Source organism: Arthrobacter sp. NPDC057388 (genome assembly GCF_042668165.1).
Classification (GTDB): Bacteria; Actinomycetota; Actinomycetes; order Actinomycetales; family Micrococcaceae; genus Arthrobacter.
In genome coordinates this window covers 1-55,683 of record NZ_JBHVBL010000021.1, presented here as the reverse complement: position 1 = coordinate 55,683, position 55,683 = coordinate 1, and the positions used below count along the sequence as shown (strand labels likewise).

53 protein-coding genes and 1 pseudogene (1 of these 54 only partly in view) are annotated in these 55,683 nt (G+C 67.8%); 38 read left to right on the top strand and 16 right to left on the bottom strand.

Annotated features, from left to right (window positions below):
* Positions 1-938, top strand: the 3' portion of a protein-coding gene (locus ACFUTU_RS11940; RefSeq protein ID WP_377964445.1) for a glycerate kinase. The gene continues 187 nt to the left of window position 1, outside the view; only the last 938 of its 1,125 coding nucleotides appear in the window; its start codon lies beyond the left edge, outside the window; the stop codon is at positions 936-938.
* 39 nt (positions 939-977) lie between these two features.
* On the opposite strand, the gene ACFUTU_RS11935 is transcribed toward ACFUTU_RS11940, so the two are convergent.
* A complete protein-coding gene (locus ACFUTU_RS11935) occupies positions 978-1,475 on the bottom strand; it encodes a DUF6328 family protein (protein ID WP_377964443.1) in 498 nt (165 codons plus the stop codon).
* Between the two features lie 177 nt (positions 1,476-1,652).
* Here ACFUTU_RS11935 and ACFUTU_RS11930 point away from each other — a divergent pair, with 177 nt between their 5' ends.
* Both ACFUTU_RS11930 and ACFUTU_RS11925 read left to right on the top strand, forming a co-directional pair.
* A complete protein-coding gene (locus ACFUTU_RS11930; protein WP_377964441.1) occupies positions 1,653-2,552 on the top strand; it encodes an SDR family oxidoreductase in 900 nt (299 codons plus the stop codon).
* Positions 2,553-2,612: 60 nt separating this feature from the next.
* The gene (locus tag ACFUTU_RS11925) at positions 2,613-3,161 is read left to right on the top strand and encodes a hypothetical protein (protein ID WP_377964439.1); all 549 of its coding nucleotides are present in this window, start codon (positions 2,613-2,615) and stop codon (positions 3,159-3,161) included.
* 37 nt (positions 3,162-3,198) lie between these two features.
* Here the strand turns inward: ACFUTU_RS11925 and ACFUTU_RS11920 are convergent, their stop codons facing one another.
* On the bottom strand, positions 3,199-4,551 hold the full coding sequence (locus tag ACFUTU_RS11920; RefSeq protein WP_377964437.1) for a uracil-xanthine permease family protein: 1,353 nt from the start codon (positions 4,549-4,551) through the stop codon (positions 3,199-3,201).
* Between the two features lie 282 nt (positions 4,552-4,833).
* On the opposite strand from ACFUTU_RS11920, the gene ACFUTU_RS11915 reads away from it, so the two are divergent.
* Positions 4,834-5,439, top strand: a complete 606-nt coding sequence (locus ACFUTU_RS11915) for a malonic semialdehyde reductase (protein ID WP_377964435.1) — start codon at positions 4,834-4,836, stop codon at positions 5,437-5,439.
* A gap of 163 nt (positions 5,440-5,602) precedes the next feature.
* Here the strand turns inward: ACFUTU_RS11915 and pgm are convergent, their stop codons facing one another.
* Positions 5,603-7,264: a phosphoglucomutase (alpha-D-glucose-1,6-bisphosphate-dependent) gene (pgm, locus tag ACFUTU_RS11910; RefSeq protein ID WP_377964433.1), complete on the bottom strand. Its 1,662-nt coding sequence runs from the start codon at positions 7,262-7,264 to the stop codon at positions 5,603-5,605.
* Positions 7,265-7,670: 406 nt separating this feature from the next.
* Between pgm and ACFUTU_RS11905 the strand changes: the two genes are divergently transcribed.
* The gene (locus tag ACFUTU_RS11905; RefSeq protein WP_377964431.1) at positions 7,671-8,594 is read left to right on the top strand and encodes an NERD domain-containing protein; all 924 of its coding nucleotides are present in this window, start codon (positions 7,671-7,673) and stop codon (positions 8,592-8,594) included.
* A 63-nt stretch (positions 8,595-8,657) separates the two neighbouring features.
* Positions 8,658-9,209 carry a DUF4190 domain-containing protein gene (locus ACFUTU_RS11900; RefSeq protein WP_377964429.1) on the top strand — a complete coding sequence of 184 codons (552 nt, stop codon included), beginning with the start codon at positions 8,658-8,660 and terminating at the stop codon, positions 9,207-9,209.
* A 4-nt stretch (positions 9,210-9,213) separates the two neighbouring features.
* Here the strand turns inward: ACFUTU_RS11900 and ACFUTU_RS11895 are convergent, their stop codons facing one another.
* Positions 9,214-10,644, bottom strand: coding sequence for an amidase (locus ACFUTU_RS11895; protein ID WP_377964479.1), 1,431 nt, complete (start codon positions 10,642-10,644; stop codon positions 9,214-9,216).
* A gap of 215 nt (positions 10,645-10,859) precedes the next feature.
* Between ACFUTU_RS11895 and ACFUTU_RS11890 the strand changes: the two genes are divergently transcribed.
* The 3 genes from ACFUTU_RS11890 to ACFUTU_RS11880 all read left to right on the top strand — a co-directional run bounded on the left by ACFUTU_RS11890 (position 10,860) and on the right by ACFUTU_RS11880 (position 12,522).
* Positions 10,860-11,186 (top strand): rhodanese-like domain-containing protein, encoded by a 327-nt coding sequence (locus ACFUTU_RS11890; protein ID WP_377964427.1) that lies wholly within the window; start codon positions 10,860-10,862, stop codon positions 11,184-11,186.
* 47 nt (positions 11,187-11,233) lie between these two features.
* Positions 11,234-12,214: a prephenate dehydratase gene (pheA, locus tag ACFUTU_RS11885; protein ID WP_377964425.1), complete on the top strand. Its 981-nt coding sequence runs from the start codon at positions 11,234-11,236 to the stop codon at positions 12,212-12,214.
* A gap of 92 nt (positions 12,215-12,306) precedes the next feature.
* Positions 12,307-12,522 (top strand): hypothetical protein, encoded by a 216-nt coding sequence (locus tag ACFUTU_RS11880; RefSeq protein WP_377964423.1) that lies wholly within the window; start codon positions 12,307-12,309, stop codon positions 12,520-12,522.
* On the opposite strand, the gene ACFUTU_RS11875 is transcribed toward ACFUTU_RS11880, so the two are convergent.
* Positions 12,519-13,583 (bottom strand): diacylglycerol/lipid kinase family protein, encoded by a 1,065-nt coding sequence (locus ACFUTU_RS11875; RefSeq protein WP_377964421.1) that lies wholly within the window; start codon positions 13,581-13,583, stop codon positions 12,519-12,521. The two genes, ACFUTU_RS11880 and ACFUTU_RS11875, sit on opposite strands and share 4 nt — an antisense overlap.
* Before the next feature lie 55 nt (positions 13,584-13,638).
* Here ACFUTU_RS11875 and serS point away from each other — a divergent pair, with 55 nt between their 5' ends.
* The gene (gene serS, locus ACFUTU_RS11870) at positions 13,639-14,919 is read left to right on the top strand and encodes a serine--tRNA ligase (RefSeq protein WP_377964419.1); all 1,281 of its coding nucleotides are present in this window, start codon (positions 13,639-13,641) and stop codon (positions 14,917-14,919) included.
* A gap of 143 nt (positions 14,920-15,062) precedes the next feature.
* Positions 15,063-15,908, top strand: coding sequence for an HAD family hydrolase (locus ACFUTU_RS11865; RefSeq protein WP_377964417.1), 846 nt, complete (start codon positions 15,063-15,065; stop codon positions 15,906-15,908).
* Positions 15,909-15,927: 19 nt separating this feature from the next.
* Here ACFUTU_RS11865 and ACFUTU_RS11860 read toward each other — a convergent pair whose 3' ends face one another.
* Positions 15,928-16,527 (bottom strand): hypothetical protein, encoded by a 600-nt coding sequence (locus tag ACFUTU_RS11860; protein WP_377964415.1) that lies wholly within the window; start codon positions 16,525-16,527, stop codon positions 15,928-15,930.
* A 155-nt stretch (positions 16,528-16,682) separates the two neighbouring features.
* Positions 16,683-17,171 (bottom strand): inorganic diphosphatase, encoded by a 489-nt coding sequence (locus ACFUTU_RS11855; protein ID WP_076799190.1) that lies wholly within the window; start codon positions 17,169-17,171, stop codon positions 16,683-16,685.
* 154 nt (positions 17,172-17,325) lie between these two features.
* Between ACFUTU_RS11855 and dacB the strand changes: the two genes are divergently transcribed.
* The 15 genes from dacB to ACFUTU_RS11780 all read left to right on the top strand — a co-directional run bounded on the left by dacB (position 17,326) and on the right by ACFUTU_RS11780 (position 32,857).
* On the top strand, positions 17,326-18,927 hold the full coding sequence (gene dacB, locus ACFUTU_RS11850; protein WP_377964413.1) for a D-alanyl-D-alanine carboxypeptidase/D-alanyl-D-alanine-endopeptidase: 1,602 nt from the start codon (positions 17,326-17,328) through the stop codon (positions 18,925-18,927).
* 57 nt (positions 18,928-18,984) lie between these two features.
* On the top strand, positions 18,985-20,118 hold the full coding sequence (locus tag ACFUTU_RS11845) for a zinc-dependent metalloprotease (protein WP_377964411.1): 1,134 nt from the start codon (positions 18,985-18,987) through the stop codon (positions 20,116-20,118).
* A 150-nt stretch (positions 20,119-20,268) separates the two neighbouring features.
* Positions 20,269-21,318 carry a tRNA lysidine(34) synthetase TilS gene (tilS, locus tag ACFUTU_RS11840; protein WP_377964477.1) on the top strand — a complete coding sequence of 350 codons (1,050 nt, stop codon included), beginning with the start codon at positions 20,269-20,271 and terminating at the stop codon, positions 21,316-21,318.
* Between the two features lie 29 nt (positions 21,319-21,347).
* Entirely contained in the window at positions 21,348-21,899 is a 552-nt protein-coding gene (hpt, locus tag ACFUTU_RS11835) for a hypoxanthine phosphoribosyltransferase (RefSeq protein ID WP_377964409.1), read from the top strand.
* A 297-nt stretch (positions 21,900-22,196) separates the two neighbouring features.
* Positions 22,197-24,263, top strand: a complete 2,067-nt coding sequence (ftsH, locus tag ACFUTU_RS11830) for an ATP-dependent zinc metalloprotease FtsH (protein ID WP_377964407.1) — start codon at positions 22,197-22,199, stop codon at positions 24,261-24,263.
* A gap of 10 nt (positions 24,264-24,273) precedes the next feature.
* Positions 24,274-24,912, top strand: a complete 639-nt coding sequence (folE, locus tag ACFUTU_RS11825) for a GTP cyclohydrolase I FolE (protein WP_377964405.1) — start codon at positions 24,274-24,276, stop codon at positions 24,910-24,912.
* A gap of 10 nt (positions 24,913-24,922) precedes the next feature.
* Positions 24,923-25,843 (top strand): dihydropteroate synthase, encoded by a 921-nt coding sequence (gene folP / locus ACFUTU_RS11820; protein ID WP_377964403.1) that lies wholly within the window; start codon positions 24,923-24,925, stop codon positions 25,841-25,843.
* Between the two features lie 25 nt (positions 25,844-25,868).
* The gene (gene folB, locus ACFUTU_RS11815) at positions 25,869-26,228 is read left to right on the top strand and encodes a dihydroneopterin aldolase (RefSeq protein ID WP_377964399.1); all 360 of its coding nucleotides are present in this window, start codon (positions 25,869-25,871) and stop codon (positions 26,226-26,228) included.
* The gene (folK, locus tag ACFUTU_RS11810; protein WP_377964397.1) at positions 26,225-26,818 is read left to right on the top strand and encodes a 2-amino-4-hydroxy-6-hydroxymethyldihydropteridine diphosphokinase; all 594 of its coding nucleotides are present in this window, start codon (positions 26,225-26,227) and stop codon (positions 26,816-26,818) included. Before folB ends, folK begins: the two co-directional genes overlap by 4 nt.
* The gene (locus tag ACFUTU_RS11805) at positions 26,815-27,342 is read left to right on the top strand and encodes a DUF3180 domain-containing protein (RefSeq protein WP_377964395.1); all 528 of its coding nucleotides are present in this window, start codon (positions 26,815-26,817) and stop codon (positions 27,340-27,342) included. The genes folK and ACFUTU_RS11805 overlap by 4 nt, the downstream gene beginning before the upstream one ends.
* Entirely contained in the window at positions 27,323-27,835 is a 513-nt protein-coding gene (locus tag ACFUTU_RS11800; protein ID WP_377964393.1) for a PH domain-containing protein, read from the top strand. The genes ACFUTU_RS11805 and ACFUTU_RS11800 overlap by 20 nt, the downstream gene beginning before the upstream one ends.
* On the top strand, positions 27,832-29,331 hold the full coding sequence (locus tag ACFUTU_RS11795; RefSeq protein ID WP_377964391.1) for a PH domain-containing protein: 1,500 nt from the start codon (positions 27,832-27,834) through the stop codon (positions 29,329-29,331). Before ACFUTU_RS11800 ends, ACFUTU_RS11795 begins: the two co-directional genes overlap by 4 nt.
* Positions 29,324-30,238, top strand: coding sequence for a Rossmann-like and DUF2520 domain-containing protein (locus ACFUTU_RS11790; RefSeq protein ID WP_377964389.1), 915 nt, complete (start codon positions 29,324-29,326; stop codon positions 30,236-30,238). The genes ACFUTU_RS11795 and ACFUTU_RS11790 overlap by 8 nt, the downstream gene beginning before the upstream one ends.
* A 32-nt stretch (positions 30,239-30,270) precedes the next feature.
* On the top strand, positions 30,271-31,200 hold the full coding sequence (locus tag ACFUTU_RS11785) for a 4-phosphopantoate--beta-alanine ligase (RefSeq protein WP_377964387.1): 930 nt from the start codon (positions 30,271-30,273) through the stop codon (positions 31,198-31,200).
* A gap of 127 nt (positions 31,201-31,327) precedes the next feature.
* The gene (locus tag ACFUTU_RS11780; RefSeq protein ID WP_377964385.1) at positions 31,328-32,857 is read left to right on the top strand and encodes an MDR family MFS transporter; all 1,530 of its coding nucleotides are present in this window, start codon (positions 31,328-31,330) and stop codon (positions 32,855-32,857) included.
* Between the two features lie 94 nt (positions 32,858-32,951).
* Here the strand turns inward: ACFUTU_RS11780 and ACFUTU_RS11775 are convergent, their stop codons facing one another.
* Together ACFUTU_RS11775 and ACFUTU_RS11770 are read right to left on the bottom strand one after the other, a co-directional pair.
* Complete coding sequence (locus ACFUTU_RS11775) at positions 32,952-33,788, bottom strand: alpha/beta fold hydrolase (RefSeq protein ID WP_377964383.1); 837 nt, start codon at positions 33,786-33,788, stop codon at positions 32,952-32,954.
* A gap of 48 nt (positions 33,789-33,836) precedes the next feature.
* A complete protein-coding gene (locus ACFUTU_RS11770) occupies positions 33,837-34,763 on the bottom strand; it encodes an alpha/beta fold hydrolase (protein ID WP_377964381.1) in 927 nt (308 codons plus the stop codon).
* Positions 34,764-34,880: 117 nt separating this feature from the next.
* Between ACFUTU_RS11770 and lysS the strand changes: the two genes are divergently transcribed.
* The 9 genes from lysS (at position 34,881) to dhaM (ending at position 45,527) form a co-directional block, all read left to right on the top strand.
* Positions 34,881-36,419, top strand: coding sequence for a lysine--tRNA ligase (gene lysS / locus ACFUTU_RS11765; protein WP_377964379.1), 1,539 nt, complete (start codon positions 34,881-34,883; stop codon positions 36,417-36,419).
* Positions 36,420-36,421: 2 nt separating this feature from the next.
* Positions 36,422-36,625 (top strand): hypothetical protein, encoded by a 204-nt coding sequence (locus ACFUTU_RS11760; RefSeq protein WP_377964377.1) that lies wholly within the window; start codon positions 36,422-36,424, stop codon positions 36,623-36,625.
* A 137-nt stretch (positions 36,626-36,762) separates the two neighbouring features.
* On the top strand, positions 36,763-37,089 hold the full coding sequence (locus tag ACFUTU_RS11755; protein ID WP_377964375.1) for an Lsr2 family protein: 327 nt from the start codon (positions 36,763-36,765) through the stop codon (positions 37,087-37,089).
* Positions 37,090-37,546: 457 nt separating this feature from the next.
* The gene (locus tag ACFUTU_RS11750; protein WP_377964373.1) at positions 37,547-40,039 is read left to right on the top strand and encodes an ATP-dependent Clp protease ATP-binding subunit; all 2,493 of its coding nucleotides are present in this window, start codon (positions 37,547-37,549) and stop codon (positions 40,037-40,039) included.
* Positions 40,040-40,267: 228 nt separating this feature from the next.
* On the top strand, positions 40,268-42,388 hold the full coding sequence (locus ACFUTU_RS11745) for a prolyl oligopeptidase family serine peptidase (protein ID WP_377964371.1): 2,121 nt from the start codon (positions 40,268-40,270) through the stop codon (positions 42,386-42,388).
* 39 nt (positions 42,389-42,427) lie between these two features.
* Positions 42,428-42,937, top strand: a complete 510-nt coding sequence (locus ACFUTU_RS11740; RefSeq protein ID WP_377964369.1) for an amino-acid N-acetyltransferase — start codon at positions 42,428-42,430, stop codon at positions 42,935-42,937.
* A 216-nt stretch (positions 42,938-43,153) separates the two neighbouring features.
* On the top strand, positions 43,154-44,155 hold the full coding sequence (gene dhaK, locus ACFUTU_RS11735; protein WP_377964367.1) for a dihydroxyacetone kinase subunit DhaK: 1,002 nt from the start codon (positions 43,154-43,156) through the stop codon (positions 44,153-44,155).
* Positions 44,156-44,157: 2 nt separating this feature from the next.
* On the top strand, positions 44,158-44,784 hold the full coding sequence (gene dhaL, locus ACFUTU_RS11730) for a dihydroxyacetone kinase subunit DhaL (protein WP_377964365.1): 627 nt from the start codon (positions 44,158-44,160) through the stop codon (positions 44,782-44,784).
* Positions 44,781-45,527, top strand: coding sequence for a dihydroxyacetone kinase phosphoryl donor subunit DhaM (dhaM, locus tag ACFUTU_RS11725; RefSeq protein WP_377964363.1), 747 nt, complete (start codon positions 44,781-44,783; stop codon positions 45,525-45,527). The genes dhaL and dhaM overlap by 4 nt, the downstream gene beginning before the upstream one ends.
* A gap of 9 nt (positions 45,528-45,536) precedes the next feature.
* On the opposite strand, the gene ACFUTU_RS11720 is transcribed toward dhaM, so the two are convergent.
* From ACFUTU_RS11720 to ACFUTU_RS11710, 3 genes are all read right to left on the bottom strand, one after another.
* Complete coding sequence (locus ACFUTU_RS11720) at positions 45,537-46,013, bottom strand: hypothetical protein (protein WP_377964361.1); 477 nt, start codon at positions 46,011-46,013, stop codon at positions 45,537-45,539.
* Positions 46,014-46,165: 152 nt separating this feature from the next.
* Positions 46,166-46,984: an A/G-specific adenine glycosylase gene (locus tag ACFUTU_RS11715; protein ID WP_377964359.1), complete on the bottom strand. Its 819-nt coding sequence runs from the start codon at positions 46,982-46,984 to the stop codon at positions 46,166-46,168.
* Between the two features lie 181 nt (positions 46,985-47,165).
* Positions 47,166-47,612: a hypothetical protein gene (locus tag ACFUTU_RS11710; RefSeq protein ID WP_377964357.1), complete on the bottom strand. Its 447-nt coding sequence runs from the start codon at positions 47,610-47,612 to the stop codon at positions 47,166-47,168.
* 161 nt (positions 47,613-47,773) lie between these two features.
* Between ACFUTU_RS11710 and ACFUTU_RS11705 the strand changes: the two genes are divergently transcribed.
* Entirely contained in the window at positions 47,774-48,511 is a 738-nt protein-coding gene (locus ACFUTU_RS11705; RefSeq protein WP_377964355.1) for a hypothetical protein, read from the top strand.
* Position 48,512: 1 nt separating this feature from the next.
* Here the strand turns inward: ACFUTU_RS11705 and disA are convergent, their stop codons facing one another.
* The gene (disA, locus tag ACFUTU_RS11700; protein WP_377964353.1) at positions 48,513-49,589 is read right to left on the bottom strand and encodes a DNA integrity scanning diadenylate cyclase DisA; all 1,077 of its coding nucleotides are present in this window, start codon (positions 49,587-49,589) and stop codon (positions 48,513-48,515) included.
* A 331-nt stretch (positions 49,590-49,920) separates the two neighbouring features.
* Between disA and ACFUTU_RS11695 the strand changes: the two genes are divergently transcribed.
* Both ACFUTU_RS11695 and ACFUTU_RS11690 read left to right on the top strand, forming a co-directional pair.
* Entirely contained in the window at positions 49,921-51,534 is a 1,614-nt protein-coding gene (locus tag ACFUTU_RS11695; protein WP_377964351.1) for a peptide chain release factor 3, read from the top strand.
* Between the two features lie 138 nt (positions 51,535-51,672).
* Positions 51,673-52,866, top strand: coding sequence for a beta-ketoacyl-[acyl-carrier-protein] synthase family protein (locus ACFUTU_RS11690; RefSeq protein ID WP_377964475.1), 1,194 nt, complete (start codon positions 51,673-51,675; stop codon positions 52,864-52,866).
* 15 nt (positions 52,867-52,881) lie between these two features.
* Here the strand turns inward: ACFUTU_RS11690 and radA are convergent, their stop codons facing one another.
* The 3 genes and pseudogenes from radA to ACFUTU_RS11675 form a co-directional block, all read right to left on the bottom strand.
* Positions 52,882-54,267: a DNA repair protein RadA gene (radA, locus tag ACFUTU_RS11685; protein WP_377964349.1), complete on the bottom strand. Its 1,386-nt coding sequence runs from the start codon at positions 54,265-54,267 to the stop codon at positions 52,882-52,884.
* Positions 54,268-54,339: 72 nt separating this feature from the next.
* Entirely contained in the window at positions 54,340-55,464 is a 1,125-nt protein-coding gene (locus tag ACFUTU_RS11680; RefSeq protein ID WP_377964347.1) for an aromatic acid exporter family protein, read from the bottom strand.
* Between the two features lie 118 nt (positions 55,465-55,582).
* Positions 55,583-55,683, bottom strand: a pseudogene (locus ACFUTU_RS11675) (aldehyde dehydrogenase domain-containing protein); the annotation flags it as partial.

Genomic DNA, 55,683 nt, shown 5'->3' with positions numbered 1-55,683 from the left:
CCGTAGTTGGTCCCATCCTGGCCCCGATCGGCGCCGCCTGGGCGCTCCACAAGGACGCCTCCGGCGCCACAACCGCCGTCATCGAAACTGCACAGGCCTCCGGCCTGGCCCACATGGAGCCCACGCCGGAGAACTCCCTGCGCGCGCACAGCTACGGCTGCGGCCAGCTCATCGCCGCCGCGCTGGACGCCGGAGCCACCGAAATCGTGCTGGGTGTCGGCGGGTCAGCCATGACCGACGCCGGCAGCGGCGCCCTGCGCGCGCTGGGCCTGAAGCCGCTCGACGCTGCCGGGAACGTGGTGCCGCTGGGCGGCGGCTCGCTGGCCGACGTCGTAACCCTGGACGTCTCCGGGCTGGACCCGCGGCTGTCCGCCGTGCGGTTCCGGATCGCCTGCGATGTGCAGAGCCCCCTCTACGGCACCACCGGTGCCGCGCACGTCTTTGGCCGCCAGAAGGGCGCCGACGACGACGCCATCGAAAAGCTCGACGCCGGCCTGCGCAACTGGGCGTCCCTCCTCCGCGAGGCAACGGGCCGGGATGTCAACGTTCCGGGCGCCGGCGCGGCCGGCGGCTTCCCGGCGTCGTTCCTGGCCTTTACCGAAGCCACGCTGGAAGGCGGCTTCGCGCTGGTTGCAGGGCTGACCGGACTGCCCGAGCGCCTTGCCGACGCCGATCTGGTGATCACGGGCGAGGGGTCCATGGACTCCCAGTCACTCACCGGAAAGGCGCCAATCGCGCTCGCGGAGGCGGCACGGGAGCGCGGCATTCCCGTGGTTGCGGTGGCCGGGCGGATCCTCGTCACGGCTGAGGAACTGGCGGAACACGGCGTGGTGGCCGCGGCGCAGCTTCTGGACGTGGCGCCGAGCCCGCAGGACGCCATCTCCGACGCCGGCAAGTACCTCACGTGGGCCACCCGCCAGGTGCTGGAAGGGGCCTAGGGGCCGGAAGTGGACTGGAGAAGGAGGGAGGCTGACGCGTCAGTCTCCCTCCTTTTTGGCCCTCCGGTGCAGGTGCACGGGCACGTAGGCCAAAAGGATGGCCAGCACGGCGAGCAGTACGCCCCCGGCGATCAGGCCCACCTGCCGCCCGGCGGTCACGTCGAACACCAGGGCGGCGGTTCCCACACTGAGGGCGGCCACCCCGCCGAGGGCGATCTTGGTGATGTTGTCCGCGCTCGCCACGAGGGTTGCCTTGAGCCGTTTCCGGAACAGCCGGCGGTGGACGCTGACCGGCAGGAGAATGAAGGCGGTGGTGAGCGCGGCGAGGGCCACGTTCACGAGATAGAGGATGACCTGGAAGTCGTCAAGGGTCTCAAAACGCTGCTGGAACGGGAGTGTCAAAAGGAAACCGGCAAGGATCTGGACGCCGGTCTGCAGGACCCGCAACTCCTGGATCAGCTCCATCCAGTTCCGGTCGAGCTGCTCCTCCCGGGTCTCGTTCCTGCCGCTGCCAGCCGGTGCGTCCGGATCGCTCATGAACCCTCCTCTGTCTGGCCCACGGCGGGCGGGCTTGCCTCAAACCTAGGCTCAAGTCGAACCTAATACAACAAATGCTAAGTTTGCTGACTAACTTTGTATCAGGTGGTGGACTTGCTCCTCAAACCTGCGTTAGGTTCGAACAACCGGCAGCCCGACAACGTGAGCAGGTGAAGAATGACCGACCCAGCCAAGCAGTCTGACCAGCCCGGTGATCCCCGGGGAACGTACCATTCAGGGCCCTTTCCAAAGCAGGAGCAGAAACAGCCCGGCCTGACCGCACCCATGGATCCGCAGCCGGACCACGGCGAGCTGAGCTATGAGGGCAGCGGTGCGCTGGAGGGCAAGGCCGCGCTCATCACGGGCGGTGACTCCGGCATCGGCAAGGCGGTGGCCATCGCCTTCGCACGTGAAGGGGCCGACGTCGCCATCTCCTACCTCCCCGAGGAGGAGGACGACGCCCAGGACACTGCCGAATGGATCCGCAAGACCGGCCGGCGGGCACTGCTCCTCGCCGGCGACGGCAGGAACGAGGACTTCAGCACGTCGATTGTGCAGGACGCCGTCGCCGAGTTCGGCCGGCTCGACGTGGTGGTGCTGAACGCGGCCTACCAGAAGAACCGTGACAGCCTGGAATCGCTGCCCACCGAGGAATTCGACCGCGTCTTCAAGACCAACCTGTACTCGCTGCTGTGGACGGCCCGGGCGGCGGTGCCGCACCTGGGCGCGGGTGCCTCGATCATCACCACGGCATCCATCCAGGCCTTCAACCCGTCCCCCGGGCTCATCGACTACGCCATGACCAAGGCGGCCCAGGTGGCCTTCACCAAGGCCCTGGCCCAGGAGCTCGGCCCCAAGGGGATCCGCGTCAACGCCGTGGCGCCCGGGCCCATCTGGACGCCGCTCATCCCCGCCACCGAGTGGCCGGACAAGCTGCCCAAGTTCGGCCAGGACACCCCGCTGCAGCGGGCCGGCCAGCCCGCAGAGCTGGCTCCGGCGTACGTCCTGCTGGCGTCCGATGCCGGCTCATACATGTCCGGGGCGGTGGTTCCCGTCACCGGCGGCAAGGGTCTCTAAATTTTTCGCGGCCACAATCAATTCCCAGCCAAGCAATTCCCCACCAAGCAGGAGGAACAGATGAGCCAGGACAACCAGCACGCAGCCCCCGAAGAGGAAGTTGGAGGCTACGGCACCCCCACCGCGGAACAGGAAGCCGGCGGCCAGCAGTTTGCCCAGCCCCGCGAAGAGGAGGACTTCGATGCCGCGGGCCTGAACCAGAACAGCCCCGAGGGGGAGACCTTCCAGACCGGCACGCCCAACCTCAGCCACTTCGCTGAGGAGGACCAGGACAGCTCGGGCGAACCCGGTGCCGGACGCTTTGGCGGCACGGACGACCAGCTGCACGCGGAGAGCGAGAGCAGCGTGGCCGGCTTCGATCCGGTCCCCGGTGAGTCGCCGCTGCCGCGTGACCCTGACGCGTCACCCGGAGCGGGCGCCGAGGACGGGGGCACCGCCGTGCCGTCGGCGGACGCTGAAATCGACGAGGGCAATGCTGATGACTCCGGTTCCGGGCAGTTCTCCTCGGAGCCGGAGCAGGAGGCTGCCGGCATTCCGGATGGCAGCGGGAACGACCTGCCGCAGGAAAAGTCGCCCAACGACGAGGACGAAACGTTCGACGCCGGCTAAAGGCAGCGGGACCCTTCGGAGGCAGCCCGGGAAGCAGCTAGCGCTTCTTGGGCTGCCTCTTCGCTGCGGCGTTGATGGCTGCCTTCGCGGCGGGCGGGAGGCCCTGTTGCTCGGTCTCGGGTTCGGCGGCGGTGCCGCGTGCCTTCGCGATGGCCTTCATGCCGTGGTAGATCACCAGGGCCGCGGCTGAACCGAGCGCGATGCCCGTGAACTTCAGGTCCCCTACGACCCAGGTGTAATCAGCGATGCCGATGATGAGGGACACCGCGGCCGTGGTCAGGTTCACCGGGTTGGAGAAGTTGACCTTGTTCTGGACCCAGATCTTGACGCCGAGGATGCCGATCATGCCGTACAGCATGGTGGCGGCGCCGCCCAGCACGCCGGGCGGAACGGTGGCGATCAGTTCACCGAACTTCGGCGAGAAGCTCAGCAGGATGGCGAAGGTGCCGGCCACCCAGTAGGCAGCCGTGGAGTAGACCTTGGTGGCGGCCATGACGCCGATGTTCTCCGCATAGGTGGTGGTGCCGGAGCCGCCGCCGAAGCCGGCGAGCACCGTGGCGGCACCATCGGCCATCAGCGCACGGCCGGAAACCCCGTCAAGGTTCATCCCGGTCATGGCGGACACCGACTTCACATGGCCGATGTTCTCCGCCACGAGGACCAGGACGACCGGAACGAACAGGCCCACCACACCGAGGTGGAACTCCGGGGTCTGGAAGTGCGGGAGGCCCACCCAGGCGGCGGCGTCCATCTTGGCGTAGTTCACTTCGCCGCGCATCATGGCGACCAAGTAGCCCACCACCACGCCCACCAGGATGCTGAGGCGGCCGAGGATCCCGCGGAACAGGACGCCCACCACGATGATGGTGGCCAGTGTGACAAGTGCCGTTACGGGGGCGGCATCGAAGTTGTTCTTGGCCGCCGGAGCGAGGTTGAGGCCGATCAGGGCGACGATGGCGCCGGTGACAATCGGGGGCATCAGCCGGTTAATCCAGCCGGCCCCGAACTTCTGCACGATCGCGCCGATCACCGCGAGCCCGGCCCCGGCGAGCACTACCCCGCCCAGCGCGCCGGGGATGCCGAACTGCTGCTGGGATGCCGTGATGGGCGCGATAAACGCGAAGCTCGAGCCAAGGTAGCTGGGAACGCGGCCCTGGGTGATCACAAGGAACAGCAGCGTGCCGATGCCGGAGAAGAAGAGGGTGGTGGCCGGCGGCATGCCAGTGATGATCGGCACCAGGAAGGTGGCGCCAAACATGGCCACAACGTGCTGCATCCCGACGCCGATGGTCAGCGGCCACGCGAGCCGTTCGCCGGGAGCCACCACCTCGCCCGGACGGACGGCCTTGCCGTTGCCGTGCAGCTTCCATTTGATTCCGAGCATGCTCATTGGCGGGGCCTTTCGGAGGGAAGTGTGCCCGCTCGCCGGGCTGGATCTTCAGGAGCAAGAATACCCCGCCGGACGCGGGCGCGAGAGAGCTTTCGAGCAGCACTCCGCGCGGTAAAACAGCAGCGTGCGCCATCGGGGAAGGGGCCCGCGGTGTGTTAAACGTCACGCCGGCTAATTGGCCGTTCCGGGAAGAGCGCGCCAGTGGATGCCGTTGGACCTAACGAATGCAACCAGTACTGCCCGACGCCGCACAGCGGGGCCGGCCGAGCGAAAGGGGCGCGAATGACCATCGCCCATGAAGAAGCAGTGATCGATTCCGCCGCCGTGGACGCCATCTTTGCCGAGGCCCGTACCGCCAACGCCTTCACCGGTGAGGTCAGCGAGCAGCAGGCGCGCGCCATCTACGAACTGACCAAGTTCGGTCCGACGGCCTTCAACTCCCAGCCGCTGCGCGTCACCTATGTGCGCTCCGAGGAGGCCCGCGCCAAGCTCGTGGCTGCGCTGTCCTCGGGCAACCGGGCCAAGACCGCGTCCGCACCTCTGGTGGCGATCCTCAGCTACGACACCGCGTGGCACGAGCAATGGGACAACTTCCTGCCCGGCTACAACGCCCCCAAGGCGATGTACGACGCCTCCCCGGACCTGGCAACGTCCACCGGCAACAACAACGCGCACCTGCAGGCCGGCTACTTCATCCTGGCCGTGCGCTCGCTCGGCTTCGCGGCAGGCCCGATGACCGGCGCGGACTTCTCCGTCATCGACGCGGAATTCTTCCCGGCCGGGGACCAGAAGAGCTTCCTGGTGGTGAACATCGGCCAGCCCGGCCCGGAGGCCTGGGGCGATGCGAAGCCCAAGTTCGCCTACGAAGACGTGGTCCGCACCGTCTAGTTGCAAGTCCCCGGACACGGAATGCCTCCGGCAATATGGGGGACATTCCGGAGGCATTCTGGACAGTATTTCTGCAGTTCAGAACTGCAAGGCATGCATCCGGGCCACTTCCAATATTAGTCCTGTTTGGACAGGTTTAGCCGGTCATTCTCCCCGGCAGCGCCTAGGAAATGACCCCGTCCACCAGGGCCTTCGCTTCGGCCTGGACCTGTTGGAGGTGGTCGGCACCCTTGAAGGATTCGGCGTAGATCTTGTAGACGTCCTCGGTGCCCGACGGGCGGGCCGCGAACCACGCGTTCTCGGTGACCACCTTCAGCCCGCCGATCGAGGCGCCGTTGCCCGGAGCCTTGGTCAGCTTCGCGGTGATGGTCTCGCCGGCCAGCTCAGTGGCGGTGACATCCTCCGGGGACAGCTTGCCGAGGGCAGCCTTCTGGTCCCGGGTGGCGGCGGCGTCGATGCGCGCATAGACCGGGGCCCCGAACTGGTCTGTCAGCCCCTTGTAAAGCTGGGACGGCGACTTGCCGGTGACGGCGGTAATCTCCGAGGCCAGCAGCGCCAGCAGGATGCCGTCCTTGTCCGTGGTCCAGACGCTGCCGTCCCGTTTGTTGAACGAGGCGCCGGCCGATTCCTCGCCGCCGAAGGCACCTTCGCCCGAGAGCAGGCCCGGGACGAACCACTTGAAGCCCACGGGCACCTCCACGAGCTTGCGGCCCAGGCCGCCCGCCACGCGGTCAATGATGGAAGATGACACGAGGGTCTTGCCCACGACGGAGTTCGGGTTCCAGCCGCTGCGGTTGCGGTAGAGGTAGTCGATGGCCACCGCGAGGTAGTGGTTGGGGTTCATCAGGCCGCCGTCGGGGGTGACGATGCCGTGCCGGTCGGCGTCGGCGTCATTCCCGGTGGCGACGTCGTAGGCGGCGGACCCGTCGGCACCAACAGCCATACGGTTGATGAGGGATGCCATGGCCGAGGGGGAGGAGCAGTCCATCCGGATCTTCTCGTCCCAGTCGAGGGTCATGAAGGCCCACTGCGGGTCCACCGTGGGGTTCACCACCGTGAGGTTCAGCTGGTGGCGTTCGCCGATCTCGCCCCAGTAGTCCACGGATGCCCCGCCCATGGGGTCCGCGCCGATCCGGACCCCGGCGTCGCGGATGGCGTCCAGGTTCAGGACGGAGGGCAGGTCGTCCACGTAGCTGCTTAGGAAATCGAACTTCCCGGTGGTTTCGGTCTCGAGGGCCTGTGCCAGCGGAATCCGCTTCACGCCGCGGAGCCCGTTCTCCAGAAGCTCGTTGGCGCGGTTGGCGATCCAGCCTGTCGCGTCGGTGTCGGCGGGTCCGCCGTGCGGGGGGTTGTACTTGAATCCGCCGTCGGCAGGCGGGTTGTGGCTGGGCGTAACAACAATGCCGTCAGCCTGCGGGGCCCCGGCCGGGGCGTTGCGGTTGTAGGTAAGGATGGCGTGGCTGAGGGCCGGGGTGGGGGTGTAGCCATGCCGCGCGTCGATCAGGACCTTCACGCCGTTGGCGGCCAGCACCTCAAGGGCAGAGTTCTGCGCCGGCTCGCTCAGTCCGTGGGTGTCCTTGGCCAGGAACAGCGGGCCGGTGATGCCCTGTCCTGCGCGGTATTCCACAATCGCCTGCGTGATCGCCAGGATGTGCGCCTCATTGAAGGACGCCTTCAGGCTTGACCCGCGGTGCCCGGAGGTTCCGAATGCCACGCGCTGGCCGGGATCCCCCAGGTCAGGCTTGACGTCGTAGTACGCGTCGAGCAGTGCGGTCAGGTCGACAAGGTCTTGGGGTTGGGCAACTGTGCCCGCTCGGCTAGCCATGGCACCAGCATGCCAGACGACGGCAAAGGGCAACATCGAGTGTCCGGAATCCGGCCCCTGTGACGCAGAATGTCACGAATTTTGCCGGACTACTTGCTTTTAGCGGGCACAAAAACTGAGTAGTGCCGCAAAAGTACTTATATACCCGCCACCGGGGCGGCTGTTACGTTCAAACCGCAGGAACTCCCGGTGCCAGTTACGACGCCGGGCGTCCGGACCAGCGGAAACGTCCCGGAAGCCTGTGGCTGAATTTTGGCCGCGCAGTCCTGCGGCAGGAAATTCGGTCCGATTGGACCCGGTAATTCTGCCGGTCGTTTCGGCGCCGGTTCATTTACCGCCCGGTGATTTGGGCCGGTTGAATCAGGCCGGATTTTTGGAAGACGAGCAAGCAATGCAGAGGTGAACCATGGGGGCTGGAGATGCAGCATTTGAACGGACGAGGCTCGCCTCCGAGCGGATCGCGCGGCTGAAGCGCGACCTCGCCCCCACTGAGGCCGGAGCCCCAGACCGTGAAGGCCGCGGCGGTGCGCGCCACCGTGTCAGCGGCTCAGCTGGTACCGGGCCGTTTGTTGAAGGGAACGGCTCCCATCTCGTGGCCGAAAAGCTCGCCCAGTTGGGAGCCTACGGCTGGTTCCTCCTGCACGACGTTCACTGGCCGGGCCGCCCGCTGGCCCGGCTGGAACATGTCCTGGTAGGACCCGGCGGTGTGGTGGTGGTCAATGCCAAGAACTGGTCCGGCCACGTCGAGGTTGTGGATGGCACGCTCCTGCAGAACGGTCATGACCGGTTTCCTGCTGAGGAAACAGCGCTGGCGCAGGCAGGCGCGGTGGCTGCGGTCCTGCCGCCGCAACGGCGGAGGCTGGTCCGTTCCCTGATCTGCCTGACTGCACAGCCCGAACTGCAGGGCACCACCGGTTCGGGCATCGAGGTCCGGGGGATTGACTGCCTCGCGGCCGCTGTGGCCGGCCTGCCGGACGTGCTGGATGCGCCGGCGGTTCTGTTGCTGTACGCGCAGCTTGGGCAACTCCTCACCCGGCCGCAGGTCCCGGATACCGGCGCGGTCCGGAACCCGGGCTACCGGCCGGACGCCGGCGGTCCGTCCGCAGGTCGTCGTGTTCCGGCAGGTAACGGCGCGCGCCGCCCGGGCACGGCGGACCAGGCCCGGCGGCCGGTCCACAGCCGCCAGGTTCCGCCCCCTGACCGGTACCGCCGTGAGCAGCGGCCGGGCACCGTGCTGCGCGTTGTGGGCAGGTCCCTCGTTGCGGGCCTGGTTTCTGCGGCGTTGCTGGCCCCGCCCCTGTGGCTGGTGTGGGAGCTGCTCCCCAAGTGAGCCCGGGCCTTTGCCGCGGTGGCGGCGGTAATGTTCTGTTCAGGACCACATGAGGGGATTTCCATGACAGAGCAGCGTCCCGGATCCGGCGACGAGCCGGCGCCCGACACCCGCCAACAGCCGTCGTACGGCACCCAGGGCCCGGACATCCCGGCCCCGCCCGGGCAGCCGTACGGTGCCCAGCCGTACGGTGGCCAGCAGTATGGCGGGCAGCAGTATGGCGGCCAGCCGTATGGCGGGCAGTACGGCGACGCCGGCCAGCAGACCAGCCCTTATGGCCAGCAGTACGGCTACCAGTACGGTCAGCAATACGGGCAGCAGTACTCCAGCCCGTACGGCCAGCCGTCGTACTACGGCGGTATGCCCCAGCCGAAGGGCCTGAGCATTGCCAGCCTGTGCTGCGGCATCGCGGTCTACCTTGGCTTCGGAGTCTTCATCCTCCCGCAACTGGCCGCTGTGATCCTGGGGCACATGGCTATGCGGCGTGAACCGTCGGGCCGCGGCCTCGCCATTGCCGGCCTGGTGATGGGCTACCTCGGCCTTGTTCTCACTGTCCTCGCGATCGTGGGGCTCACTGTCCTGGCAAGCGTCGCCGGCACATCCGGCACCATCTGACCGGCTAGAACCCAATCTGGGCTGCGACCTGCAGGAGCAGGGCTTCCGAGCCGGGCCGGCCAATCAGCTGGATGCCCATCGGCAGCCCCGTTCCGGGGCTGCCGCCCGTCCAATGGACGGGAATGCTGATGGCCGGCAGGCCGCAGACGTTGACCATGGACGACCACGGTGCGAACTGGCACTGCCTGCGGTAGTCGCCGTCGGCGTCGCCTGCCCATTCGGACGCCGGCCACCGGCCGTCCCCGTGCCCCGACCCCGTGAACCAGCCCACGGGGCGCGGCGTCTGCGCCAGCGCCGGCGTCAGGACCACGTCCCAGGCCGAGTACTGGGCCAGCGTGTCGCGCTCAAACTGCCGCAGGAACGCCAGGCATTCGTTGAGCTTGGCAGCGCTGCGCTGCTGAGCCCGGCGCCGGAAGGTGCGCGTGAGCGGCGTCAGCAGGGCCTCGCGGTGCGGCGCGATCCGGGCCGACCCCACCCCGGCCGTCCATGCGGTGGTGAAGGCGTCCGGGTAGCGGTTGTCGTACCTGATCCCAGCCTCGACGACGTCGTGCCCGGCTCCGGTGAGCAGCCGGATGCCGGCGTCCAGTGCGTCCAGCGCCTCCCGGTCAGGCGTGAAGGGGAAGATTCCAGCCCACGGGCTGTCCATGCTGACGCCGATCCGCAGCGCGGCGGGTGTCCGGCTGACGGCATCCAAGTACATCCCGGAATCCGGAGCTCCCAAGCCGTTGGGGGCGAGGGCATCCAGCAGCAGGGCAGCGTCGGCGGCCGAGCGCGCCAGCGGTCCGGCCACCACCAGACCGGCAGGATCGCCGTTGCTTTCGCCCGCCGGGACAACACCCCGGCCGGGCTTCAGGCCCAGCAGGCCGCATGCCGCCGCAGGGATCCGGATCGAGCCGCCTCCGTCGGTCCCGGGCGCGAAGGGCACCAGCCCCGCCGCCACGGCGGCGGCACTGCCGCCGGAGGAACCGCCCGAGCTCCTGCTCAGGGCGTGAGGATTGCGCGACGGCGGAGCGATGCGGTTTTCGCTGTAGGCCGTCAGCCCGAATTCGGGCACCTGCGTCTTGCCCAGCGAGATCGCTCCGGCACCCCGGAGAACGGCCGCCAGGGCACCATCTGCCGGCGCCGGCCGCCGGTCCAGCGCGGCGCTGCCGTGGGTGGTGACCACGCCGGCAACATCGGTGAGGTCTTTGAAGGCGACGGGCATCCCGTGCAGCGGCGGGAGTTGCTGGTTCGGGCGATGCCGGGCGAACAGGGCATCGGCCGCGGCGGCCTCGGCCATGGCCCTGGGGCCGGTGACGGTGATGAAAGCCCCCAGCCTGGGGTTCGTTTCCTCGATGCGCGCCAGGAAGTGGGCCGTGACCTCGCGGGCGGAAAGTTCGCCGGAATGCAGCGCTGCCCGCAGCTGGATGGCCGGCAGGCGGTGGATGTCAGCCAGGCTCTGTGGGGCGGACACTGTGCTCCTTTGCTGTGCTCCTTTTTGAGCGGCTCGGGTTTGGGGCGGCTCGGGGCTTCGGATCAGCGTAACCTGTGCCGGCCGAAGGGTGCGGGCTGCTGTGCTGGCGATACGCTGGAGCTGAGAGCTTGAGACCTGGGGGCCTAAGACCCCCGGATCTTGAGACCTGACAGCTTGCAGCCGAGGAGAGGACTCCCATGAGCGACTTCGATACCGTCACCGTGAAGGACGTCCCGGCGGACGCCACCCTCCTGGACGTCCGGGAGGACTACGAATGGGCGGCCGGCCACGCCGAGGGCGCCCTGCACATCCCACTGGACCAGCTGCCCGGACGCCTGGATGACCTCGACCCGGACGAGGACCTGTACGTCATCTGCCGGACCGGCGGCCGCTCCTTCCGCGCGGCGCAGTGGCTGGTGGGGCAGGGCTACTCCGCAGTGAATGTGGCCGGCGGCATGGACCAGTGGCTGGAGTCCGGCAAGCCGCTGGTGTCCGATAACGGCCTCAAGCCCGTGGTGCTGTAGAGCCCTCCGTTTGACCTGGCCCTTCCCATACCCGTAAAGGAATATCCATGCCCGCCGCCCGCCGCACCTACACCTTCCTCGGCCCCGAAGGCACCTTTACGGAAGCGGCGCTCATGCAGGTACCGGATGCAGCCGAAGCGGTGCGCATCCCGTCCTCCAACGTCAACGCGGCGCTGGACAAGGTCAGGGACGGCTCCGTGGATGCTGCCATGGTGCCCATCGAGAACTCCGTGGAGGGCGGCGTCACGGCCACCCTGGACGCCATCGCCACCGGACAGGAACTGCGGATCATCCGGGAAGCCCTTGTGCCCATCAGCTTCGTGCTGGTGGCGAGGCCCGGCGTCGAGCTGTCACGGATCCGCCGGATCTCAACCCACGGGCACGCCTGGGCGCAGTGCCGGCTGTGGGTGGACCAGAACATCCCTGGTGCGGAATACATCCCCGGTTCCTCGACGGCGGCTGCGGCGATGGGGCTGCTGGAGGATGACCCGCACTATGATGCAGCCATCTGCGCACCGATAGTCGCCGCGGAGCAGCCCGGGCTGCACGTGCTGGCAGAAAACATCGGCGACAACCCCGGAGCCGTGACCCGCTTCATCCTGGTCAGCCGGCCGGGCGTTCTGCCGGAGCGGACCGGCGCGGACAAGACAACTGTGGTGGTGCCGCTTCCCGAGGACCGGCCCGGCGCCCTGATGGAGATCCTGGACCAGTTCGCCACCCGCGGCGTCAACCTGAGCCGGATCGAATCCCGGCCCACCGGGCAGTACCTGGGGCACTACTTCTTCAGCATTGACGCCGACGGGCATGTGGGCGATGCGCGGGTGGCCGACGCCCTGGCCGGCCTCCACCGCATCAGCCCTGCCACACGGTTCCTGGGGTCCTACGGCCGGGCAGATGCGCAAGCGCCCGTAGTGCCGGCGCATACGTCCGACGAGGCATTCCAGGCCGCGCATTCATGGGTGGCACGGATTCTCGCCGGCGAATCCACGGGCTCGCAGGCGCCCGTGGGCGCTTCGCCGTCAGCGTAGATAAATGCAATTCGGGGCACTTCCCTGCCCCTGCCGGTGTGCGTATGCTTGCTTGATCAACAAAGGGATGGCCCCAACGAGAGGAGCGGGTCATGTCGGACAAGAATGACAATGACGGACAGGGAATGATCGTCAATCCCAAGCCCACAGCTGAAAACCAGGACTGGGAAGGGGACGAGGCCGACCGTGCGGACCGCCTTCGCTTCGAAGAGGAGCAGGCGATGATCCGCGAACAGTCCGAAGCCCGGGCAGCTGCCAAGGCTGCAGCCGAGTCAGCCAAGCACGCCGACTCCGCAAAATCAGCCTAAGCCCGCGCTGTTTCTTCCCTGACCCGTACCAGCAGTGATCTGGGCTCCACCTGAACCGTCACCTTGGTGGCGTCACCGGACGTGTCGCCGTCGAGCTGCGTGGGCATGGGCTCGGGACACTTGATGACCACCTTGCCGGAGCGGTAGACGCTCATGACGGGAAGGTGCCGCTTGTGCTTGAACAGGATCTTGGCGTACATGGCCAGCCAGCCCACGGCACTGCGGGGGCTCATGACCACCACATCCAGCATGCCGTCGTCGATCATGGCCTGCGGAATGAAGTCGATGCCGCCCGGAACCAGGCCGCAGTTGGCAAACAGGACACTGCGGATTTTCCTGGACTGGTCCGGCTGGTCGTCCAGCGAGATGGCCACCTTTTTCCTGCGCCCGGGAAGGTGGCGGACGCCGGCCTCCGTATAGGCAAGCCAGCCGACGGCGCGCTTAAGGTCATCGTTTGTGTCGCCCACCACCTCGGCGTCCATGCCGATGCCGGCGATGACGAGGAACGAGTGGCTCGAGGAATGGCCGGTGAGCGAGTTCTCAATCTCCATCCGGGCCGTGTCGATGAACCGCTGGTGGCCAAACAGCGCGGTCTGGATGTTGCCGTACAGGTCGTAGACGTCCAGGTCCACGTTGCGGGCCAGCAGGTTGCCGGTGCCGAGGGGAATCAGTCCCATTGCCACCCCGGTGTGCGCCAGGGCCTCGGCCGCCACCCGTACCGTACCGTCGCCGCCGCCCACCAGAACGACGTCGGCCCCGTATTCCAGCGCCGCCCGCACCTGCGAGTGGCCAGGGTCTTCCGGTGTCGTTTCGAAGAACCGCGGTTCCTCCCAGCCGGCGGCGAGGCAGGCGCGCTGGATGATGGCGCGGGCTTCGTCGGCCTTGGCCTTGATGGGGTTGAGGATGACGGCGACGCGCTGCTGTTCCAGCCCGTGTTCATGGGCCTCTTCGCGCACGGCGCTGCGGATGTGCAGGGCCTTCAGCTTGCGCACGCCCCACCAGCTGGAGACGGCGAAGGCCAGGGCTGCAGCGATCAGGACGTAAAGAAGCAGGTCGCTCATGGTGCTCCAACACTATCCCGCCCGGAGTGTCCCGCAGATTCGATACCCTTGTCTGGTGATCGACGTAAAAGACCTCAGCGAAAACCCGGACAAGTTCCGCGCCAGCCAGCGCGCCCGCGGTGCGGACGAAACCCTGGTGGACGCGATCATCGACGCCGACGCCGCGCGCCGCACGGCACTGATCAGCTTCGAAAACCTCCGCGCGGAACAGAACGTGTTCGGCAAGAAGGTGGCCCAGGCCAAGGGCGAGGAAAAGCAGGCGCTGCTGGCAGAGGTCCGCGAACTGGCGGGTGCCGTGAAGGCCGCCTCCGCGGAGGCCGACGCCGCCCAGGCCAAGCAGGAAGAACTGCTCCGCACCATTCCCAACCTCATTGAAGAGGGCGTGCCGGCAGGCGGCGAGGACGACTACGTCGTGGTCAAGACCGTGGGCACGCCCCGCGAGTTCCCGGACTTCGAACCCCGCGACCACCTGGAGATCGGCGAGCTGATCGGCGCGATCGACATGGAGCGTGGAGCCAAGGTCTCCGGCGCGCGCTTCTACTTCCTCCGCGGAGTGGGTGCCCGGCTGGAGATGGCCCTGCTGCAGATGGCCATGGACCAGGCCATCGAGGCCGGCTTCATCCCCATGATCACCCCCACTCTCGTGCGCCCCGAGACCATGCAGGGCACCGGATTCGATGTAAAGCACGACGCCGAGATCTACCGCCTCGCCGAGGACGACCTCTACCTTGTGGGCACCTCGGAGGTGCCGCTGGCCGGGTACCACGCGGACGAGATCCTGGACCTCTCCGCCGGACCCATCCGGTTCGCCGGGCAAAGCTCCTGCTACCGCCGCGAGGCCGGCTCGCACGGCAAGGACACCCGCGGGATCATCCGCGTCCACCAGTTCAACAAGGTGGAGATGTTCATCTACACCACGGTTGAGGAAGCCGCGGCCGAGCATGAGCGCCTGCTGGCGTGGGAAGAGCAGATGCTGGCCAAGTGCGAGCTCCCTTACCGCGTGATCGACACCGCTGCCGGCGACCTCGGCATGTCCGCCGCCCGCAAGTTCGACTGCGAAGCCTGGGTCCCCACCCAGGGCGCGTACCGCGAACTGACCTCCACGTCCAACTGCACCACCTTCCAGGCCCGCCGCCTCAACATCCGGGAGCGCGTGTTCACGGAGGACGGCACCCCCAAGGGCACCCGCGCCGTGGCCACGCTCAACGGGACGCTGGCAACCACACGCTGGATCGTGGCCCTCCTGGAGCACCACCAGAACGCCGACGGCTCGGTCAACGTGCCCGCGGCCCTGCAGAAATACCTCGGCGGGCTCCAGGTCCTCCCGGTTCTCTAGACCCATTTCCGCACAGCGCCCCTTTTTCGTGCAGCGGGTAAATACTCACACCGGGGACAACCTGTGAATATTTACCCGCTGTTCACGCGCTGCTGTGGTCTGCGTCCTAGCTGGTGTCAGGGGCATCTGCTCTACTAGGAACCATGACAACACTGACTGAATCCTCAGCCGCTGGCATCGAAGACCAGCAAGAAGCACAACAGAAACTCATGATCGCCCTCGATGTTGACGGCACACTCGTTGACCACGACGGCCACATGTCCGCTCCCGTCCGCGAGGCCGCCCAGGCAGTGGTCGCGGCCGGGCACGAGGTCATGATCGCCACCGGACGTTCGCTTAACGCAACGCTTCCCATCATCGAGCAGATCGGCCTGGACCGCGGCTATGCCGTCTGCTGCAACGGCGGCGTGACGCTGCGCCTGGATCCAGGATTACCCAACGGCTACGACATCATCCACAAGGCCACGTTCGATCCCGGTCCCGCGCTCCGCGCCCTGCGCAAGCGCCTGCCGGCAGCGAAGTATGCCCTGGAGGACGAGGACGGGAACTTCCTGTCCACGGAGCGTTTCCAGGACGCGAGCTTCGGGGTCGAGGCCATCGGCGTGGATTTCCAGACCATGCTTGAGGCGACGGCCGTCCGCGTCGTGGTCTTCAGCGCGGAGAACACCCCGGAGGAGTTCAACGAGGCGATCGAGCACATTGGCCTTGCCGGGGTGACCTATTCCGTCGGCTGGACCGCGTGGCTGGATATCGCAGCGGCCGGCGTCACCAAGGCCAGCGCGCTGGAAAGCCTGCGCAGCCGCCTCGGCGTTGATTCTGCCGCCACGCTTGCCATCGGTGATGGCCGCAACGACATCGAGATGCTCGCCTGGGCAGGCCGCGGCGTGGCCATGGGACAGGCTCCGGAGGAAGTGGTCGCCGCCGCGGACGAGGTCACCAAGTCGGTTTACGACGACGGCGCCGCCCACGTGCTGCGCGGCCTCCTGTAGGGCGCCACGTAAGGCGGGCCTAGCGCACGTCGAGAATCAGCGACAGCAGCCGGGCCGCTGCCGGCCGGGCTGCGTGCTCCTCGTTCCACTGCGACCTCGCCACGGCCTTGCTGACGGCCTGGGAGGTGATGCCGAGTTCAGCGGCCACGGTCTTCTGCTGGCCGCGCACCCCGGGGGTCATCAGGTCGAGCACGCGCCATTCGGCTTCGCTCCGGTCCCGGACTATGTGGCCCAGCAGGCGGAGCACGGATTCGGATTCGGCCGCCACATCCGCCAGGGGACCCTCGACGGCCACGGGGATGCGTTCTTTGCTGCTGCGGAGGCGGTCCACGGCACGGCGGGCGTAGACCAGGCCGTGCCCGCTGGCGTCCTTGATCTGGTTCGGCAGCGGCTCGTTGACGGGACCCACGCCGATCCCCACGTACCAGCTGCCGCAACGGAGCGCGATCAGGGCGGCATCCACCGCCTGGTGGGGGCACTCGACGATGCCCTGCACCTCGTCCTCGACGGAGCGGTCAAAATCCAGGCGCGCCGGGATGTGCCGCAGGTCCTTGAGGAGATGCGGGACCCGGTCGCCGTCGCGCCGGCTGTCTGTTTGATTGATAGTCAGCGTGAACATTGGTCATCAGACTACCCGGTGGTAGCTGCGAGGCAAGCAGCGGGCTGACGGCACGTTACGCATCTGACTGCCGGTTCGCGGGTTAAAGAACGACGGCGGCGGGCAAGGTTCCTGACGAACCCCGCCTACCGCCGTCGAAGGTTAACCGCTGCGCGTTAGTGCGCTGCGGGCACGTAACGCTTGATGGACGCCTCAAGTTCGGCTTCGGCGGCTGCGCGGTCGGCCCAGCCTTCGGCCTTGACCCACTTGCCGGGCTCCAGGTCCTTGTAGCGGGTGAAGAAGTGCTCGATTTCCTTGATCAGGAATTCGTTGACGTCGCTGACTTCCTGGATGTGGTCAAACCGCGGGTCGGCCGGGACGCAGAGGACCTTGGCGTCTCCGCCGCCGTCGTCGGTCATGTTGAAGACGCCGATAGGACGGGCTTCGACGATGACGCCCGGCAGGAGGTCGAAGTCCTGCAGGAGCACCAGTGCGTCCAGCGGGTCGCCGTCTTCGCCGAGGGTGTTCTCGAAGAAGCCGTAGTGGGTGGGGTACTGCATGGAGGTGAAGAGGACACGGTCCAGGCGGACGCGGCCGGTCTCGTGGTCGACTTCGTACTTGACGCGCGATCCCTTGGGGATCTCGATGGTCACGTCATGCTTCATGGAATGCTCCTCGACGATTGCTTGGTGTTCGCGGCACACGCGATGACCAGCCAAAAATGGGCTGCCGGTGCCGCCGACTACTATTGAGGATATAGCGAGAGGCCCAGGTTTCAGGAACTAATGGGGTAATTTCAGGACTTTGAGGACCAGCAGTATGAGCGGCACCAGGGGCACGGCGAGGGGCCGCGGCGGGCATTCCCGGGGTAAGAATTCCACCGGCCGAAATTCCAAAGGCCGAAGTTCCACGGGGCACCTATTCGCATCCACACTTGCCAAACTGGTCCGGACCTGGCCCACCCTCCTGCTCACAGTGCTTCTCCTGGTGCTGGCACTTCCCGCCGGGATGCTCATTGCGCCCGCGTTCACCGGCTCCGCCCAGTCCACGGCCCAGCCGGCCCGGACCCCCGCCTGGCAACTGGTCCCGGACCGCCTGTCCGTGCCGCAGGGCATTGATCCGCTCAGCACCGCTGCGCCGGTCCCCGTTCCCGCCGAGGTGGCGGCCCGGCTGGACCCCGTGCTCAAGACCGACGGCGGCGGCACCTTCACGGCCGTGGTCCAGGACGCCGCCACGGGCAAGGTCCTGTACGACAGGGACGGCACGGCCAACCGGATCCCGGCCTCCAACATGAAGCTCCTCACCGCAGTGGCCGCGCTGCGCGGGATCGGCCCGGAGGAGCGGTTCAGCACCAAGGCCCTCGCCGTGCCGGCTGCTGCAACGCCCGGTGCCGCAACACCCGGTGCCGCAACGCCGGCTGGCGCAACGCGGTCGGTGGTGCTGGTCGGCGGCGGCGACGTGCTCCTCGGCGCCGGCGAATCCGCCGAGGACAGGATCCTGGGCCATGCCGGGCTTGCCACGCTGGCCAAGCAGACTGTGGACTCACTGCGGAAGGGCGGCTTCAAAGGACAGATCCAGGTGCTGGTGAATGACTCCTTATTCACCGGCTCCGCGCTGAACCCGGCCTGGAGCCCGGATGACGTTGCGGCCGGAGAGACGGCCCCGCTGTTTCCGCTGGCCCTGAATTCAGCACGTTTTGATCCGGCCGACACCACGGCAGCCCGGCCGCAGGACTCCGCCCTGGCCGCGGGGGAGGCGTTTGCCGCCGGACTCAAAGCGGCCGGTGCCGCCGCGGGCGTCACTGTTGCCCCCGCCGTCGTACGCCTTGACGGAAAACCCGCGGCGGACGCGAAAGTCCTCGCCGAAGTGCAGTCCGCGACCGTCAGCCAGCAGGTGGACCTCATGCTCCAGACGTCGGACAACTACCTTGCCGAAACCCTGGGGCGCATGACCGCCGTGGCGGCCGGCCAGCCGGGAACCAACAGCTCTGCCCGGGCGGCCGTGCTCAACGAGCTCGCGGGCCTGGGGATCCCCACGGATGGAATGGTCGCGGCGGACGTTTCGGGCCTTGCCCTGGACAACCAGGTATCCGCCCGGCAGTTCGCGGAGGTGGTGCGCGCCATTACCAACGGCAAGGACACCCGGCTTCGGGCGGCGCTGGCGGGATTCCCGGTGGCAGGGCTGACGGGCACGCTCGGTGACAGATACATTGACGAATCCACAGCCGAGGGCGCCGGCCTGGTGCGGGCCAAAACGGGAACCCTCAACACCGTCATTGCCCTCAGCGGGTATGTGGTGGACGCCGACGGCAGGCTGCTGGTGTTCTCCTTCATCGGCAACGGCCTGACGCCGGGAACAGGGGGCAACAAGCCGGCCCTCGACACGGCGGCCACGGCGCTGGCCGGCTGCGGCTGCAGCTAGTTCGCCGGTCAGCGAACTTAAGGCGCGCTGGACTGCACTTATGTTCTGATGGAGCGTATGGAGTCCACTGCAAGCCAGTCATCCGCCGCCGCAAGCCAGTCCTCAGCCCAGGCCCTCATCAACTGGGACCTTGCCGCCTCCGCCGCCGCACGGCTGGCTCCGCCGGGTCCGCAGCTGACAGCTGCCGAGATCGGGGACGCCGTCTCCCAGCTGCGTGCGCTGGCGGATGCTTCCGTTCCGCACGTGCACCAGATCACCGGGCTGGAAGCCGCCCGCGATCTCCGGGACTCGTCCGTCCTGGTAGTGGACCGTGCCTCCTGGGCGAAAGCCAATACGCAGAGCTTTGCCGTGATGCTCAAGCCCGCCATCGAGAAGATGCTGGAGAACCGCCGCGGCACGGTCAGCCCCGGCGCCGCCGCCGTGAGCGGTGCGGTCACTGGCAGCCAGCTTGGGGCTGTGCTGGCTTTCCTCTCGAGCAAGGTCCTGGGCCAATACGATCCGTTTGCCGCCCTGGCCGAAGGTTCGCAGGCGCCATCGGGCGGGCGTCTGCTGCTCGTCGCGCCCAACATCATCTCCGTTGAGCGCGAACTCAACGTGGACCCCACGGATTTCCGGCTCTGGGTGTGCCTGCACGAGCAGACGCACCGCGTGCAGTTCGCCGCCGCACCCTGGCTCCGGCACCACATGCTGAACGAGATCGACAACCTCAGCGGGCACCTGCTGGGCAACGTCGACTCCCTGATGGAACGCGCCTCGGCGGCGGCCCGCTCGCTGAAGGACCGGGCCGTGTCCGGTTCGGCTCCCGGGCGCGGCGCCATCCTCGACCTCCTGCAGGACCCGGAGGAAAAGGCGTCCCTGTCCCACCTCACCGCTGTCATGAGCCTGCTCGAAGGCCACGCCAATGTGGTGATGGACGCTGTGGACGCCAGCATCGTCCCGTCCGTGAAGACCATCCGCCAGCGCTTCAATGCCCGCGGCAAGGACCGCGGAGTCATCGAGAAATTCATCCGGAGCCTGCTGGGCCTCGACGCCAAGATGAAGCAATACAGCGACGGCGCCAAGTTTGTCCGCGCCGTGGTGGACGTGGCCGGCATGGAAGGCTTCAACCGCGTTTGGGAAGCACCGGCGAACCTGCCCACCGAAGAGGAAATCCACAACGCCAGGATCTGGCTCGACAGGATGGGTTTCTAGGTTTCCGTGCAGCACCTTCCAAACACTGCGGGCAGCGGCACTGTCTCCGGCGGTTCTGCGCCCCGTTCTGCGCCCGACGGTTCCGTGCCTGTCCGCAGCGGGCGCCGGCGTCCGGGCCGGCTGGCGCCGGTGCTCGGCACGGCACGCAAAATGCTGCAGGACGCCCTGTCTGCGGCCGGCTACCCCGAACGGGTCCTGGTGGCCTGCAGCGGTGGCCCGGATTCCCTGGCGCTGGCGGCCGTAGCCGCCTACTTCGCCCGGCGCGGACACGTGGACGGCCGCCCGGTGACGGTGGGTGCCGTGGTGGTGGACCACCAGCTGCAGGCCGGTTCCGCCGACGTCGCAGCGAGGACAGCTGAAACCCTCCGGGAGCTGGGCCTGGATCCGGTGCAGATCCGCACGGTCGACGTCGCCGCCACCGGCTTCGGACCGGAAGCTGCCGCCCGTGACGCCCGCCATGCCGCGCTCGAGGCGGCGGCGGGGGAGTGGGGCGCCGGTGCGATCCTCCTCGGGCACACGCTCGACGACCAGGCGGAGCAGGTGATGCTGGGCCTGGCCCGCGGCTCCGGGACGCGCTCTCTTGCGGGCATGCGCCCGGCCCGGGGGCAGCTGCTCCGGCCGTTCCTCGGACTGCGCAGGTCAGAAACCCTGGAGATTTGCCGCGCGGAGGAGCTTGATCCGTGGCACGACCCCAGCAATGCCGACCCTGCCTTCGCCCGTTCCCGGACCAGGGCGGAGGTCATGCCGGTCCTGGAGGAGAAGCTCGGTCCGGGCGTGGCCGAATCCCTCGCGCGCACGGCGGCCATCCTGCAGCTGGATGCCGACTATCTGGAGGACGTGGCCAACAGCACTTACGCGTCGCTCGTTGAGCACGACGGACCGGACACCAGCCTCCCGGAGGCGGCCCTGGCGGCCCTGGCCCCGGCCATCCGGTTCCGGGTGATCGCCAAGGCCGCTGCCGGCGTCGGCGGCCAACAGCCCAGTTACCAGCGCCTTTTGGCGGCGGAAGCACTGCTGCGGCGGAAGGGCTCGGCCGGCCCGGTGGAACTGCCCGGCGGCGTCAGCGTGTACCGGCTCTCGCTTGCCGAGCTGCAGGAGCAGGACCGCGCCCACGGGCGGAACGGGCCGGAAGGCGTTCCCCGCGAGGCTTCCCGCTGTGGGAAGCTTGTATTCCGGCTTAATAAACCGTCCCGCAAATAGTCGCACCCGCATCTACACAGGAGCAATTGGTGGATTCATCCGACGTCCAGGCAGACCTCAAGCACGTTCTCTACACCAAGGAACAGATCCAGCAGCGCATCACCGAGCTCGCGGCCGAGATTGACAAGGACTACGAGGGCCGGGAGATCCTGATCGTGGGCGTGCTCAAGGGCGCCGTCATGGTCATGGCCGACCTCGCGCGGGCGCTGCATTCGCACATCTCCATGGACTGGATGGCGGTGTCCTCCTACGGCTCCGGCACGCAGTCCTCCGGCGTGGTCCGCATCCTGAAGGACCTCGACACGGACCTGATGGGCAAGGACGTGCTCATCGTCGAGGACATCATCGACTCCGGCCTCACCCTGTCCTGGCTGAAGACCAACCTCGAATCGCGCGGCACGGCGTCGGTTGAGGTCTGCACCGCCTTCCGCAAGCCGACCGCGGCCAAGGTGGACATCGACGTCAAGTACGTCGGCTTCGACATTCCCAACGAGTTCGTGGTGGGCTACGGCCTGGACTACGCCGAAAAGTACCGCAACCTGGACTTCGTGGGCACCCTCGCCCCGCACGTCTACGAGTAAACGCTTCTCCTGACTGGCTTTGCCGATGCGGGGCGCGCATTTTTGCTCCGCTTTCGCTGACCGCGCCGCCGTGGAGCCCTGGGAACCCGGGCCCGACGGCGGCGCGCGCCGCTTAAGGGGCGCAGAAACGGACGCATTTCCGGCCCCACCAGCCACTACGCCCTGAGGGAACTTTTGTATTACACCGTGCGTGATTTACTCCGGACGGTGTATAGCTAGAAGCGACGCAGCACCACACGCGCGCAGTCCTCGCGGCGTGCAGCACTACCAGGAGGGACGGGGCCAGCCCCCGAACAGATGAAAGCTAAGAGTTTCTTCAAGGGCCCGGGCATTTGGATCATTGTTGTGGTCGGCATGCTCCTGCTGGCCTTTGCAACGTTGGCTCCGGGCGGCTCGACGCGCATCGACACGCAGCCGGGCCTCGAGCTCCTCGCCCAGCCGGGCAAGGTGGAACAGGCCAAGATCTTCGACGGCGAAAACCGCGTCGACCTGGTGCTGAAAGACAACCTCGTCATCGACGGCCAGGACAAGGGCAAGAACGTCCAGTTCTTCTTCGTGAATGACCGCGGCCCGGACGTCGTTAAAGCCGTGACCGCTGCCAACCCCTCCAAGGGCTACACGGACCAGCCGGTGGAGAGCAACTGGCTCTCGGGACTCTTCTCGCTGCTGGTGCCTGTGCTGCTGCTCGGCGTCCTGTTCTGGTTCCTGCTCTCCCGTATGCAGGGCGGCGGCTCCAAGGTCATGCAGTTCGGCAAGTCCAAGGCCAAGATGGTCAGCAAGGACATGCCCCAGGTGACGTTCGCGGACGTGGCCGGCGCGGACGAAGCCGTTGAGGAACTCCAGGAAATCAAGGAGTTCCTGCAGGAGCCTTCCAAGTTCCAGGCTGTGGGCGCCAAGATCCCCAAGGGCGTGCTGCTGTACGGCCCTCCGGGCACCGGCAAGACCCTCCTGGCCCGCGCCGTCGCAGGTGAGGCCGGCGTGCCGTTCTTCTCCATCTCCGGCTCGGACTTCGTGGAAATGTTCGTCGGTGTTGGTGCTTCCCGCGTCCGCGACCTCTTCGAGCAGGCGAAGTCCAACTCGCCCGCCATCATCTTTGTCGACGAAATCGACGCCGTCGGCCGCCACCGCGGTGCCGGCGTGGGCGGCGGCAACGACGAACGCGAACAGACCCTCAACCAGCTCCTGGTTGAAATGGACGGCTTCGACGTCAAGACCAACGTCATCCTGATCGCGGCCACCAACCGGCCCGACGTTCTGGACCCGGCACTGCTGCGTCCGGGCCGCTTCGACCGCCAGGTCTCCGTGGAAGCCCCGGACCTGATCGGCCGCGACCAGATCCTCCAGGTCCACGCCAAGGGCAAGCCGATGGCGTCCAACGTGGACCTCAAGGCCGTGGCCAAGAAGACCCCGGGCTACACCGGTGCAGACCTGGCCAACGTCCTCAACGAGGCCGCGCTGCTGACCGCCCGCTCCAACGCCAATCTCATCGACGACCGCGCCCTGGACGAGGCCATTGACCGCGTCATGGCCGGCCCGCAGAAGCGCAGCCGCGTCATGAAGGAGCACGAGCGCAAGATCACCGCGTACCACGAAGGCGGCCACGCCCTCGTGGCCGCGGCGCTGCGGAACTCCGCCCCGGTCACCAAGATCACCATCCTGCCCCGCGGCCGGGCCCTGGGCTACACCATGGTGGTCCCGGAGAACGACAAGTACTCCGTCACCCGGAACGAACTGCTGGACCAGATGGCCTACGCCATGGGCGGCCGCGTGGCCGAGGAAATCGTCTTCCACGACCCGTCCACCGGTGCCTCCAACGACATCGAAAAGGCCACCTCCACGGCCCGCCAGATGGTCACCCAGTACGGCATGAGCGAGCGCGTGGGTGCCGTGCGCCTGGGCCAGGGCGGGGGCGAGCCCTTCCTGGGCCGCGACGCCAGCCACGAACGGAACTACTCCGACCAGATCGCCTACATCGTTGATGAAGAGGTCCGCCGCCTGATCGACCAGGCCCATGACGAGGCCTACGCCATCCTCACCGAAAACCGGGACGTCCTGGACCGCCTGGCGCTGGAACTGCTGGAACGCGAAACCCTGAACCAGGCCGAAATCGCCGACGTCTTCCGTGACATCCGCAAGCGCGACTTCCGCGAGGTTTGGCTGTCCAAGGAAACCCGCCCGGTGTCCATGGCCGGTCCGGTGGAAACCCCGCAGGAACGCGCCGAACGCGAGGCCCAGGAAGAGGCCACGGAAGCCCGGCTCGAGGAACCGCTGGACGCGATTCCGCCGCACCCGCAGGGCGTACCGGAGGACGCTTCCTTCCAGGGCGGAGTAACGGAATCCGGTCCGGACGGCCACCACGGCTAAGCTTTTTGGTGTGACTCACTTCGACGACGACGACATCACCGCCATCGCCGGCCATTCGGCGGTGGACGGATCGCACGGCCACCACAAGGTGGACAGGCCCCGGATTGAAGCAGCCGTGCGGGAAATCCTGCTGGCGATCGGGGAGGACCCGGACCGCGGCGGGCTGCAGGACACGCCCAAGCGCGTGGCCAAGGCCTACGCCGAGGTGTTTGCCGGCCTGCACCAGGATCCGGGCAGCGTGCTCGGAACCACCTTCGACCTCGACCACGAGGAACTCGTGCTGGTGAAGGACATCCCGTTCTACTCCACCTGCGAGCACCACCTGGTGCCGTTCCACGGCGTTGCGCACGTGGGCTACATCCCCTCGCACGACGGCAGGGTGACGGGCCTGAGCAAGCTGGCACGCCTGGTGGACATCTACGCCCGCCGCCCGCAGGTGCAGGAACGCCTCACCACCCAGATTGTTGAAGCACTGGTCACACACCTCAAGCCGCGCGGAGCCATCGCCGTGGTGGAATGCGAGCACATGTGCATGTCCATGCGCGGCATCCGCAAGCCCGGAGCCAAAACCGTCACAAGCGCGGTTCGCGGGCAACTTCATGACCCGGCCACCCGTGCCGAAGCCATGAGCCTCATACTCGGAAGGTAAAAAACAGACTATGGATTCCCTAGCTGCAGCACCTGGAACCGGCCCCGCAACATCACCGCTGCCCGTCCTGCGCAAACCGCGGCCGGCAGCCAAGTTCGACGACCTGCCCACAGACCGCACGCTCGTCATGGGCATCCTTAACGTCACCCCGGATTCGTTCAGCGACGGCGGCAAGCACGCGACGGCGGACAGCGCCATCGCCGCCGGGCTCCGGATGTTCTACGCCGGGGCCGACATCATCGACGTCGGCGGGGAATCCACCCGCCCCGGCGCTGAGGAGGTCAGCCCGGAGGAAGAGCAGCGGCGGGTGGTGCCCGTCATTGAAGCCCTCGTGAAGGCCGGCGCGCTGGTCAGCATCGACACCACCCACGTCGCCACCGCAGAGGCCGCCCTGAATGCGGGAGCGGCGATCATCAATGACATCTCCGGCCTGAGCATCGAACCCGGCATGGCCGAGCTCGTGGCGAAGACGAAGGTGCCATATGTCCTGACCCACCGGCGCGGGGATGCCAAGACCATGACCTCCCTGACGGAGTACGACGACGTCGCGGACGACGTCGTCTCCGAACTCAATGGCGTGCGCGACAAGCTCTACGCTGCCGGGGTCCTGCCGGAGCAGATCATCGTCGACCCGGGCATCGGGTTCTCGAAGACTGATGTGCAGAACTGGGAACTGCTGCGGAACCTTGACCGGCTCGACGCCATGGGCCACAAGGTGCTGGTGGGCGCGTCCCGGAAGCGCTTCCTGGGAAGCCTGCTGGCTGTTGCCGGCAAGGCTGCGCTCCCGGAGGAGCGTGACGCCGCCACCGCCGCGATCACCGCCATCAGTGCCGCCCGCGGCGCCTGGGCCGTGCGCGTGCACGACGTCGGACCCAGCCTTGACGCCGTCAAGGTGGCTGCCCGCATGGCCGCCCCGGACTACGGCCGCTGACCAGGAAAGGCCAAGCAGAACAGCCATGGACAGGATCTCGCTGACCGGTGTCACCGCCACCGGCTACCACGGGGTGTTCGATTTTGAGCGCCGCGAAGGCCAGCCGTTTGTTGTCGACGCCGTGCTGCACCTGGATTTCAGCCAGGCCGCGGAATCGGACGACGTCCGCGACACCGCCCACTACGGCGAGGTGGCCGGACGCATCACCGACTGGATCACCGGCGAGCCCCTGAACCTGATCGAGGCGCTGGCGGTGCGGATGGCAGACGGCCTGCTCAAGGAATTCGCAATCCAGGCCGTGGAGATCACCGTGCACAAACCGAAGGCACCCATCGAGGTTCCCTTCGGCGACGTCGCCGTCAGCGTATACCGGGAGCGGACATGAACCCGGCACCCGCACTGCATGAAAAGCCCGTGCACGAGGCACCGGCCAAAACCGGCTACACGCGGGCGGTGCTGGCGCTGGGCAGCAACCTCGGTGCCCGGAACGAGACCCTGTCCGAGGCAGTGGCCGACCTCGTGGACCGCCCGGAGGTACGGCTCCTGGCCGTGTCACCCATCGTGCAGACCAAGGCCGTCGGCGGACCCGCCGGGCAGCCGGACTTCCTCAACATGGTGATCTCGGTGGAAACCTCGCTGGAACCGCTCGAGCTCCTCAGGCACTGCCAGTCGGTGGAGAACAAGCACCACCGCGTCCGTGAGGTGCACTGGGGCCCGCGCACGCTGGACGTGGACGTCGTCGTATTTGGCGACCTCACGAGCGACGATCCGGTGCTGACCCTGCCCCACCCGTTCGCCGCGCAGCGCGCATTCGTGCTCTACCCGTGGGCCCAGATGGACCCGTCGGCCACGCTGAACGGGCAGCCCGTGGGGGAACTGGCCGCCAAGGCGGCCGATTTTCCGGACCTGAAGCCGTTCGACGGTTTCGGCGACTTTGACGGCGTGCCCGACGGCGGGGCGGTGGAGCAGCCGTGAAGCCCGTGAGCCCGCTGCTGCTGACAGTCGTGGGCCTTGCCCTGGCCGTCGCCGGCTGGTCTGCCGCGGTCCTGACCGTCCGCTACGGCATGGCCACTCCAGTCCTGCCGGCCACGGCCCTGGTCACGATGGGCGTGATCGTGGCCCTGACCCTGGTGCTGGGCATCCGCGTCCTCCGCTGGCGGAACGGCAAGAAGAAGAAAATGCTGAACCCCATCCTGGCGGCATGGACGCTGGTCCTGGCCCAGGCCTGCGCCTACACCGGCGCGATGCTGCTGGGCTGGCACGCCGGGATCTTCCTGGACCAGTTGCGGTTCTGGAGCATCCGCAGCGGGCTGGATGTCACCTGGCTCGCCCTCGGGATGGCGGGCGGCGGCCTGGTCATGATCGTGGTCGGGCTCGTCGTCGAACGTTTCTGCAAGATCCCGCCGGAGGACGGCGAGACGGAGGCCGGGGACGGCCTGCCCGGCCACGGGCGGGGCAAGGCCAAAGGCGAAGGCGAGTATGCCTACCGCGGCGATTGATCCCCCCGGCATCACCTGGCAGCGCGTGTCCCCCAAGTACGTCACGGTGCGGCTCGTGGAGTGGGCCCTGGGCAACCTTGTCATGGTGGCCGTGCTCAGCCTGCCGCTGATGTTCGTCCGGCTCGGCTGGTGGCGGTGGCCGCCGCTGTGGCTGGCCATCGGGGTTCCGGCGTTCATGCTCCTGCTGGCGCTTTGGCGGCTGGTCCTGATCCCGCGGCAAGTGCGGGCCATCGGTTACGCCGAGCGCGACGACGATCTCCTCATCCGCGGCGGCATCTTCTTCCAGCGCGTCATGGTGGTGCCGTACGGCCGCATGCAGTACGTGGACATCAGCGCCGGCCCGGTGGAGCGCGGGCTGGGGCTGTGCACCCTGAAGCTGCACACCGCCTCCGCCGGAACCAACGCCGGAATTCCCGGCCTTCCCGCCGCGGAGGGGGCGCGGCTCCGGGAACAGCTCTCCGCGCGCGGCGAAGCCAGGCTGGCCGGGCTGTGAGCGCCGGCGGCCTCGCATCCGGAAAGTCCGACGGCGAGTGGCTGCGCGTGCACCCCGCCACACCGTTTGTGCGGGGCTGGGTTGCGCTGGCCGCCATCGGCTACTTCTTCGGGCGCGACAGCTTTGAACGGATGCTCCAGGGCCAGCCGCTGGTCGATGACCGCATCGCCGGCCGCGCCCCGTGGCTCCTCGGCGGCGGTGCCCTGATGCTGGTGCTGGCGGTGCTGGGCTTCATCCTGTCCTGGTACTTCACCCGGTACCAGGTGGCGGAGGGGTATGTCCGCGTCAACACGGGCTTCCTGTTCAAACAGCAGCGCCAGGCCCGGCTGGACCGGGTCCAGGCCATCGACATCGTGCAGCCGCTGCTCGCCCGGATTTTCGGCCTCGCCGAGCTCAAATTCGAAGTTGCCGACGCCGGCGAATCCGCAGTGCGGCTGGCCTACCTCCGCATCGCCGACGCCCGGCAGTTGCGCGCCACGATTCTCGCCCGCGCCTCGGGCGTGGGGCTGGATCCCGAGCATCCCGAGGCAGCCGCCCCCGAGGCGCCCGAGCAGCAGGTCCTGCGAGTCCCGCCGCCGCGCCTGATCGGTTCGCTCCTGCTCAGCGAGCAGAGTGTCTTCGTGGTCCTGGGCGCCGCAGCGTCCGTAATGCTGTCCGCGCTCACCGAGAACAGGGCCTTTTTCCTGTACCTGATTCCGGCGGTGTTGGGCCTCATCGCAGCGTACTGGAGCTCGTTCACCAAGGGCTACAACTTCACAGCGGCGATCTCCCCGGACGGCATCCGGCTCAGGTACGGGCTGCTCGACACGCAGTCCCAGACCCTGCCGCCGGGCCGGATCCAGGCGCTGAAGGTGGCCCAGCCGCCTCTCTGGCGCCTCTTCGGCTGGTACCGGATGCAGGTCAACGCAGCCGGTTACGGAGCCGGGACCAACAACGGCGAGGCCGGGGCCCGCACCACCCTGCTGCCGGTGGGCAGGTGGGAGGACGTCCTGAACATGCTGGCCCTCGTGCTGCCGGATCCGGGAACTGCCGATCCGCTGCGCGTTTTCCACCAAGGCGTAAACGGACTGGATTCCGACGCCGGATTCGTTACCACGCCGCGCCGGGCGCGGCTGCTGGCGCCGCTGGGCTGGCGGCGCAACGCGTTCGCGGCCACGGACACGGCACTGCTCATGCGCTCGGGGCGCTGGTGGCGGCAGCTCGTGGTGATCCCGCACCAGCGGACTCAGTCCATCGCGCTGCAGCAGGGACCCCTCGCACGCCGCTTCGGGCTTGCCGACCTCGTGCTGCACACCACCGCCGGGCCGGTGGCCCCGCGCGTGATCCAGGCCGACATCCGGGAGGCGCAGTCGCTCTTCGACGCGCAGGCCGCCCGCGCCAGGGCGGCCCGCCGGCGGCAGACGAGCGAGCAGTGGCTGGCGCAGGTGGCTCCGCAGCACGACGATCCCCGTACAACTCCCCAAGCACCACAACAGGAAGGCCCGCAACGTGGCTAAGCCAGGACGCCTCGGCGTCGGAATCATCGGTGCCGGCAAGGTGGGCGCTGTCCTTGGTGCGGCGCTCCGCGCGGCGGAGCACGCCGTCGTCGGGGTTTCCGCCGTGTCCGACGCGAGCCGGGAGCGGGCCGAAACCCTGCTGCCCGGTGTTCCGGTCCTGGAGATCCAGGACATCGTGGAACGCTCGGAACTGGTCCTCCTGGCTGTTCCGGACGATGCCCTCGGCGGGCTCGTGGACGGTCTGGCCAAGCTGGGCGCCTGGCAGCCGGGCCAGCTCGTGGCGCACACGTCGGGCCGGTTCGGCGTCGGCGTGCTGCATCCGGTCCGGGCCGCCGGTGCCGTGCCGCTGGCGCTGCACCCGGCCATGACGTTCACCGGCATGAGCCTGGACCTGACCCGCCTGCTGGACTGCACGTTCGGGGTCACGGCGGACACCGCCATGCTCCCGATTGCCCAGGCGCTCGTCGTCGAAATGGGGGCGGAACCGGTGGTGATCGCCGAAGGTGACCGCACCATCTACCACGCCGCCCTGGCGCACGGCTCGAACCACCTGGTCACGCTCGTGGCGCAGGCGTCGCAGCTGCTGTCCGAGGTGGGTGTCGAGGCGCCGGAACGCATGCTTGGGCCGCTGCTGCGGGCAACCCTGGAGAACGCGCTCGCCTCCGGGGAGTCGGCCCTGACGGGCCCGGTGGCCCGCGGCGACGCCGGGACGGTGGAGGCGCACGCCTCCGCGCTCCGGGAGCACGACGGCGGGAAAGGCGGCGACGTCCTGGCCGCCTACCTGGCCATGGCACGGGCAACCGCACGGCGCGCCGAGGGGCGTGGTCTGCTGAAACCGGATCAGGCGGACAATATCCGTATTGCACTTGATGGCCCAGCCAACGGCCCGGACGATGTCCGCGCATGACAACGGCCCCAGGGCCAAGGGAGGACAATGACATGGCAATCCGGCTTGTAACCACGGCGGATTCCCTGCGCGCGCAAAGCCGGCTGCTGCTGACGCAGAAGAACGGCTCCTCGCTGGGCCTCGTGCCCACCATGGGCGCCCTGCACGCCGGCCACGGGCGGCTGGCGCGTGCCGCCGTCGAACAGAACGACGTGGTGGTGGCCTCCATCTTCGTGAACCCCCTGCAGTTCGGTGAGGCGCAGGACCTGGACCGGTATCCGCGGACCCTTGAGGCGGACATGGCGCTGCTCGAGGAACAGGGCGTGGACCTGGTCTTTGCGCCGTCGGTCGAGGAGATGTACCCGGACGGGCCGCCGTTGGTCAGGATCACCTCCGGTCCGCTGGGGGAGAAGTGGGAGGGCGCATCCCGGCCCGGGCACTTCGACGGCGCACTCACAGTGGTGGCCAAGCTGCTGCACCTGGGCATCCCGGGCACCGGTCTTCCCGGCGGCAGCGCGTTCGTTGCCGGCTCCGGCGGCGGGCTGCCCGCCTATCGTGCCTACTTCGGGCAAAAGGACGCCCAGCAGCTGGCCCTGGTTCGCCGGATGGTGGCGGACCTGAACTTTCCGGTCGAAATCATTGCCGTCCCCACCGCCCGCGCCGCCGACGGGCTGGCGCTGTCGAGCCGGAACCGCTTCCTCTCGGACGAGGAACGGGACGCCGCGCTCGTCCTGTCCCGTGCGCTGCGCTTCATCGAGGAGCGGGCCAACGCCAACGAGCCCCTCGACGTCGGTGCGGCAAGGGCCCTGATCGAGTCCCAGCCACTGGTGCAGCTTGACTATCTCGAAGTCGTGGATCCCGTCACGCTGGAACCGCTCGCCGAGAACTGCCACGAGACACCCTTCCGGGGCGAGGGCCTGGCGCTGGTGGCCGCGAAGGTTGGCGCCGTACGCCTGATCGACAACGTGCCGCTGAGCTCCTGACCCCCAGGTGCTTGAGGGCCAGGTGAGGTAAATCCCGTGTACGGGGAATGAGCAGGCCCACTACACTGTTGGAGTCTGCAGCGGCGCTTTCCGCCAGCCACCATCCCAACTCCATGAGGGCCTCGCCATGTCTACCAACGCCACGTCCACTTCGTCTGGCGAACCCGCCCAGCAGCCGGCTGCTCCGCTTGCAGCGCCCGCGGCAGCACCGCCGTCGAACGCAGCGCCGTCCCCGGCGGCAGCACCGCCGTCGGACAAAATGTCCCGCGAGTCCGTGACGGTCATCGCCACGCTGCTGGTGGCCACGTTCGTGGTGATCCTGAACGAGACCATCATGAACGTCGCCCTGCAGCGGCTCATGGTGGACCTGCGCGTGGATGCCCCGACGGTGCAGTGGCTCTCCACCGGGTTCATGCTGACCATGGCCGTGGTGATCCCCACCACCGGCTTCATCCTTCAGCGGCTGTCGACGCGGGCTGTCTTCCTGCTGGCGATGGGACTCTTTGCCGGCGGCACGGCGCTCGCGGCCGCGGCGCCCGGCTTTGAGATCCTCCTGCTGGCCCGCATCATCCAGGCCGGCGGCACCGCCATCATGCTTCCGCTGCTGATGACCACCATCCTCACGCTGGTGCCGCTGGCGCGCCGCGGTGCGGTCATGGGCAACGTCAGCATCGCCATTTCGGTTGCCCCGGCCATGGGCCCCGCCGTCTCCGGGTTCATCCTGCAGCACTTCTCCTGGCGCTACATGTTCATCTTTGTGCTGCCCATCGCACTGGCGGCCCTGGCCATCGGCGCCAGGTTCCTGACCAACGTCGGCGAGACCGAAAAGTCCAGGCTCGACTTCCCCTCCGTGGTGCTCACCGTCCCCGCCTTCGGCGGCCTCGTCTACGGCCTCAGCCAGATCGGCGGCGGCCACGGCGGCAGCGGCGGCCCGGGCACGCTCGCCGTCGTGGCGCTGGTCGTCGGCGTGGCCGGCCTTGCCGCCTTCACGTTCCGCCAGCTCCGGCTGCAGAAGTCCGAGGCCCCGCTGCTGGACCTGCGGGCGTTCAACTTCCGGATGTTCACGGTTTCGGTGCTGCTGATGGTCGTGTCCATGGTGGCCCTGTTCGGCGCCGTGATCCTGCTGCCGCTGTACCTGCAGGAGATCCGCGGCCTGCAGTCCCTCGAGACGGGGCTGGCCCTGCTGCCCGGCGGCCTGGCCATGGGCCTGCTCGGTCCGGTGATCGGCCGCCTGTTCGACAAGGTAGGGCCGCTGCCGCTCACGGTCACCGGTTCAACGCTCATGGTGCTGACGCTGTGGCAGTTCGCGATGCTCGACGCCGGCACTCCGGTCTGGTGGATCGTCACCCTGCACGTCGGGCTCAGTTTCGGCCTGGCGCTGCTTTTCACGCCTGCGTTCACCACTGGGCTGAACCCGCTGCCGCCGCACCTGTACTCGCACGGCTCGGCCATCATGAGCACCCTGCAGCAGGTGGCCGGTGCGGCGGGAACGGCGCTGCTGGTGTCCATCTTCGCCTTCGTTTCCGCGGGCTCCGGCCTCGTTGCGGGCATGAACGCAGCGTTCCTGACGGCAACAATGATCGCCGTTGCCGCCGTCGTACTCTCCACGATGATGCGCAAGACGGCGGGTGCCGAGGGAGCACCCCCGGCCCACTAGGACCCGCGCACTAAGAGCAACGCGGGGTCACTTCGCGCCCAATCCGGAGGGATTATTGGGCGGGAAGTGACCCCGCGTTGCTTTTTTGGTGCTGCTAGCCGGCGAAGAACTCGCTGAGTTCGGTGATGAGCTTGTCCGGGGCCCGCATGACGCCGTCGTGCCCGAAGCCCGGGAGGATGGTGTAGCTGGAGCCGGACAGGACATCGTGGATCTGACCGCAGGCCACGCCGAAGTAGGCCGGGCTCTTCTCGCCCACGATGATGAGGGTCTCCAGCGGCAGCTGCAGGAACGGCTCGGCCGGCATGTCCGCCGCGACGATCGCCTTGATTTCACGGACACCGGTGCGCATCATTTCCCGCTGCTGCTTGCCCATGGACGTCCCCGCCGTGAGCTTGTTGGCCAGGGTCAGCATGGACAGCGGCATCCGGGACGAGAACGGGCCTGCCGCCTCGAGCCCGCGCTGCAGGACGGCGAGGGCGCGGTCGTCGTCCCCGGCGGCGGTCGCCCGCTCGTACTCGACGGTCCAGTCCGCCGTGACGCTGTGGTTCACGGACACGGCCGGATCGTAGACCGCGAGCCGTTCCACGGGCAGCGTCCTGGCGGCGTGCAGCGCCACGGCCCCGCCGAAGCTGTGCCCGAACACGTCGGTGCTGTCCGTGTGCTTCATGACGGTGTCGAGGTCGCGGATGTCGACGTCCAGGGTGTAGTCGCCCTGCTGTTCGGAGGATGCCCCGCGGCCACGGCGGTTGAAGGTGTGGACCGGGCGGCCGAGCTCGGCACTGAGCCGCTGCGCGAACCGCGTGTAGTCGGACGCCGTGACCATGGATGAGATGACGACCACGACGCCGGACCCGGCCGAGGCCTTTTCCTCGCCCGTGCTGAACAGCTCGAGCTTGCCGCCGTCGGGTGTGCTGATGATCTCGCGAGTCATGTTCCGAGCCTATCCGAGGGCGGCCCGTGCTGACAGCCGGGCGCTGCCCTACCGGCGCCGGCGCTTGCGGCTCAGCGGAGTGATGGTCCCGTCCGTGCCGTTCAGGAACCGTGCAATCCTGATGGCCAGGCGCTTGCCCGGCCGGATGGGCCCCTCGTGCAGCTGGCCGGGGACCACCGCGAAGTCGATCGCCTCCACCGCCGACGCCAGCTGCCTGCCGGTGTCGGCAAAGTATCCCGGGCTCCAGCCACCGCTGAGCATCAGCGTGGGCGTGGCCAGTTCGGAGAAGTCCGCGAGCTCCGCGTCGGCGTCGAGGACGGCCCGCATTTCCTTCACTGCCGTGGGCAGCAGTTCCCGCATTTCCGCGCCGACGTTGGTCCGGGCGGACATGATGCTCAGCATCCGCAGCGCTCCGAGGGGAAGGTAGGAGAGCGGTCCGGCCGTCGCCAGCCCCTGCACCAGGTGCGCCCAGGCGTGGTTGAGCTGCCCGTCCGTCACGGCCTGCTCCAGCTCCGGGCGCCACCGGTGGTTCAGGTTGCCGGAGAGGGAGACCGCGGCGTCGTAGGTCACCAGCCTGCGCAGCGGCATTTCGCGTGCCGCCTGCAGTGCCACGAAGCCGCCGTAGCTGTGCGCCACCACATCCTCGGACCCCGTCGCCTTCATTACGGCGGCGAGGTCGCGGATCTCGGTCTGCACCGAGTAGTCGTCAGGCTGTTCCGCGGACCGGCCCCGGCCGCGCCGGTTGTAGCAGTGCACCGGCCGGCTCAGGAGCAGGCTCAGGTTGCGGGCGAACGGCCGGTACAGCGCGTCGGTCACCAGCGTTCCGTGGATGAGTACGACGCCGGGCGCCGTCACCGGGGCCGGGTCACCTTCCGCGGGCCTTCCGCCTTCGGCGGGGGTGAGCACGGCGGGCCTGAAGGAGTGCACCTCTAGGCGGCTGCCGTCGTCGTCCGTCTCAACTGTCCACGTCTCCACAGCCCGAGTCTAAGCCCCACCCCCTCCGGAGTTTTTGTACAGATAATGGCCGCTGAGGGGCGGCAAAGTCCGAATATCTGGACAAAAACTCCAAGGCGGGAAGTCCCGGTAAACTTGATGACTGTGACTTCCCAAAACACCCCCGCCCCCAAGAACGCCCCAGAGCCGCTCGACGCCAGCGAACAGATGCGCATCCGCATGGACAAGCGCGCCAAGCTGCTCGAACGCGGGCAGGAGGCATACCCGGTGGGTGTGGAGCGCACGCACTCGCTCAGCGAGATCCGCGAAAAGTACGCGCACCTGCAGGCCGACGAAACCACCGGCGACGTCGTGGGCGTCACCGGGCGTGTCGTGTTTGTCCGCAACACCGGCAAGCTGTGCTTCGCCACGCTGCAGGAAGGCGGCACCGACGGCAAGGGCACCCGGCTGCAGGCCATGCTCAGCCTGGCCAATGTGGGCGAGGAGGCACTCGCCGACTGGAAGGCACTCGTTGACCTGGGCGACCACGTCTTTATCCGCGGCGAAGTCATCTCGTCCCGCCGCGGCGAGCTCTCCGTCATGGCGGAATCCTGGTCCATGGCGTCCAAGGCACTGCGCCCGCTGCCGGTGCTGCACGCCGAACTCAACGAGGAAACCCGCGTGCGCCAGCGCTACGTGGACCTGATGGTCCGCGACGAGGCCCGCGAGATGGTCTACACCCGCGCCGCCATCACCCGCTCCATCCGCGAGACCCTCTTCCGGCACAGCTACGTCGAGGTGGAAACCCCCATCCTGCAGCTCGTGCACGGCGGCGCCCTGGCCCGCCCGTTCGAGACGCACATGAACGCGTTCGACCAGAAGATGACCCTGCGCATCGCCACCGAGCTGTACCTCAAGCGCGCCGTGGTGGGCGGCATCGACCGCGTCTACGACATGGGCCGCGTTTTCCGCAACGAGGGCGTGGACTCCACCCACAGCCCCGAGTTCACCACGCTCGAGTGCTACGAGGCATGGGCCGACCAGTTCGTCATGGCCGAGCGCATCAAGGAGATCATCCTGGACGCCGCTGACTCCGTGGGCGCAGGGCGCGTCCTGCAGACCGAGGCAGGGGAAATCAACCTCGACGGCGACTGGGCCTGGGTTGCCGTGTACCCGGGACTTTCCGAGGCAGTGGGCCAGGAGGTCACCCCGGACACCCCGCTCGAGGAACTGCGCGCCGTCGCCGCGAAGCACGACGTCAAGGTGGACCCCAAGTGGGACGCCGAGAAGCTGGCCGTGGAACTCTTCGGCGAAATCGTGGAGCCCACCCTGCTGAACCCCACGTTTGTTTACGACTATCCGCCGTCCGCCCAGCCGCTGGCACGCCCGCACCGCGAGGACGGCCGCCTGATCGAGGCCTGGGACCTCATCATCGGCGGCATGGAACGCGGCACGGCCTTCTCCGAGCTCATTGACCCGGTCATCCAGCGCGAACGCCTCACCGAGCAGTCCCTGCACGCCGCTGCCGGGGATGTAGAGGCAATGCAGCTGGACGAGGACTTCCTCCGCGCCCTGGAGTACGGTGCACCCCCCATGGGCGGCATCGGCCTGGGCATTGACCGGCTGGTGATGCTTTTTACCGGCGCAGGCATCCGCGAAACCATTCTCTTCCCCCTGCTCAAGCCCGAAGGCCACTGATCATGGACTACATTGCCGTCCTGCTGCCCTCGCTGGTGGTTGGCCTGCTCTTCTGGTTTGCCATGAAGTCGATTTTTAACGCGGACAAGGCAGAACGCCAGGCCGAGGCACGCGCCCAGGCTGAAGCCGATGCCCAGGCGGCAGCGGATGCCCAGCGGGCGGCCGGGAACGATTCCCCCGAACCCCCGGCCGAATCAGACAAATAACAGGCGACTTTTAATACACCGGGTTATCCCCAAGGAACCATTACGCGTTTTGACGCGTTGCCTTAATGGGAGAGATACTTCAGGTGGAAACATCCTGCTTTTCTGATTACACGTCCTTTCCAAAAGAGAGATTTTTGATGGCACAGAAAGTCAATATCGTCCTGGTGGACGATCTGGATGGGGGATCTGCGGACGAAACCGTTCGCTTCGGCCTGGATGGCGTCGGCTATGAAATTGACCTGTCCTCTGCCAATGCTTCAGAACTGCGGTCATCACTGGAGCGCTTTGTTTCAGCCGGCCGCAAAACGTCCGGCGGCCGCCCTGCCCGTGTCAAGGCACCGGGTGGACGCAGCCAGGACTCTGCCCAGATACGCCAGTGGGCGCGCGACCACGGTTACACCGTAAACGCACGCGGCCGGATTCAGGCAGAAATCCAGGAAGCCTACCAAAAGGCCAATTCCTAGCTCGGAGCACGTTCTGAACATATGTGTGGCGCCCCCGGATTGACGGGGGCGCTGCGCTTTAAGCGCATCTTTAGCCGAACCGCGCCCGTGGCATTTCTCCGGCGCCGGCCGGTTATGCCGCTAATCACACCGGCCACACTGCCGAATCGGACATCCGGCCGTGCGCGGAATCACGGTCCGGGAATCCACCGATTTTGAAAAATCCGCAGGCCCCCGGAATCCGGAACAATCACCGTTAGGTGATTTCGGACACCGGGCCCGCGACCTATAAATGGCCGGCCGGGCGGAACAACGGCGCCTTATTGGCGGCCGTCTCCGGTATTGCAGCTTCGGGCCGCCTGCGGCAGCTGCGCGGAACCGTGCAAGACCTGCCGGTTTCCCCTGTGGCGAACAAGCTCCCCAAGTCATGCTTCCCCCACGTAGCATCAAAGTACGTCGTAGCTAGGAGTGTGGCGAAATGTTTGAGCGATTTACGGACCGTGCCCGTCGCGTAGTTGTGCTTGCCCAAGAAGAGGCACGCATGCTGAACCACAATTACATTGGTACCGAACACATCCTCTTGGGTCTTATCCACGAGGGTGAGGGCGTTGCCGCCAAAGCTCTTGAGTCCTTGAGCATTTCGCTCGACGGCGTCCGCGAGCAGGTGCAGGAGATCATCGGCCAGGGCCAGCAGGCCCCCTCCGGCCACATCCCCTTCACGCCGCGTGCAAAGAAGGTGCTGGAGCTTTCGCTGCGCGAAGCCCTGCAGCTGGGCCACAACTACATCGGCACGGAGCACATCCTGCTGGGACTCATCCGCGAGGGTGAGGGTGTGGCGGCGCAGGTGCTGGTGAAGCTCGGTGCCGACCTAAACCGGGTCCGCCAGCAGGTCATCCAGCTGCTCTCCGGCTACCAGGGCAAGGAGACCACCGGTGCCGGCGTCGGCCAGAGCCAGGCAGAGGGAACCCCCGCCGGCTCTGTTGTGCTGGACCAGTTCGGCCGGAACCTGACACAGGCCGCCCGCGAGAACAAGCTGGACCCCGTGATCGGACGCGAGCAGGAAATGGAACGCGTCATGCAGGTCCTTTCCCGCCGCACCAAGAACAACCCCGTGCTGATCGGCGAGCCCGGCGTCGGCAAGACCGCAGTCGTCGAGGGCCTGGCCCAGGCGATCGTGCGCGGCGACGTCCCGGAGACCATCAAGGACAAGCAGCTGTACACGCTGGACCTCGGCTCCCTCGTGGCCGGCTCCCGCTACCGCGGTGACTTCGAAGAGCGCCTGAAGAAGGTCCTCAAGGAAATCCGCACCCGCGGCGACATCATCCTCTTCATTGACGAGATCCATACCCTGGTGGGTGCCGGTGCCGCCGAAGGCGCCATCGACGCGGCCTCGATCCTGAAGCCCATGCTGGCCCGCGGCGAGCTGCAGACCATCGGTGCCACCACCCTGGACGAGTACCGCAAGCACATCGAGAAGGATGCCGCCCTCGAGCGCCGCTTCCAGCCGATCCAGGTCAAGGAGCCGTCGGTTGCGCACGCAATCGAGATCCTCAAGGGCCTGCGGGACCGCTACGAGGCGCACCACCGCGTCACCATCACCGACGGCGCCCTCGCCTCGGCCGCGAACCTCTCCGAACGCTACATCTCGGACCGGTTCCTGCCGGACAAGGCGATCGACCTCATCGATGAAGCCGGTGCCCGGCTTCGCATCCGCCGCATGACGGCTCCGCCGGAGCTCAAGGAGATGGACGAGCGCATCTCCGAGCTGAAGATGGAGAAGGAGTCCGCGATTGACGCGCAGGACTTCGAAGGTGCTGCCGCGCTGCGCGACAAGGAGCAGAAGCTCATCACCGAGCGCTCCGAGAAGGAACGCCACTGGAAGACCGGCGGCATGGACGACATCTCCGAGGTGGACGAGGACCTGATCGCTGAAGTCCTCGCGAACTCCACCGGTATTCCGGTCTTCAAGCTGACCGAGGAAGAATCCTCGCGCCTGCTGAAGATGGAAGACGAGCTGCACAAGCGCGTCGTCGGCCAGGACGAGGCCATCAAGGCACTGTCCCAGGCCATCCGCCGCACCCGTGCCGGCCTGAAGGACCCCAAGCGTCCGGGCGGTTCGTTCATCTTCGCCGGGCCTACCGGCGTCGGCAAGACCGAACTGGCCAAGGCCCTCGCCGAGTTCCTGTTCGGTGAGGAAGACGCGCTGATCACCCTGGACATGTCCGAGTACTCGGAGAAGCACACGGTATCGCGCCTCTTCGGTGCCCCTCCGGGTTACGTCGGCTACGAAGAGGGCGGGCAGCTGACCGAGAAGGTCCGCCGCCGTCCGTTCTCCGTGGTCCTGTTCGATGAAGTGGAGAAGGCCCACGCGGACCTCTTCAACTCGCTGCTGCAGATCCTGGAAGACGGCCGCCTGACCGACTCCCAGGGCCGCGTGGTGGACTTCAAGAACACCGTGATCATCATGACCACCAACCTCGGAACCCGGGACATCTCCAAGAGCGTTGCCACCGGCTTCCAGTCCGGCACGGACACCCAGACCGGCTACAACCGGATGCGTGCCCGGGTTACGGAGGAGCTCAAGCAGCACTTCCGCCCCGAGTTCCTCAACCGTGTTGACGACGTCGTGGTGTTCCCGCAGCTGACGCAGGACGAGATCATCGAGATCGTGGACCTGTTCGTGACCCGCCTGGAGAAGCGGCTCAAGGACAAGGACATGGGCATCGAGCTGACCAAGGCAGCCAAGGTGCTCCTGGCCACCCGCGGCTACGACCCCGCCATGGGTGCCCGGCCGCTGCGCCGGACCATCCAGCGCGAGATCGAGGACCAGCTCTCCGAGAAGATCCTGTTCGGCGAGCTGCACTCCGGTGACATCGTGGTGGTGGACGTGGACGGCGAAGGTGACGACGCGAAGTTCACTTTCGCCGGCAACGCCAAGCCGCGCATCCCTGAGATCGCGCCTACCGCGTAACTCGAGCACAACAGCCGCACTCCAGCGCCACGAGGCCCCGCCAGCCCCCGAAAGGGGGACGGCGGGGCCTTCTGCTGTTGGGCCTCCTGCCGGTGCGTCTCCTGCCGGTGGGCCTCCTGCTGTTGGGCGCCTGCAGCCACAAGGGAGGAGGGCGCAGTTCTGAAAGTACTGTTTCACTAACAGTGAACCGCCCTGTGATCCAGCGCACAGGCGGTGTTGAATCAGCACATGTCAACTGAAGATGCAGCGATCCTGCACGAGCAACCGGCCACGCCCTTCCACGACCTTGACCACTACGTGGCGATCCCGCGCGTCAGTGGCCTGGCCCTCAGCCCCGACGGCCAGCGGCTGGTGACCACGGTGGCCACGCTCAACAGCAAGGGCACCGAATACGTATCGGCGCTGTGGGAGGTGGACCCGGCGGGGGAGCGGCCGGCCCGGAGGATCACACGCAGCGCCAAGGGCGAGGCCGGCGCCGCCTTCGCCGCCAACGGGGACGTTTACTTCACGTCCGCGCGGCCGGATCCGGACAAGGAGGCCGACGGCGATCCCGTCAGTGCGCTCTGGGTGCTCCCCGCCGGCGGCGGCGAGGCACGCGTGGTCCTGTCCAGGCCGGGCGGAGTGGACAAGGTCATGGCGGCCAAGGACGCCAATGCGGCCTTTGTTACCGCCTCCGTGCTGGCCGGCTCCCGTGACGAGGAGGACGACGCCGGGCGCCGCAAGAGCCGCAAGGACAACAAGGTGGCGGCGATCCTGCACAGCGAGTACCCCGTGCGTTACTGGGACGCCGACCTCGGCCCCGCGCAGCCGCGGCTCTTCGCCGTGGAGCCGGGCCCTGACCAGGAGCCCGGCAAACCCCGTACCGTGGACAGCGCGGCGCCCCTGAAGCTGCGCAACCTCACCCCGCAGGCCGGTTCCCGGCTCCGCGAGGCCGTCTCGGTGGTCAGCCCGGACGGCAAGACCATCTACACCAGCCTCGTGAAGCCGCTGCCCAGGGCAGACCTGCGTTCGGTCCTTGCCGCTGTTGACGTTGCCACCGGGACCCTGAGGATCATCCTGGACGAGGAAGGCATGAACTTCTTCCCGGGGCCGGTCAGTCCGGACGGTGCCACCCTCGCCGTCCTCAGCGAAAGCGACACCACCCCGCAGCAGGCGCCCCAGGTCAAGCTCCACCTCCTGGACGTGTCCGGTGAGGCCGGGCCGGAAGACCTGCAGCCCCTGGCGCATGACTGGGACCGGTGGGCCCACCCCGAGGCCTGGCTCCCGGACGGCTCCGGACTCCTGGTCACCGCGGACGACGACGGCGCGTCGCCCGTCTTCAGCGTAAGTGTCACGGCGGGTGTCGCCCGGGGGAGTGTCACCCGGGTGACGCCGGACGCGGCGGCCTACACCGACGTCGTCGTTTCACCTGACGGGCACAGCGCCTACGCGCTGCGCAGTTCGTACGAGTTTCCCGCCGAGCCGGTCCGGATCGACCTCGCCGCCGGGGACGTGACACGGCTGCCGTCACCGGCGGAGCGCCCGCAGACCGAGGGGTCGCTGGAGCGGGTGGAGACGACGGCGGCTGACGGCACCCGGGTGCCTGCCTACCTGGTGCTGCCCGCGGGGGCTTCGGCCGGGAATCCGGCGCCGCTGCTGCTGTGGATCCACGGCGGCCCGCTGGGATCCTGGAATGCCTGGACCTGGCGCTGGAACCCGTGGCTGCTGACCGCCCGGGGCTACGCCGTTCTGCTGCCGGACCCTGCCCTGTCTACGGGCTACGGACAGGCTTACATCCAACGGGGCTGGGGCGGCTGGGGCAAGGCGCCCTTCACCGACCTCATGGCCATCACGGACGCCGTGGTGCAGCGGCCGGACATCGACGAAAGCCGGACTGCGGCGATGGGAGGTTCCTTCGGTGGCTACATGGCGAACTGGGTGGCGGGGCAGACTGACCGCTTCAAGGCGATCGTCACGCATGCCAGCCTGTGGGCACTTGACCAGTTCGGGCCCACCACGGACGCGTCGCAGTACTGGCTCAAGGAAATGACGGAAGAAATGGCACTGGAGAACTCGCCGCATCTGCACGTCGAGAAGATCCGGACACCCATGCTGGTCATCCACGGCGACAAGGACTACCGCGTGCCCATCGGCGAGGGCCTGAGGCTCTGGTACGAGCTGCTGTCACGGTCCCAGCTCGCCAGCGACGGGGAGGGCCGGACCAGCCACCGGTTCCTCTTCTACCCGGACGAAAACCACTGGATCCTGCAGCCGCAGCACGCCAAGGTCTGGTACGGCGTGGTTGAGCATTTCCTGGCCCGGAACGTCCTCGGCAAGGACGTCCCGCTTCCCGCGGACCTGGGGTTGTAGCTTCCGGAGATGGCGGCGGCAGTCCGTAAGATGGGGGCTGTGACTGACTCCTTCACCATCCGCCCCGCCCGCACCAGCGATGTGGCCGCCATCAAGAGACTCGTGGCGCCGCTCGCCGAGCAGCGGATCCTGATGGCCAAGGAGACGGTGGCGTACTACGAGAGCCTGCAGGAGTTCCTGATCGCCGAGTCGGCTGCGGGCGAGGTCATCGGCTGCGGCGCTCTGCACGTGATGTGGGAGGACCTTGCCGAAGTCCGCACCCTTGCCGCCTCCGACGCCTGGCGGGGCAAGGGTGTGGGCCACGTCCTGGTCGAAAGTCTCCTGCAGCAGGCCGAAGCCCTGGGCGTTTCCCGCGTGTTCTGCCTGACGTTTGAGGTTGACTTCTTCAAGCGGCACGGCTTCGAGGTGATGGCCGACCAGTCCGCCGTGGACCCGCAGGTGTACTCCGAACTTCTGCGCTCGCACGATGAAGGCGTGGCCGAGTTCCTCGACCTTGCCCGCGTGAAACCCAACACGCTGGGCAACACCCGGATGATCAGGGCGATTTAGCCTCCTGCGCCCGGCAGCGCGTGGAGCAGCAGGCCTTTCTTTTTGTAAATTTGCTGGATAAACTGTCCTAGGGCCGGAAGGGACAGCATTGGGGGCTGTCCCTTCCGCCGTTTTAAGGGCCCCGCCCCCTGAACTACCGCCCAGCCGGTGCCGGTAGTAGGGTCAAAGCACATCCTGACCGATGTCAATGAAGCACCGAGAGCCCAGGAGCCGGCCGTGAAGAAGCTCATCAATGACCCCCGCGCTGTTGTGGATGAATCAGTGGAAGGATTCGGACTTGCCCATGCGGACCTCGTGACCGTCAGCGCCGACCCCAAGTACGTCACCCGGAAGGATGCCCCCGTTGCCGGCAAGGTCGGCCTGGTGTCCGGCGGCGGCAGCGGGCACGAGCCGCTGCACGCCGGTTTCGTGGGCCGTGGCATGCTCGACGCCGCCGTGCCCGGTGCCGTGTTTACCTCCCCGACCCCCGACCAGATCATTCCGGCAACGCTCGCCGTGAACTCGGGCGCCGGCGTGGTCCATATCGTGAAGAACTACACCGGCGACGTCCTGAACTTTGAGACGGCGGCGGAGATGGCCCAGGCCGAGGGCGTGGAGGTCCGCACTGTACTCGTCAACGACGACGTTGCGGTGGAGGACTCGCTCTACACGGCAGGCCGCAGGGGTGTGGGCGGCACGGTCCTGGTGGAGAAGATCGCCGGGGCTGCCGCGGAACGTGGCGACGGCCTGGATGCGGTGGCGGAGATCGGCGACCGCGTGAACCGGAATGTGCGGACCATGGGCGTCGCCCTCACGGCCTGCACGGTGCCGCACGCCGGTTCCCCGAGCTTTGACCTCGAGGACAACGAGATTGAAATCGGCATCGGCATCCATGGCGAGCCGGGCCGGCACAAGATCGCCCTGGAAAGCGCCGACGGCATCACCGACCGGCTGCTGGAACCGGTTCTCAGCGACCTTGGAACGGCGTCGGGGGATAAGGTGCTCCTGTTCGTCAACGGCATGGGCGGAACGCCGCTGAGCGAGCTGTACATCGTCTACCGCCGCGCCGCCCAGGTCCTGGCCGGGCGGGGCGTCACCGTGGAGCGTTCCCTTGTGGGGAACTACATCACGTCCCTGGAGATGCAGGGCTGTTCCATCTCCGTCCTCCGGCTTGACGATGAAATGACGGCCCTCTGGGATGCGCCCGTGCACACGCCGGCATTGCGATGGGGCGTGTAGCGGTGGGACTGGACGTAACCTGGGCCGTCAAATGGCTCACCCTGTCCGCGCAGGCAATGGCGGAACACAGGGTGGAACTTATCGAACTGGACAGGGCCATCGGGGACTCGGACCACGGGGAAAACATGGACCGCGGCTTCCAGGCGGTGCTCGACAAGCTCGCCGAAAACCCTCCAGAGACCCCCGGCGCAGCACTCAAGCTGACGGCCATGGCGCTGATGTCGAAGGTGGGCGGCGCCGCCGGGCCGCTCTACGGAACGGCCTTCCTCCGGGCCGCAACCGCGCTCGGCGATGCCGCCGACATCGACTCCGCAGCGCTCGCGGCGGCACTCGCGGCGGCCCGGGACGGCATTGTGGCACGCGGAAAGGCCGAGGCGGGCGACAAGACGATGGTCGACGCCTGGACCCCGGCCGTTAACGCAGCAGCGGCGGCCGCGGCCGACGGCGACACCCTGTCAGTCCTCATTGCGGCGGCGGAAGCAGCCGAAGCAGGCGCCGTGGCCACCGACCCGCTGGTGGCACGCAAAGGCAGGGCCAGCTACCTCGGGGAGCGCAGCGCCGGCCACCGTGACCCCGGGGCGGCATCGAGCGCCCTCATTCTCCGTGCCGCCGCGGGAGCCGCCGCATGACGGTGCGGATCGTGGTGGTTTCGCACAGTGAAAAGATTGCCGACGGCGCCGTGGAACTCGCCGCCCAGATGGCGCCGGACGTGATGATGGTGCCGGCCGGCGGAACGTCCGACGGCAGGATCGGGACCAGCATGGAAAAGGTGATGGCTGCGCTGGAAACCGCGGCCGGAGCCGACGGGGTGGTGGTGCTGACGGATCTGGGCTCCGCCGTGATGACGGCGGAATCGGCGATGGAGTTCGCCGAGGGCAGCACCCCGGTGTTGCTCGCTGACGCCCCGATCGTGGAGGGCCTGGTGGCGGCGGCGGTGGCGGCCCAAGGCGGCGCGAGCGTCCACGCTGTCCGGCGCGCGGCCGAGGCCACGCACGGCTATCCCGCGTCCCGTCCCAAGGCGGAGGAGCATCTTCCCGGCGGTACCCACGCTGCCGCCAGGGCCGGAGCCTCAGTTGTAGCCCCCGACGCCTTACCTGCCGCCGAGCCTGCTGCGCCGGATGCAGCCGGAGACTTCGAGCTGGTTAACCAGGCAGGGATGCATGCCCGGCCAGCCGCCAGGATCGCCGGCGGCCTGTCAGCACTGGATGCGGAAGTGACGGTGAACGGAGTGGACGGCGCCTCGATGACGGGGCTGATGACGCTGGCGGCCGGCAAGGGATCGGTGCTCCATGTGGAAGCCTTCGGCCCCGACGCCGAGCGGGCTGTGGCGTACGTGGCTGGCCTGGTCAGGGGCGGTTTCGGCGAACCCTGAAACTCGGGGCTAGCTGTCCTGCCTGAGGCCTGCAGCGTCCAGCACAACGGCGGCGGAGATAAACCGTCCGCACTGCTCCCCAAACGGGTAGCTGGCCTTGGGTTCGAAGCGCAGGGTGCGCGTGGGCAGCGGCTTGCCGTTGGCTTGCGACCCGGTCGCCGTGACATCGATGGGGGATTCGCCCAGCGTGCCCAGCTCAAGCAGTCCGCGCTCTGTGCCGTCCGGCTTGGACGTCGCGGAGCACGAGCCGTCAGGGCTTGAGCCGTCCGTGCAGCCCAGATCCACTGAAACGGAGCCAGGCACCAGGTGGAGGGTTTGCTCTTTGCACTTGCCGTCCTGGCAGGCTTTCAGGTGCACGGTTTTCACGTGGGGCGAGTAGCTGGCTGCCACGGTGAGCGAGACCCCGGACACCTGGGCAATCGCCGGGCACGCCGTCTCGAAAGCATGGCACCCCGGGATGAGTGCCGTCGTCGTGATTGCGGCCAAAAGTACCCCTGTCCTGCCCATACTTCAGGGTAGATCCGGCCTTCCGCGGCGGAACCGGCGGAGGCAAAACTGGCGCCTGCATCGTTATCCAGGCCCGGCAAGCAGGGCTGAACTGAGACCAAACGCGGCTGCGGCGGCCTTGGCCGGGGCCGTCAGGCGGGCAGCCGGTACCCGCCCTGGTGCAGTTCGGCGAGGCCGTCCGCCAGGAGTCCGGCCAGGGCCCGTTCCAGCTGTTCCGGGGCGCAGTTCAGCCGGTGCAGGGCGGCCAGCGGCACGCCGATGCCGGCGGCTTCGAACCCGAGGTCGGCCGGGGCCTGCTGGAACATCTCTGCCGGCACCGGCGCGTCGGCCAACCGGAGGACGGCCATCACGCCGCCGCGGACCTGGCGGTCGGTGCCGTGCCACGCCTGGCCCTTGGGGGTGTACGACGGCGGCGGCTCGCCGGCGGCGAGCCAGGCGCAGCGGTCGCGCACCGGGCAGGCCGGGCACTTGGGCGAACGCGCCGTGCACACCAGCGCCCCCAGCTCCATGACCGAGGCGTTCCAGCGGACGGAACGCCCGGCGTCGGAGGGAAGCAGCTCGGCGGCGAGCCGCATCTCCGCGGCGGTCAGCGCCGGGGCGGGCAGGGCGGAGCCGGAAAAGAGCCGGGCGTGAACGCGCCGGATGTTGGTGTCCACCACCGTCTCGCGGCGCCCAAAGGCAAAGGCGGCGACGGCGGCCGCCGTGTAAGTGCCGACGCCCGGCAGGCCGAGCAGCGCGGCGTAGTCCGACGGGACCCTGCCGCCGTGGTCGCGTTCGATGGCCACCGCAGCGCCATGCAGCCTCAGCGCACGCCGCGGATATCCCAGCCGGCCCCAGGCGCGGACGGCCTCGCCGGCGGGTTCCTGTGCCAGCGCGGCAGGCTCCGGCCACCGGCGCATCCACTCTTCCCATACCGGCAGCACCCGCACCACGGGGGTCTGCTGGAGCATGATCTCACTGACCAGCACACCCCAGGGCGGACAGTCCGGCAAGCGCCACGGCAGGTCGCGGGCCTCGGCGTCGAACCATTCCTCCAGGGTGGAGTGGACGTCGGTCAGCTCGGGGTAATCGGTTGTGGTTTTGATGCCAACACTCTAGTTGAAAACCAGGGTACGGTTCGCGCGGGTGCAGTCAGCTGGCTTCCTTCTCTGCGGGGGGCATTCCCCCGTGCCGTCCGGGCAGCCGCCTGACGTGGCCGTGCAGGGTTTCGCCGCCGCGTCCGTTTGGCGCCGGGACAGCAAGGGCAACCACGAAGCTGCGGCTGTCCGGGTCCACGGAGCGGATGGTCAGGCTGCGCGTTCCATCCGGTATAGAGGGCGCAAAGAACTGCAGTTGGCGGGTGCCGATGGTGGCGACCTCGTCCAGCTTGTACTCTGTGCCGAAGTGGTCATGGACAACGATTTCGGGGGTTTGCGGCTCGTCTTCATTGACTGATGCGAGATGCAGGTTCACCACGATCCCGGTGTCCCAGATCTCAACCGCAAGCACCGTGAACTCAGTCCCCTGGCTCTGATGTTTGCCAAACGTCAGCGGCAGAAGGACCCGTTCGAGGTGACCGCCAGACACGTGATCTACCATCTTTGGTCCTCTCCAACTCGGCCCGGTAAGTGGTAACCGGGATTCAATTTTAGTAAGTGTACTGACAGTTGTCACCCGAATTTGAGTCACGAATTGGACATGATCGTGCGGGGGCGGCGTGGTATCCCTGCAGAAACCGGGCCGTTACCTAGCCTAGGAGGATGGGCAGGCAAGACACTCCGAACTCCGGCGCGGGCCGGAACCGGTCTCCGAAACCGGCGGCGCAGAGAACGGCAGCAGGGAAGACAGCACCCCGGGCCGTCCGCAAGCCGAGCCCCGCCGTGTACCGCCGCCGTCGGCTGTTCGCCGGAGTGGCACTCCTGCTGGTCCTTGGCCTGATCGCCGGTGGCGTGGCCACCCTGACCACTCTGACCGGTGGTGCCCAGCAGGCCTCGTCCGCACAGGAATCCGGCCAGGACCCGTCAGGGCAGGACTCTTCAACGCAGGGAACCACCGGTGCCCAGTCAGCCGCACCCTCGGCCAGTCCGACTGCTACCCCCTCGGCCTCGCCAACCTGCGACCAGAAGCTCGTGACGGTCAAGGCAGCCACCAACAAGACGTCCTACGCGGCGGATGAAAAACCGGTGCTGAGCCTCACGGTCACCAATGGCGGAAAGCTTCCGTGCAAGGTGAACATCGGCACCTCGCAGATGGACTTCCTGGTTACCAGCGGCTCGGACCGGGTGTTCTCCTCAGCGGACTGCCAGGCCGCCAGCACAGACCTCGTCAAGACCATTGCGCCCGGCAAGAGCGAAACGGCGAACTTCCCGTGGCCGCGGAACCGTTCGGTGCAGGGCTGCGAGAACGTGGACGGCGCGGTTGCCGGCGCCGGGTACTACGTGTTCATCGCCAAGCTTGGCGCTAAGGTCAGCCCGCCGACCGTCTTCCAGCTCGGCTGATTTACAGGAACCGGTCCAGCAGGCTGGCTTCGGCCATCCGGCTGAGGCCCTCGCGGACCGTGCGGGCGCGCTGGTCGCCGATGCCGTCCACCGTCATCAGGTCGTCAATAGTTGCGGCCATGAGGTGCTGCAGGCCGCCGAAGTGGTCCACCAGCCGGTCCGCGACCGCCTTGGGTACCGCCTTGAGGCCCGAAAGGAGCCGGTAGCCCCGCGGCTGCACCACGGCGTCGAGGGTGTCCACGCCGCCGGCGAACCCGATGATCCCGGCGATCTTGCTCAGGTCGATCAGTTCGGTGGGGCCGAGGTTGAGGAGCGCGTTGACGGCGCCGTCGATGTCATCCGGAGAGGCGTTCGGCCCGGCGTAGTCGCGGATGATGATGTCGCTGCCGGGGCCGCGGCCCACGGTGAGCTCGTCCAGCTGGAGGGACAGGAGCCTGCCGTCCTCGCCGAGTTCCAGCACGTACTGCGAGATCTCCTCGGAAATCCGGCGCACCATCTCCTGGCGCTGCAGGGTCACGGCCACGTCGCGGACTGTCACCATTGCCTCGATCTCCAGGGCGGAGAGCGAGCTGGTCACCTGGTCCAGCCGGGAACGGTAGCGTTCCAGCGTGGCCAGGGCCTGGTTGGCCCGGGCCAGGACCTTCTCTGAACCCTCGAGCACATGCCGCAGCCCGTTGACGTACAGGGCGATGATCTGCATGGACTGGCTCACGGAGATCACCGGAACGCCGGTCTGGATGGCGACGCGCTCGGCGGTCCGGTGCCGGGTGCCGGATTCCTGCGTTTCGATGCTGGGGTCGGGGACGAGCTGCACGGCTGCCCGCAGGATGTTGCCGGCGTCCCTGTCGCAGATGATGGCGCCGTCCATCTTGGCCAGTTCGCGGAGCCGGGTCGGGGAGAAGTCGATGCCGATGTCGAAGCCGCCGGAACAGATCGAATCGATGGTCCGGTCCGAGCCGAGCACGATCAGCGCGCCGGTGCGTCCGCGGAGAATGCGTTCCAGGCCGTCCCGCAACGCGGTCCCCGGGGCCACCCTCCCCAAAGTCGCTTTGAGCGATTCTTCAGGGCTGCGAGCCATAGATATTCCCTTCAAAGGTGCAGGCGGGGCCTGCAGGTTTGCCGGTTCTCAGGTGTTTGCCGGCTGGATCAAAAGTACTCGGTTTCCCGCATGCACCATCCTAGAGGTAGATTACCCCAGCATCCGCACGGGCAAGCCTTAAAGTGCCCCGTCGGAGGCCTGCGGAACAGGCTTTAGGAGTGCGTCCGACGGCGGCTGGCTGAGGCGCACTTTTGGCCCGACTTCGCTGCCGTTTCCGCCGCTGCGATAAACTTGTTGCCTTGGCTGGCCTGTTTCCCGCCGCCATGTTCCCCAACCCGGATCCCCCGCGGATCGCAGCGAAAGTAGCACCGTGTCCCAAGAAGTGCAGAGCCCCGCCCGAGTGCACGAGATCCACAAGCAGGCTTCCCGGCGCCGTACGTTCGCCGTCATCTCCCACCCGGACGCCGGCAAGTCCACCCTGACCGAGGCCCTGGCGCTGCATGCCAAGGTGATCGGCACGGCGGGTGCCTCCAGCGGCAAGGCCAACCGCAAGGAAACGGTCTCGGACTGGATGCAGATGGAAAAGGACCGCGGCATTTCCATCAGCTCCGCGGCCCTGCAGTTCTCCTACCGGGACACTGTGATCAACCTGCTGGACACCCCGGGCCACGCGGACTTCTCGGAAGACACCTACCGGGTGCTCGCCGCCGTCGACTGTGCCGTGATGCTCGTGGATGCGGCGAAGGGCCTCGAGACGCAGACCATGAAGCTGTTCGAGGTCTGCAAGCAGCGGAACCTTCCCATCATCACCGTCATCAACAAGTGGGACCGTCCCGGCCTCGACGCGCTGGCCCTCATGGACGAGATCACGGAGCGCACCGGCCTGCAGCCCATGCCCCTGACCTGGGCCGTGGGCATCTCGGGCGACTTCCGCGGCGTCTGGGACCTCCGGAACGACAGGTTCGCGCGCTTCCAGCGGAACAATGCCGGCGCCAGCATTGCCCTCACCGAATACTTCACGCCGGAGGAAGCCGAGGAGAGCCAGGGCAGCAACTGGACGGACGCCGTCGACGAGGCCGGCCTGGTCATTGAATCCAACCTCGCTTTCGACGTCGAAAGCTTCCATGCGGGCAAGGCCACTCCCATCCTCTTCAGCTCTGCGGCCCTGAACTTCGGCGTCAAGGAACTTTTGGACGCGCTGGTGGATTTCGCGCCGCCGGCCGCGCCGCGCCCGGACATCGAGGGCTCGCCGCGGCCGGTCGAGTCGCCGTTCTCAGGCTTCGTCTTCAAGGTCCAGGCCGGCATGAACAAGGCCCACCGCGACCACGTTGCGTTCATCCGCGTCTGCTCCGGCGTGTTCGAGCGCGGCATGGTGGTCACCCAGACCAGGACCGGAAAGTCGTTCGCCACGAAGTACGCCCAGCAGGTCTTCGGCCGTGAACGCGAGGTCATCGACGAGGCCTACCCGGGCGACGTCGTCGGCCTGGTCAACGCGTCCTCGCTGCGCGTGGGGGACAGCCTGTTCCTTGAGGAAGCCGTGGAGTTCCCGGCCATTCCCCTGTTCGCCCCCGAGCACTTCCAGGTTGCCCGGTCCAAGGACCCCAGCCGCTTCAAGCAGTTCCGCCGCGGCATCGAGCAGCTCGAGCACGAGGGCGTCATCCAGGTGCTGCGCTCCGACGTCCGCGGTGACCAGGCGCCGGTGCTTGCCGCCGTCGGCCCCATGCAGTTCGAAGTGGTGGAGGACCGCATGGCCCACGACTTCAGCGCGCCGATGCGGCTGGAGCGCCTGCCGTACTCCATGGCCAGGATTTCGACGGCGGACGCCATGCCGGCGCTGGCCAACGTGCCTGGCGCTGAGGTGCTGCTGCGGTCCGACGGGGAATACCTTGCCCTGTTCAACGATGTCTGGGCGCTGCGGCGCATCGAGAAAAACCACCCGGACCTCACGCTGGTGCCGATCGGGACGCACAACCCGGCCAAGTAACGCCACGGGGAGCCGCCCTCCCCGGGCGGTCTCCCAACCAGAAGCGTCTCCCAACCAAGGAAGCAAGGAATCGCCGTGCCCTCCACCCAGCCGTCCGCAGCTGCACCAGTTCCTGCCACAGGCCCAGCCAGCGTCGTGGTGACCGGCATGGGCTCCATCAACCCCCTCGGGGCCAACGTTGCCGGGACCTGGGAGGCGATGCTGGCCGGACGGTCGGGTATCGGGGCGCTGGAGGAGGGCTGGGCCGAGGCCCTGCCGGTGCGGATTGCAGGCCGGGTCACCGCCGACCTGGGGGCGTTCCTCAGCACCCGCGAGCTGAAGCGGATGGACCGCTGCGGGCAGCTGGCGCTGGTGGCCTCCCGGGAAGCCTGGGAGCAGGCGGGAAAACCCGGCGTCGACCCGGAGCGGCTGGCCGTGGTGATCGGGTCCGCCTACGGCGGCATGGACACGGTGCTCGCGCAGGTCAGGGAGCTGGACCAGGGCGGCCCGCGCAAGGTTTCCCCGCACACCCTTACCAGGCTCATGGTGAACGGGCCGTCGGCGTGGGTGTCGATCGATTTGGGCGCCAAGGGCGGGGCCCGCACCCCGGTCAGCGCCTGTGCGTCCGGGGCCGAAGCAATTGCCCAGGGTGCCGATATGATCAGGTCCGGGGCGGCCGACGTCGTCATCGCCGGCGGCGTTGACGCGTGCATCAACGACCTCATCATCAGCGGTTTCTCCCAGATCCGGGCGCTCTCCACACGCAACGGAGAACCCGGGCAGGCATCGCGGCCGTTTGACCGGGACCGGGACGGGTTCGTGCTGTCCGAGGGCGCCGGGATCGTAGTGCTGGAAAGCGGGGAGCACGCACGGGCCCGGGGCGCGGAAGTGCTCGGCGGTGTTGCCGGAGCAGCCGTGACCTCGGACGCGAACGATATCGTGGCGGCCGATCCGGACATGCAGGTGCGGGTCATGCAGAAGGCACTTGCCTCCGCCGGACTCACCGGAACCGACATCGGGTTCGTGCACGCGCACGCCACCTCGACGCCCGTGGGGGACCGGCTGGAAGCGCAGGCCATCAAGGCGATCGTCGGGGATCAGGTCCCTGTGACGTCCACGAAGTCGCTCACCGGACACCTGCTCGGCGGCGCGGGCGCGCTGGCCGCCATCGCCATGCTGCAGGCACTGCGGACCGGCGACCTGCCCGGCACGTACAACGTGGCCGCCCTTGACCCCGAGGTGGACCTCAACGTCATCACCGGCACCGTCCGCGGAAGCACCGCGACGGCGGGACTCGTCAATGCTTTGGGGTTCGGCGGGCACAGCGCGGCGCTCGTGGTCACCCGCGCCTGAATTCCTGCCACAAGGTTAGGCTCCTGCCTTAAGGCTGAGCAGATCCAGCACCTCGGTCAGGTGCCCGACTTCCCGTACGGAAAAGCCAGCCGGGACCTGGCCCGGACCGGTGGGACTGGCGGGAACAACCGCGTGCGTGAAGCCCAGCCGGTGCGCCTCATGGATGCGCTGGTTGATGCCCGGGACAGGGCGGACCTCGCCGGCCAGCCCCACCTCGCCGAACGCGACCAGGCGCTGCGGCAGGGGTTTCTTGTGCTTCGCGGACGCCACCGCCAGCGCTACGGCGAGGTCGGTGGCCGGCTCGCCCAGCTTCACCCCGCCCACCGTGGCCACGTACGAATCGTCCTTCTGCAGCTGGCAGCCGGCACGCTGCTGCAGGACCGCCAGGAGCATGGCCACCCGGGAACCGTCCAGGCCGCTCGTCGCCCGGCGCGGCTGCGAGTTCTGGGTCTCGGCCATCAGCGACTGCACCTCGGCCAGCAGCGGCCGGCGGCCCTCCATGGTGACGGTGATGCAGGTGCCGGACACGGGATCCTTGGTGCGGGTGACGAACAGACCGCTGGGATCGGCGAGGCCCAGGATGCCGTCCTCGGTGAGGTCGAAGCAGCCCACGTCATCGGTTGGCCCGTAGCGGTTTTTGACGGCCCGCAGCAAGCGGAGGCGGGAGTGGCGCTCGCCCTCGAACTGGCAGACCACGTCCACCAGGTGCTCCAGCAGGCGGGGCCCGGCGATGGAGCCGTCCTTGGTCACGTGCCCCACCAGCAGCGTGGTCATGTTCCGGCGCTTGGCCGCCGAAATGATCGAAGCGGCCACCTCGCGCACCTGGGAGACGCCGCCCGCACTGCCCTCCACATCCGCGCTGCTGAGTGTCTGCACGGAGTCCACCACCAGCAGTTTCGGCTCCACCTTCTCCACCTGGCCCAAGGCCTGGCCCAGGTCGGTTTCCGCGGACAGGTACAGGGTGTCGGCGATCGCGCTGATCCGTTCCGCGCGGAGCTTCACCTGGGCCGCCGATTCCTCGCCCGTCACGTACAGGACGCTCTGGCCGGTACGCGCGAACTTGGCGGCGACGTCCAGCAGCAGCGTGGACTTGCCCACGCCCGGTTCGCCGGCGAGCAGGATGACGGCGCCGGGCACCACGCCGCCGCCGAGCACGCGGTCCAGTTCGTCCACACCGGTGGGCAGGTATGCGGCAGTGGTGGCGTCAACATCGGCAATGGGGCGGGCGGGCTCCAGAACTGTGGTGGCCGCCGTCGTACGCGCCACCGCGGCGCCGGTCTCCTCAACGGTGCCCCATGCCTGGCACTCACCGCACCGGCCCACCCACTTGACCGTGGTCCAGCCGCATTCCGCGCATTTATAGCCCGGCGCCTTGGTAGCCCGGGAAGTCTTTGTAGCCATTGCTCCACCTTAACCGGGGGCTGTGACATCCCCGGCCGCCCACTTGCCCCGCAAGCCCGGCGGGGCCAAGAGTCACAGCGGCGGCAGGAGGTCCCGGGCCTCGCGGGAATCGATGCCGGCCGCTTCGAGCAGGTCCACCATCAGTGGCCGGAACAGCATCACGACTGTCTCGCCCTCGAGCTTCTGGACCTTCAGCATCATGGGGTGCAGCCGTCCGGCAATCTCGCCCAGATCCTGCCGCGCGCTGCGCAGGTGCGCGTGCCGGGCCCCCTCCTGCACTTCAGCCAAGCCCAGCGAGAGCTCGTCCACCGCGGCGGCTGTTTCCTGCAGGACCTCGGCGATGTTCTCGGTTGCTTCGTCGGACAGCGCGGCGTGGTTGATGGAACTGGTGAGCCGGCGGGCGAAGACGCGGCTGTTGCGCAGGGCAAGGTCGATGAACTCAAGCGACTGCTCCAGCCGGTCCAGCTCGTCGCGGTGCCTGCGGTAGGCGGGCGCCAGCGTGGCCACTTCCCCGGATGCCCGCAGCGAGTGCCGCATGGCATCTACCAGCGGCTGGCTGTTCCGGCCCCGGACCAGGGCATGCCAGGCCCTGGTGGAATCGCTCTCGACCAGTGCCACGGCGCATTCCCGCAGCACTTCCGCCAGTTCATGGAGCAGCTTCTGGACGTCCTTGCGCGGTTCCCGCCGGGGGTCCTTGGGTGCCAGGATGGTGACCAGCAGCGCCACCACACCGCCCACCACGGCGTCGATGCTGCGGGTGAAGGGGCCGCCGGCCGGGGCCGGCAGCAGCACCACCAGCAGCGACTGCAGCGCCAGCTGCGTGGTGAAGATGTTGCCGCTGTCCAGGAAACGGGCCAGCAGAATCGAGATCAAAAGCACGACGGCGGCCTGCCAGATCCCTGCCCCCAGCCAGTGGAGCAGCATGTCGCCAACGGCAATGCCGATGGTGCAGCCCAAGCCCACCTCCATCACCCTGCGCATGCGCAGGTCGCGGGAGAAACCCAGGGCGATCAGGGCGGAGGTGGCCGCGAACAGCGGTCCGGCGTGCCCCAGGACGTACTCCGCGAACGCGTAGGCTGCCACGGCGCCGAAGGTCATCTGGATCGCGGGGACCAGTGAATTCCGGCTCCGGACCATCCCCGTCCTGATCCGGCCGCGTAGGAAGCGTTTGCTGGCGGAGAGTCCGGTCTGGGGCATGGCTTCAGTCTATTGCCGGTGCCGCCTGGGGCCGGGAAGCGGACGCCCGCATGACAAGCGGGGAGCCGCCGTCGCGGGTGGCGGCGGCGGCTCCTGTGTTGGGTTTTTTGGCGGGGGTTTAGCCGTTGATGATTTGCGGGATGCCGAGGTGTTTGAGGCCTTCGACGCCGAATTCGAGGCCGTAGCCGGATTGTTTGGCGCCGCCGAAGGGGATGCGGG

What these genes read in the sequence shown, in the direction of transcription:
- ACFUTU_RS11935 (WP_377964443.1), bottom strand. Translation starts at nt 1,475, where the DNA reads ATGAGCGATCCGGACGCACCGGCTGGCAGCGGCAGGAACGAGACCCGG.
- ACFUTU_RS11930 (WP_377964441.1), top strand. Translation starts at nt 1,653, where the DNA reads ATGACCGACCCAGCCAAGCAGTCTGACCAGCCCGGTGATCCCCGGGGA.
- ACFUTU_RS11925 (WP_377964439.1), top strand. Translation starts at nt 2,613, where the DNA reads ATGAGCCAGGACAACCAGCACGCAGCCCCCGAAGAGGAAGTTGGAGGC.
- ACFUTU_RS11920 (WP_377964437.1), bottom strand. Translation starts at nt 4,551, where the DNA reads ATGAGCATGCTCGGAATCAAATGGAAGCTGCACGGCAACGGCAAGGCC.
- ACFUTU_RS11915 (WP_377964435.1), top strand. Translation starts at nt 4,834, where the DNA reads ATGACCATCGCCCATGAAGAAGCAGTGATCGATTCCGCCGCCGTGGAC.
- pgm (WP_377964433.1), bottom strand. Translation starts at nt 7,264, where the DNA reads ATGGCTAGCCGAGCGGGCACAGTTGCCCAACCCCAAGACCTTGTCGAC.
- ACFUTU_RS11905 (WP_377964431.1), top strand. Translation starts at nt 7,671, where the DNA reads ATGGGGGCTGGAGATGCAGCATTTGAACGGACGAGGCTCGCCTCCGAG.
- ACFUTU_RS11900 (WP_377964429.1), top strand. Translation starts at nt 8,658, where the DNA reads ATGACAGAGCAGCGTCCCGGATCCGGCGACGAGCCGGCGCCCGACACC.
- ACFUTU_RS11890 (WP_377964427.1), top strand. Translation starts at nt 10,860, where the DNA reads ATGAGCGACTTCGATACCGTCACCGTGAAGGACGTCCCGGCGGACGCC.
- pheA (WP_377964425.1), top strand. Translation starts at nt 11,234, where the DNA reads ATGCCCGCCGCCCGCCGCACCTACACCTTCCTCGGCCCCGAAGGCACC.
- ACFUTU_RS11880 (WP_377964423.1), top strand. Translation starts at nt 12,307, where the DNA reads ATGTCGGACAAGAATGACAATGACGGACAGGGAATGATCGTCAATCCC.
- ACFUTU_RS11875 (WP_377964421.1), bottom strand. Translation starts at nt 13,583, where the DNA reads ATGAGCGACCTGCTTCTTTACGTCCTGATCGCTGCAGCCCTGGCCTTC.
- ACFUTU_RS11865 (WP_377964417.1), top strand. Translation starts at nt 15,063, where the DNA reads ATGACAACACTGACTGAATCCTCAGCCGCTGGCATCGAAGACCAGCAA.
- ACFUTU_RS11860 (WP_377964415.1), bottom strand. Translation starts at nt 16,527, where the DNA reads ATGTTCACGCTGACTATCAATCAAACAGACAGCCGGCGCGACGGCGAC.
- ACFUTU_RS11855 (WP_076799190.1), bottom strand. Translation starts at nt 17,171, where the DNA reads ATGAAGCATGACGTGACCATCGAGATCCCCAAGGGATCGCGCGTCAAG.
- dacB (WP_377964413.1), top strand. Translation starts at nt 17,326, where the DNA reads ATGAGCGGCACCAGGGGCACGGCGAGGGGCCGCGGCGGGCATTCCCGG.
- ACFUTU_RS11845 (WP_377964411.1), top strand. Translation starts at nt 18,985, where the DNA reads ATGGAGTCCACTGCAAGCCAGTCATCCGCCGCCGCAAGCCAGTCCTCA.
- tilS (WP_377964477.1), top strand. Translation starts at nt 20,269, where the DNA reads ATGCTGCAGGACGCCCTGTCTGCGGCCGGCTACCCCGAACGGGTCCTG.
- ftsH (WP_377964407.1), top strand. Translation starts at nt 22,197, where the DNA reads ATGAAAGCTAAGAGTTTCTTCAAGGGCCCGGGCATTTGGATCATTGTT.
- folP (WP_377964403.1), top strand. Translation starts at nt 24,923, where the DNA reads ATGGATTCCCTAGCTGCAGCACCTGGAACCGGCCCCGCAACATCACCG.
- folB (WP_377964399.1), top strand. Translation starts at nt 25,869, where the DNA reads ATGGACAGGATCTCGCTGACCGGTGTCACCGCCACCGGCTACCACGGG.
- folK (WP_377964397.1), top strand. Translation starts at nt 26,225, where the DNA reads ATGAACCCGGCACCCGCACTGCATGAAAAGCCCGTGCACGAGGCACCG.
- ACFUTU_RS11800 (WP_377964393.1), top strand. Translation starts at nt 27,323, where the DNA reads ATGCCTACCGCGGCGATTGATCCCCCCGGCATCACCTGGCAGCGCGTG.
- ACFUTU_RS11785 (WP_377964387.1), top strand. Translation starts at nt 30,271, where the DNA reads ATGGCAATCCGGCTTGTAACCACGGCGGATTCCCTGCGCGCGCAAAGC.
- ACFUTU_RS11780 (WP_377964385.1), top strand. Translation starts at nt 31,328, where the DNA reads ATGTCTACCAACGCCACGTCCACTTCGTCTGGCGAACCCGCCCAGCAG.
- ACFUTU_RS11775 (WP_377964383.1), bottom strand. Translation starts at nt 33,788, where the DNA reads ATGACTCGCGAGATCATCAGCACACCCGACGGCGGCAAGCTCGAGCTG.
- lysS (WP_377964379.1), top strand. Translation starts at nt 34,881, where the DNA reads ATGACTGTGACTTCCCAAAACACCCCCGCCCCCAAGAACGCCCCAGAG.
- ACFUTU_RS11760 (WP_377964377.1), top strand. Translation starts at nt 36,422, where the DNA reads ATGGACTACATTGCCGTCCTGCTGCCCTCGCTGGTGGTTGGCCTGCTC.
- ACFUTU_RS11755 (WP_377964375.1), top strand. Translation starts at nt 36,763, where the DNA reads ATGGCACAGAAAGTCAATATCGTCCTGGTGGACGATCTGGATGGGGGA.
- ACFUTU_RS11750 (WP_377964373.1), top strand. Translation starts at nt 37,547, where the DNA reads ATGTTTGAGCGATTTACGGACCGTGCCCGTCGCGTAGTTGTGCTTGCC.
- ACFUTU_RS11745 (WP_377964371.1), top strand. Translation starts at nt 40,268, where the DNA reads ATGTCAACTGAAGATGCAGCGATCCTGCACGAGCAACCGGCCACGCCC.
- dhaM (WP_377964363.1), top strand. Translation starts at nt 44,781, where the DNA reads ATGACGGTGCGGATCGTGGTGGTTTCGCACAGTGAAAAGATTGCCGAC.
- ACFUTU_RS11715 (WP_377964359.1), bottom strand. Translation starts at nt 46,984, where the DNA reads ATGCTCCAGCAGACCCCCGTGGTGCGGGTGCTGCCGGTATGGGAAGAG.
- ACFUTU_RS11710 (WP_377964357.1), bottom strand. Translation starts at nt 47,612, where the DNA reads ATGGTAGATCACGTGTCTGGCGGTCACCTCGAACGGGTCCTTCTGCCG.
- ACFUTU_RS11705 (WP_377964355.1), top strand. Translation starts at nt 47,774, where the DNA reads ATGGGCAGGCAAGACACTCCGAACTCCGGCGCGGGCCGGAACCGGTCT.
- disA (WP_377964353.1), bottom strand. Translation starts at nt 49,589, where the DNA reads ATGGCTCGCAGCCCTGAAGAATCGCTCAAAGCGACTTTGGGGAGGGTG.
- radA (WP_377964349.1), bottom strand. Translation starts at nt 54,267, where the DNA reads ATGGCTACAAAGACTTCCCGGGCTACCAAGGCGCCGGGCTATAAATGC.
- ACFUTU_RS11680 (WP_377964347.1), bottom strand. Translation starts at nt 55,464, where the DNA reads ATGCCCCAGACCGGACTCTCCGCCAGCAAACGCTTCCTACGCGGCCGG.